The organism is Candidatus Burkholderia verschuerenii, from assembly GCF_001189365.1.
Lineage (GTDB): Bacteria > Pseudomonadota > Gammaproteobacteria > Burkholderiales > Burkholderiaceae > Caballeronia > Caballeronia verschuerenii.
In genome coordinates this window covers 1-56,840 of sequence record NZ_LFJJ01000009.1, presented here as the reverse complement: position 1 = coordinate 56,840, position 56,840 = coordinate 1, and the positions used below count along the sequence as shown (strand labels likewise).

Below are 56,840 nucleotides of genomic sequence, written 5' to 3'. Positions count from 1 at the left end.
ATCTGTCATTTACAGGGCGACGCAAAGGAACGACCCTGATAGTTGGCTGGTCAGGTTGACTACGCGTCGAAACGCAAATGTCGCAGCTGTAGCGCAGGCGAATAAGACAGCTCGAATCGTTTGGGCTCTTCTCGTCCACAACCGACAGTTCCGATCTGGCTACATGCGTGACCCGGCAGCCGCGTAGCCAGATCAAGCATTCCAAATTTATTCGTCAATCTTGGATCACACCACCGATTGCTAAGGCGATCACGAAGTGATGGCAAAGCAGGTAAGACCGTGGTTGGCTTAGCCCGCGCGAGCCGAGGCACCCAGAGTGCGTGTAAGCGATCGAGGCGCCAACCAGCAAATCCCATCAGGGACAGCGAGTAAAAGTGTCTCGCATGAAAAGTCCGAATGTACGGGTGCAACCTTCCTCTTCTTGCTGTCACGGACTGAAAGCTTGGCAAACTGGGGGCGTCCATGTACGGCTATAGATCGAGACCGAGTTGTGCGCGGCCCATCGGCGTGAGATCGTCGAGGGTCGCGCGGCCTTCGAAATCGGTTTCGAAATTGTCCGCCGGAAAATCAGGCGGGCTCGCGCCTCGCAGAAAGCTCGGCAATTGTCGCTTCAGATACGAATCGTTCTTCGCGCACGCGGGCGCCGACGCGATGTACATGACGTTGCTGAAACCCGCGCCCTTGTGCTCGTCCTCGACCGCGTGAATCACGTCGCTGTGCCAGAACACCGTGTCGCCGGCCTGCATCTTCGGTATCGACGAGAGCGCCTCGAACAACGGCGCGTGATATTCCGGGCGAATCGACAACGCGCGGCCGGGCATTGCGCCGCACAGATCGTCATCGGCGATATCGTCCTGAAGCGCGCGCAACAGGATGTACACCATCGAATTCGCGATGGGCACGAGTTGCAGCGTGCCGTCGCCGGGGCCTTGCGGCGTTAGCGCGGTCCAGCCCTGAAACGTGCGGAACATCGAGCACACGGCAGGCGACGCGATCTCTTCGACATCGGTGCGATACGCGGCGTCGAAGGCATCGTAATCGTGCCAGTTGCCCGCGAACACATGGCGATACACCTTGCGGAAATTGCTTTCGATCCAGCGTTCGACGGAGCCGCCATCGCAATGCGCCGACAAACCGAGCGATGCCGAACCGGGCGGCCGCCGACGCAAACGATCGGCATACACGGGCACGCGCTCGGGATCGAAATGCACGCGTCCCTCGCTCTCGGCGCGCCATAGCTTGTTGAGAAACACGCGCGCCGTCGTGAGTGGCGTCGACTGACGCGCCAGCACTTGCGGCTTCGACCAGTACACGCCGTAAATCTGCGGCTTGCTCGATGCGAGCTGACCGAAGTATTTATCCTCGGCGCGGTTTTCCAGACGTTTGTCGAGCCGATTGCGTTCGACGTAATGCGCGATCTCCTCGTCCCAGCTTTCCACCTGCGCACGCGGAAAAACATTGCGAATCACGCAAGCGCCGCGCGATTTGACGAGCGCGATCTGTTCGGCGCTCACGCGCCCCTCGGCAATATCAGAAAACTGAATCTCGGGAATGACGTTCTCTCCCCGATCGCGCTGCGCGGCGATGGCCTTCGCCTGCGCGCCGATCGCCGCTTCGACTTCCGCAAAGACCTCGCGATAATTCGGCAGCGCCGCGCGCAATTCCTTTTTTGCCTGCCGGATCGCAGCAGGCAAGTCGTCGATAACCAGCGCCATGATTGTCTCCATTCTAGTGTCTGTGCGCCAAAGCATATGACGCGCTCGCACGCGCCGGTGATACGATACAGGCAGTTTATTTGCACATTCGGCCATGAAACCAGCCTACGAGCATGTTGAATTCGGCGAGGATTGTTCGGTGCGGGTTTACCATCAGCGGCTGCCGCGCATTCCGTTCGAGTGGCATCACCATCCGGAATACGAACTGACGCTGACGATGAACAGTCACGGCAAGCGCTACATCGGCGATTCGGTCGACGATTACCAGGCCGAAGATCTTGTGCTCGTGCCCCCCGGATTTGCCGCATACGTGGTCGTCGAACCGGTCGATCGAGCCGTCGCTGCCGCAAGTCGCCATCGTCATCTGGTTCGATGGCGACTGGGCGCGGCGCATGGCCGATTGCTGCCGCGAATATGAACCGCTGCGCAAGCTGTTGCGCCGTGCCGCGTGCGGTCTCGCCTTCGAGCCGCCTGCCGGTGAGCGGATGCGCGCGCGGCTCGATTCGCTGCTGTCCAGCGCGCCGCGCGAACGCCTGAACGCCGCGCTCGATATCCTCTGCACGCTCGCCGATGCGCCCGGCCATCCGCTCGCGTCGCCGAGCGCGTTCAATCGCACCGATGCGGGACCGTCGGGCCACGAGCCCGAGCGCATCAACCGCGTCCTTTCGATGATCGATGCGCGCTTCGCCGAGCCGCTCAAAATCGCCGATCTGTGCGCGGCGGCGAGTCTTTCGGAACGCACGCTGACGCGTTATTTCGCGCAGCACATCGGCGAAAGCGTGGGACGATATATCGCGCGGGTGCGCATCGGGCATGCGTGCCGGATGCTCGGCGATACGTCGCTGCCGGTTTCGGTGATCGCGACGCGTTCGGGTTTCGCGAGCGTCGCCAATTTCAATCGGCAGTTCAAGGCGGCGCGGCAGATGACGCCGGCGGAGTATCGTCGGCGGTTCAGGACGGCTGCGTCGGCTGATGAAAATGCGATGACGAAGCTGACCGAGCGTCCGCGTTCGCTTCAAAAAACCCGGGAGCCAGCGCATGCAGACTCGTGAGCGCATACCGATCACGCCGCTGATCGACGCGATCTGGCGTTGCACGCTTCGATTCGGCTTTCCGCTCGCGCGCGCGTGGTGGAGCATTCGGCGGCCGAATCACCAAGGCGCGCTTGTCGCGATTTATGTCGGGCGCGCGCTGTTGCTGGTGAAGTCGTCTTATCGGAAGGAATGGAGTTTTCCCGGCGGAAGTCTTCAGCCGGGCGAAGCGCCCGAACTCGCGGCGCAGCGGGAAATGGACGAGGAAATCGGACTGCCGGCGTATCTGCTGCGTGCGGTCGGGAGCGTGCACGGTCACTGGGACGGACGGCGCGATCAGGTGCACTTTTTCGAATTGCACCTCGATGCCTTGCCGACGTTGCGTATCGACAATCGCGAGATCGTCGATACGCGTCTGGTTTCGCCGGAAGAACTACGCGACATCGCGCTGACCGCGCCGGTTGCCGCGTATCTCGGCGGCAAAATCAACGCTTAGTGTTTCTGGTCCTTCTTGCGCTCATCGTCGGGATCGATGCGCGTCACGCCGCCCGTCGATGGCGGATCGCTTGCCGGAAAGGTGTCTTCGACTGCGCGATCGATGTTCTCGTCGTCGCGCTCGGAATGCGGATGCTGCTCGTTTGTCTTGTTCATCGTCGCTCCTGGTTGATGGATAACCAAGCGAGCAACGCGCATACCTCAGGTCAGGCACGGCGAATGCTCAATGCATCCGACAAAGCATCGACGCGCACAGACAGCGACCGACAAGACCTAAGGGGAAGCGATGACTACGCTCCACGCTTACGACAATCCGACCGACGACGAACCCATTCTTCTCGACGCGAGTCGCGACGACGCACGACCGGACGCATCGGCGGAAGATCGATTCACTACCGCGCTGTTGTGCCTCGGTGCGGCTTACGCCTTGTCCTGGGCGGAATTCGGGCTTGCGCTCGTGGTCGGGTTTCCCGGCAATCTGGAAAGCCATCCGCTCGCGGCATCGGTTGCATCGCGCGTACTGCTCGCGTTGTTGTATCTGTGCGTGGCGTCGCGTTTGCAATGGGCGCGCTGGGTGACGATCGCGCTCGGACTATGCAGCGTGTTGTTCGTCGCGCCGACCATCGCGCTGCAATGGCACGTTTTCCCTGCTGCCGCGATGATCTGCGGCGTGTCGATCGTCTTCAAACTCGCGGCATCGATTTATCTGCTTTCGCCGATGCCCGAACGCGCCTGATGCCTTGCGTTGCTACACTTCGAGTTCTCCTCCACCGCAACGCAAGCGAGCAAACATCATGAAAATCGCCGTCATCGGTGCGACCGGCACCGTCGGTCAGGCCGTCTGCGCCGAACTGAAATCACGCCATGAAGTTATCGAAATCGGTGCGACGCGCGGCGCGCATCGTGCCGATCTGCGCGATCTCGCCAGCATCAAACGTCTGTTCGAAACAATCGGACGCGTCGATGCGATCGTCGCCACGGCAGGCCATGTGCACTTCGGCCCGCTCGTCGAAATGACGCCGGAACAGTTCCGCGTCGGCCTCGACGACAAGCTCATGGGTCAGGTCAATCTCGTGCTGACCGCGCGCGAGTACCTCAACGACGGCGGATCGTTGACGCTGACGAGCGGCATCATCGGCGAAGCGGCGATTCTGCAGGGCGCGAGCGCTGCTTCGGTGAACGGAGCAATCGAAGGCTTCGTGCGCGGCGCGGCGATCGAACTGCCGCGCGGCCTGCGCATCAACGTGGTCAGCGCGACCATGCTCGAGGAAGCGCGCGCATCGTTCGGCCCGTACTTTCGCGGCTTCGAAGCGGCGAGCGTCGCGCGCGTCGCGCTTGCATACAGCCGCAGCGTGGAAGGCGCGGAAACGGGACGCGTGTACAAGGTGCATTGAGCCTCTATCGCGTATGCTCTTCGCTTCATCATGAATGGAGCAACGCGATGCAATGGACCCGCGACGAATACGCGCTCACGACGGATATCGGGCGATTCCAGTTCGATATCGTGCATCGTTACCTGAGCGAAGTGGCGTACTGGTCGCCGGGCATTTCGTGTGAGAAGGTCGAGCGCGCGGCGCGTCATTTGCTCGCGTTCGGCCTGTTCCACGGCGAAGCGCAAATCGGCTACGCGCGCATGATCACCGACACCGCGACCTTCGCCTATCTCGCCGATGTATTCGTGTTGCCGGAATATCGCGGGCAAGGTCTCGGCAAATGGATGATGGACTGCGTGATGGCGCATCCCGATCTTCAGGGCCTGCGCCGCGTCATGCTGGTTACGTCCGATGCGCATGGGCTGTATGCGCGGAATGGGTTTGCGCCGCCGGCGCATCCTGAGCGGATTATGGAGCGGGTTCAGCTGCCGGCTATGCCCTGAGTATTAACGTACAACGAATAAAGCCCATGACTCGCCGCCATAAACAGGCGATTCCGATGCCGTCCGCCGAAACACACGTTCGCGCATCGCTCCGGCAGGTCGATATGGCCGATCGCTTCGCCCTCGGCGGTGAACACGCGCATGCCGTCGAGTTCGGCATCGCCCATGCCCCAGCCGCACCATAGATTGCCGTGGATATCGACGCGAAAGCCATCCGGCGTGCCGGGGCCCGCGTCGATCACGAGGCGTCGTTCGTCCAGCTTGCGGCCGCCGTCGATGACATCGAACGCCCAGATCGTGCGCGGCGTCGAACGCGATTCGACCACGTAAAGGATCGACTCGTCGGGTGAGAACGCGAGACCGTTCGGGCCGATGAAGTCGTCGATCATCACGGTCATCTCGCCGCTCTGCCCGTCGACGCGATAGACGCTCGGCTTGAGTTGCGGCTCGGCCTGCTCGCCTTCATAAAACCCGTTGATGCCGAACGGCGGGTCCGTAAACCAGATCGAGCCGTCCGACTTCACGACGATATCGTTCGGCGAATTGAGCGGCTTGCCGTCGAACTTATCCGCAATCACGGTAATCGCGCCGTCGTACTCGGTGCGCGTCACGCAACGCGTCAGATGCTCGCAGGTGACGAGCCGCCCTTGCCGGTCGCGCGTATTGCCGTTCGCGAAGTTCGACGGCTTGCGAAACACGCCGACCTCGCCGCTCTCCTCGTCCCATCGCAAGATGCGATTGTTTGGGATATCGCTCCACAGCAGCGCTCGCTGATCGCCGAACCAGACCGGACCTTCCGACCAGCGCGCGCCCTGATATAGACATTCGACCGATGCGGACGGCAGGCGCAGCGCGTTGAAACGCGGGTCGAGGATGCGGATGGCGGGGTCGGGGTAGCGGCGATCGGTGGGGGGCATGGAGTCTCCAGATTGATTCGTTCTTTTTTGCAGAGGCATTCAGTCGGCTGGCATTGATTCGAGCAGCGCGGCGGATCGGCGCATGCCGTCGAAGATGCGTTGCGCGACGCGTTCCGGAAAATCGTCCGGCAGCAGTTCGGTCACGGCATCGATTACGGCCGGCGTGCGTTCGATGATTCGTTCGATAATCGGCTCGGCGCTCGCGCCATAATCGCATTTCGGCGCCATCGCGTTGAAGTGCCGGCGTTTGACGTCGCGGAACGCATAGTGCCTGCTGGTGCCGGGAATGGCCATCGCAAGCTTCGCTTTATACCAGGACCATTGGCTCGCGCCATCGCCTTCCACCGGCCAGATGGACATCACGTCATAAAGCGGCGTGAGGTGATATCGCGCGCCCGCGAGCAGACGAAGACTGAAGTTTTTCGCGTGTCCATCTGGCGCGGCGAGCAGCCAAAAAAGTATCTGCGATGCGATCAGCGTTTCGATATCGCGGCGAGGGTCCACCGAGAAGCGCAGTGTGATGGCGATATCGAGCACGCCCGGACCGCCATCTGCCTTATACTTCTTGTGCGACGGCAACCCCGCAACCTGACAGAAATCCTCCTGAGGAAGCCGAACGATCCAGTTGCCCTCCGCTTGCAAACGCCGGTCGAAACGTTCGACCACCAACATGCGCCGCGCGCCGAAGGTTTCGATCCACGTATTGGCCACGGGCACGCCGAAGGCCTTCAAGATCGTCATGCAAAGCCATTCGTTTTCGACAGAAGTCGTCAGATCGGCGCGACGATTGCCGACAAGTCCAAGCGGCAATTTAAGGATATGTGTCGTAGGCGTCGAGCCGTGCGGTTTGAACCATCGTCCGTCATGAAACAGCAGCGCGGTCTTTTCCTGCGCGCCTGCAAGAGAGATGCAAAAGTCGTCTTCGGTATCAAGACCGAACGGATCTCCGCTCGCAGCCTGATCCAGCAGATGTTCGACACCGGCTTCATCGAGGAGCGAGCCTTCGATCGCGCGCACATCTGCCGGCGCTTCGTCCTCGCCGAGCAGTTGCACGGCCCCGATGCAATCCCGTCCGATGGCTTGCAGCAGCTCGAACGCGTCGGCGCCGCCGGTATGAAAGCGCTGGGCGATGCGACGGCGAATCGGCTCGCTGTCTGGCAGAAGATTGTCGAAATAGTTGATGACCTGCTCGCCTCTGATAGGCGAGTTGTCCGGCGGAATGGGCAACGATAACGATAGCGGGCGCGCTTCGGCGGAGGCAATCCAATCGGGATCGTAAATCAGTTCTGCCTGCCCACGCGTGGGGAGACGCCAGACAGCTATCCGTTGTCCGTTCGCCCAGATCGACAGCGCGCGAGAGTGCGCCTTCCGTCCTGTCGTCACCACTGGGCCTCGTCCTGACGCAGTTCGTGCAGTTCGGGGCGATCGCGAATGGTCAGTTCGAGACCATACGCGGCGAGCATGGTCAGGAGTTGATCGAGTGTCAACGCACCCGTATTTCGTTCGAGAGTCGAAACGCGGCTTTGACTGACGCCGAGTCTCGCCGCCGCCTCGGACTGCGTCAGCCCTGCGCGTCTGCGTCCTGCTGCAAGGACGCTCCCCATCTTAGCCGGAATGACGATGACACGTTCCATAGAAAATATCTGCAAGACGAATAAACGCATATTATATTATTCACCTTGCAGATATCTCGTCAACGACTAGGAATGAAATTATCTGCCACGCGAATAAATGGCGTTTATTCGCGTGGCAGATAATTGGCAGATTCAATTCGGCCCCAACTCCCCATCCCTCAACCGCCACAAACTCAGCGGATTGTCATCCGCCAGCGCCTCCGGCAACAGCGTCGCCGGAATGTCCTGATAGCACACCGGCCGCAGAAACCGCTCGATCGCCATCGCGCCGACCGATGTCGAGCGGCTGTCGGATGTCGCCGGATACGGCCCGCCGTGGACCATCGCGTACGACACCTCGACGCCCGTCGGAAAGCCATTGGCCAGAATGCGCCCGGCGCGGCGCTCGAGCACCGGCATCAGGCGGCGCGCGAGATCGACGTCGTCGGCTTCCATCAGCAGCGTCGCGGTCAGCTGGCCTTCGAGATGGCGCGCGGCGGCGATCATCTCGTCTTCGTCGCGGCATACGACAATCACCGACGTCGGTCCGAAAATCTCGTCGGCAAGCGACGGCGTCGCGAGAAACTGCTCCGCGCTCACGCGATACAACGCCGGCCGCGCGCCGCTCGATACCTTGCCCGCGTTGCCCGACGCCACGCGCTGCGCGCCCGACGCATCGCGCTGTTCGATGCCGCTCGCATACGCCTTAGCGATGTCCGCCGTGAGCATCGTCTGCGTCTGCTTCTTCTCCAGCGCGGCGACGGCGTGATCGATGAAATCGTCAAGGTCGGAATCTTCCAGCGCGAACACGAGTCCCGGATTGGTGCAGAACTGGCCGACGCCCAGCGTCACCGAATCGATATAGGCCGACGCGAGCGTGTCGCCCTTCGACGTCAGCGCGCCCGGCAGCGCGAAGACCGGATTGACGCTGCTCATCTCGGCGAACACGGGAATCGGCACGGCGCGCTTCGCGGCGATATCGACGAGCGCGAGCCCGCCGCACCGCGAGCCCGTGAAGCCCACCGCCATGATCGCCGGATGCGCGACGAGCGCCTCGCCGATCGCGTTGCCATCGCCGACGACGAGCGAGAACACGCCTTCGGGCAAGCCGCTGTCGGCGACGGCTTTCTGGATCGCGCGCCCGACGAGTTCGGACGTGCCGAGATGCGCCGGATGCGACTTCACGACGACCGGACAGCCCGCCGCGAACGCGGACGCCGTATCGCCGCCCGCCACCGAAAACGCCAGCGGGAAATTGCTCGCGCCGAACACCGCGACCGGTCCGACGGGAATCTTTTGCAAACGCAGATCCGAGCGCGGCAAGGGCTTGCGCTCGGGCTGGGCGGAATCGAGCGTCGCAGCGATCCAGCGCCCCTCGCGCACCAGCGACGCGAACAGCCGCAACTGGCCGACCGTGCGCGCCCGTTCGCCTTCGATGCGCGCCTTCGGCAGCGCGGATTCGGCGCAGGCGCGATCGATCAGCGTATCGCCCAGCGCGATGATGTTGTCCGCGATCGCTTCGAGAAACTGCGCGCGCGTTTCGAGCGGCGCGGCGCGATACGGATCGAACGCGGCATCGGCAAGTTCGCAGGCGCGCGCGACTTCCTTCGCGCCGCCGCCGCCGAACGCGGGTTCGAGATCTGCATTGTTGACGAGATCGAACGCGTGGAGCGCGGCGTCCGCGCCCCGCACGGCGGATGCGCCTATCAGCATTTCTCCGGTGATCTTCATGTCGGCTCCTCTACATGATCGGCGTGGTCGGCTCGGCGCGGCGCGTTGACAGGCGCGCGGGCGACTTCGTTTCCGCCAAGGTGCGATGACGCCGCCCGCGCGCGTCGGACGGCGGCGTGCGGCGATGAGTGTGGAAGTTCGGCGACGCACGATGCATGCCGGATCGTCGCGCGGCACGCTTAAGGCGAAAGACCCGCGAAACGTGGAAGCGTTCCGTCCGACGCGGCCGATCAATGCGCGGTCGGCGTCTCCGATTGCGCCGCGGATGACGTCCCCGCCTTGCGGAACACGATGTGCGAAATCCGCCGCACCAGCAACGCCGCCACCAGCGCCGCGACGGTCGTCAGCATCGTGCCGATGTGAATCGACTGCACCAGCGCGTCGCGCGCGGCGTCGAACAGCGCGGACGCATCGAGTCCGGCGCGGCCGAGATCGCCGAGCAGCATATCGCGCACGGATTCATCGACGAGAATGCGCGGATCGACGAAACGCGGCAGCCATTGCGTCTACGTCGCCGCGCCGAGCACGCTGAAGGTGCGCTCGACGACGCTCGCATAGTGATGCGAGACGATCGTCCCGACGATACTCGTGCCGAGCATCCCGCCGACCATGCGCGTCGATTGCAGCAGCGCCGTGGTGATGCCGAAACGCTCGCGCCCCGCGATCTCCTGCCCGAAGATATTCATGTTGTTGAGGATGAAGCCGAGCCCGATGTCGGTTGCCGCCATCGACAGCGCGACCCACGGATGCGGCGTCGCGGCGCGCACGAACGACAGCCCCGCCGACGAAATCAGCAGCAGCGTGAAGCCGATGGAGAGAATCATCGTCGGCTTCTTCAGATGGATCACGATGCGCGTGTTGATGAAGCTGCCCAGCGCGATGCACGCGGCGATCGGCGTCGCGAGCAGTTCGGCCGCCTGCGGCGACAGGCCGAAGCCGCCTTGCAGCATCAGCGGCACGAAGAAAATCAGCGAGAACATCACGAAACCGGCCAGAAACGACAGCGTAAACAGCGTGTTCAGTTGCGGATCGCGGAAGATATCGAGCGGGATGATCGGATGCGTCGCGCGCTTTTCGCAGATGTAGAGCGCCGCCGCCGCGACGATCACGACCGCGCCGAGCACGAGATTGCCGGTCGACAAGCCGTCTTTCGGCAGCGGCTCGATCAGCGCCTGAAACCCGCCCAGCACGAGCGCGACGAGCGCGGTGCCGAGCCAGTCGATCTTCACGCTGCCCTCGCGCGGCCGGTGCAGATTCGGCAGATGCGACCAGATGAAATACAACGCCGCCGCGCCCACCGGCAGGTTCACGAGAAAAGTCGAGCACCAGCCCCAGTGCTGGCTCATCCAGCCGCCGAGCGACGGCCCCGCCGCCGTGCCGATGCCGTAAGCCGCCGCCAGCACGACCTGCCAGCGCGCGGGTGCGCGCATCGGGAAACAGATCGGGAATACACGCGAACGCGGTGCCGACCATCATGCCGCCGCCGACGCCCTGCAAGCCGCGCGCGAGCGCCAGAAACAGCATGTTCGGCGCGAGTCCGCACAGCACCGACGCCACCGTGAAGGTGATGACCGCCGCGATCACGAAGGGCTTGCGGCCAAAGTAATCGCCGAGCCGCCCGAATACCGGGACCGTCACGACCGACGCCAGCAGATACGCGCTCGCGATCCACGCGTAGAACTCGAAACCGTGCAATTCGGCCACGATCGACGGCAGCGCCGTGCTCACGACGGTCTGATCGAGCGCCACCAGCATATTGACGAGACCGATGCCGAGCATCGCGTACAGCGCGGTTCTGAACGACAAGGCGGATTGCGGCGGGGACTGCGGCGGGCTCGTGGTCGACATGCGGGGCGGGCTGGAAAAATGCTGAGGAATGGGCGCGTCTGCTGTTAAGCTGGCGCTGATACCGGGAAAGTACGAATTGTACGTGCTCGATTGCGACGAATCGACCCATCGCAAAAATGCGCGGCGCGTACGCGACAGGGCTCCGGTATCCTGAACCGGCCATCAAAAACAACAGGAGCAAGCGCCATGTTCACGAAGATTCTCGTCGCCATCGACGGCAGCCGCACCTCGCAGCGCGCGCTGGATGCCGCCATCGAACTCGCCGCGACGCATCGCGCCGTGTTGCAGCCGTACTACGTCGTCGAGAGCGGGCCGATGTATCTCGATGTGCCCGGCTACGACCCGTCCTCGCTGCACTCGAGCCTGATGCAGCAAGGCGCGTCGCTCGCGCAGGAAGCCGCCGACGCGATGAAAAAGCGCGGCGTCACCGGCGAAGTCGTGACCGTCGAAGCCACCGCCGCCGACGACGTCGCGACGCTCGTGATCGCCGCGTCCAAGGCGTTCGGCGCCGATCTGCTGGTGATGGGCATGCACGGGCGCAAGGGCTTTCAACGGCTGATTCTCGGCAGCATCGCCGAACAATGTTTGCGGCAGGCGACGCTGCCGGTGCTGCTGATTCCGTCGGCGGCGGGCAGCGAGGCGGCGGAAGGCGAAGACGACAAGGCCTGACGTCAAAAATTGCCAAAACAGGGGCGCGGCATTTTTTCGCGGGTTCGGGCCAGAAACGGCGTGGGACAATCGTTTTGTCATTTATCAAGGAACGAGCGTCATGTCCGACCTTTCCCGAGTCCGGCGCAACGCCGCGCAGTGCACGAGCTGCGCCATGTGTCATCTGTGCGTGCCCGAAGGCCTCTGCGCGAACGATGTCGTCAAACTGGAGCGCGTGATTTCCGTCACGCGCCGCGTGCGTCGCGGTGACGCGCTGTTCCGCACCGGCGACGCGTTCGACTCCCTCTACGCCGTGCGCTCCGGTTCCATCAAGACCGTGATCGTCCACGAAGGCGGCCGCGAACAGGTCACCGGCCTGCTGCTCGCGGGCGACGCGCTCGGCCTCGACGGCATCGGCGAAAGCCGCCATGCGTGCGATGCGGTCGCGCTGGAAGACAGTTCCGTATGCGTCGTGCCGTACGCGTTGTTCGAACGCGTCTGTCGCGAATCCGACGCGCTGCAACGGCGCATGCACCGGATGATGAGTCAGGCGATCAACCGCGAATCCGATCACGTCGTGCGGCTCGGCATGCTGCGCGCGGACGAACGCGTCGCGCGCCTGCTGCTCGATCTGTCGGCGCGGCTCGCGCGGCGCGGATACGCCGCCGCCGAGTTCACGCTGCGCATGACGCGCGACGATATCGGCAGCTATCTCGGCATGACGCTCGAAACCGTCAGCCGCACGCTATCGCGTTTTGCCAAGCTCGGTCTGATCGACGCACACGGCAAATCCATCCGCATCCGCGATTTCGACGGGCTTCGGCAAATCTGACGCCGGCCTTCTCCGGCGCGGTGCCGCACGCGATTATTGCGGCATCGCGAATAAACGGGCCGGATAATTAGGTTGGCATGCGGTTCGCTACGCTTTAGTCTCCTTAGTTGGCCTGCACCCGGAGACTCAGCGACATGAATCGCGAACCTTCCCTGCATCACCCGCTGCTCGAGCGCCTCGACGAGGCGCGCCGCGTCACCGACGCCCTGTTCGGCATCGTTCAGCCCGAACATCTGTACGACAGGCCGATTCCAGAGCGTCACCGCATCGTGTTTTACATCGGGCATCTGGAAGCGTTCGACCGCAATCTGTTCGACAAGCGCCTGTTCGACCTGCCCAGCCCCAACGCCGCCTACGACGAGCTGTTCGCGTTCGGCATCGATCCTGTCGATGGCGGCCTGCCGACCGATCAGGCATCCGACTGGCCGACGCTCGACGAAGTGCGCGCGTATCGCGATCACGTGCGGGCGGATATCGACGCGTGTTTCGATCCGGTCGACCTCGCCGCTCATCCCCTTTCTCCCGACGAATCCGCCGCGCAACTGCTCGAAGTCGCCATCGAGCATCGGCTGATGCACGCGGAAACGCTCGCGTACATGCTGCATCAATTGCCGGTCGATAGAAAAATTGCGCCATCGGATGCACGCATCGAGCGCACGGCGAAGCAGCCGCCGACGCAAGAAACCGTGCGCGTGCCCGCCGGCGAAGCGACGCTCGGACTCACGTGCGACAGCGGACGGTTCGGCTGGGACAACGAATTCGGTGAGGTGCGCGTCGACGTGCCGGCGTTCGAGATGGATCGCTTCATGGTGACGAACGGCGATTACCTGCGCTTCGTCGATGCGGGCGGTTACGACAATCGCGCGCTGTGGAGCGACGCCGATTGGCAATGGAAGCAGGATGAATCGGTTGCGCATCCCGCTTTCTGGTCGCGTTGCGAATCGGGCGGCTGGACGCTTCGGACGATGTTCGACGAGATCGACCTGCCGCTCGACTGGCCCGTCTATGTGAGTTATGCGGAAGCGAATGCGTTCGCGCGCTGGCAAGGCAAGACGCTGCCGACCGAGGCGCAATGGCAACGCGCGGCGCACGGCGCGCCGCACGTCGCGGAAGGCAACTTCGATTTCCGGCGATGGGATCCGTCACCGGTGCAGGCACATCCGGAAAATGTCAGCGCGTTCGGCGTCGAAGGACAATTCGGCAATGGCTGGGAATGGACGTCGACGACATTCGGGCCGCTGGAAGGCTTCGAGCCGTTTCCGTTTTATCTTGGCTACTCCGCCAACTTTTACGACGGCAAGCACTTCGTGATGAAGGGCGGCTCGCCGAGAACGGCGGCGTGCATGTTACGGCCGAGTTTTCGTAACTGGTTTCAAGGGCATTACCAGTATGTTTATGCGGGGTTTCGGTGTGTGAGCGTTAAGGATTAAAGCACAAGCGCGATTCAGACGTTGTGTGCAAAGCGCGGCTTGCATGCAACGTCTGAGTCACGCCTTTTAGTATCCCTTGAACTCCGGTTTGCGTGCTTCGGCGTCCGCCTTGCGTCCCTCCGCAAAGTCGCGCGTGTGAAAGAGTTGTCCGAACTGCGCATCGAGTTTCGACAACGCAGGCGTCTCATAAGGCACGATAGCCAAATGGGCAGACTCGAGTGTCGTACGCACACCGAGCGGCGCGCAGGCCGAAATTCGTTTCGCGATATCCAGTCCGACGGACAACGCATTGCTCGCCGAATTCGCGACATGTTGTACCAGCCCCATCCGATATGCCTCGTCTGCGTTCCAGTGTTCCCCCGTGAGCATGTAACGCATGGCATTGCCCCATCCGGCCTCACGCACGAATCTCACGGTCGAACCGCCACCAGGAAAGCGGCCGTGGGTGTTCTCGTCCTGCCCGAAGTTCGTGTTATTCGCGGCGACTCGGATATCGGCGGCAAGAAAGATTTCATGCGCCATATTCCACGTATCGCCATGAACTACCGCGATCAAAGGCTTCGACAGCCGGTCGGGCGATGCCTTTTCCAGCGGATCGTGTGACTCGTGCTCCAATTCAGGAAGGAAAGGCTGTCCGGATGCAATGACGGGTGCAAACGCGGTGACATCGATCCCTTGAGAAAAGTTTTCGCCATGGCCGAAGACAACGGCAGCACGTAGCGAGCTATCGTTGTCGAATGTATAGAGGGCTCTGGCCAACGCGAGGTACGTTTCTGGATCGATCCGATTCTGAATGTCAGGCCGGTTTATTCCGATTAACGCGATAGAGTCGCGGCGCTCGATCGTGAGTTTGGCCCCTGAACTCAACGGAACATCTTCCAGCGTGGCGCGATTCATTTTATTGCTGCTTTGCCGAGTCTGCGGCGAAGCGGAAACCGGCAATACCGCCAGACCACCCAGAAGAGCAGAAGCTTTCATGAGGTTCCGGCGTTGAATGTCAGGTGAGTGGGACATTGTATCGAGCTATAGATTAAAGTTTTGAGCGTTTGGAAAATCGATCTGCATTCCTATGCGAACATATAGTGCAGCTTTTGTCGCGTGTTAAATAGCCTTCGTGATTGGAACATCGACGCGCGACAGGTCTCCTCCAAGCAACTTAGGATAAGTCTCCAGATTGACTTCGAACGGAACACCGAGATTGATCGAGCTGACCTGATCCAGACGATCATAAAGTTCGTCCGGAAAGGCAATGTCCAGCGCCGATAAATTGTTGTCGAGTTGCTCGACCGTGCGCGGCCCGATAATCGGAATCACCGCAGTCGACGCGCGACGTGCACGTTCGCGGGTCCATGCAAGCGCAACCTCCGCAGGCGTTCTGCCGAGTTCCTTCGTGGCCAGCAGCACCGCATCGACGATCTGCGTATCATGCGCGGTCTTTTCCGTGCGAATCACGCGGCCCATGCCTTCGAGACGGCCTTTTTCTCCGACACGATACTTCCCTGTCAGCAGACCGCCCGCAAGCGGCGACCATAGCAACGCCGCGAGCCCCAGGCTCTCCGCCATCGGCAATAGTTCGCGCTCGGCGCTCCGCTCAACGAGGCTGTACTCGAATTGCACGCCGACCAGAGGCGTCCAGCCACGCATTTCCGCAAGCAGCGCAGCTGCGCGACACGCGCCAGGCCGGAAAATTCGATACGCCTGCGTAAAGGATTTTGCCGTCGCGCACGAGATCGTCGAGGCCACGCAGGATTTCTTCGAACGGCGTGACATTGTCCGCGTGATGTACCCAGTACAGATCGATGTACTCGGTTTTCAGCCGCTTCAAGCTTTGCTCGACCGAGTAAATAATGTTCTTGCGGCTGTTTCCGGTCTTGGTCAACGATGCTTCCTTCGCCGCACCGCCGCTGTACTTACTGGCGATGATCACGTCATCGCGCATGGACTGAACGAACTCGCCTAATATCGATTCCGATTGCCCGAATTGATAGCTATCGGACGTATCGAAGAAGTTTCCTCCAGCTTCAAGCGGTCGAAGACGTACCGCGCGTCCGCGGGCTCGGATCCATAGCCCCACTGGGTACCGAAAAGCGCAACGCCTAACGCAAGCTCAGAGACTTTGAGGCCGCAGTTTCGACCAAGGAACTGATAACGCATGATCATTCTCATTCTTTTCGATTCCGAATCATTTAAAATTCAATCGAGCAATATTTCTACCGTGCCTTGACCACCGGCAATGTGAGGCGCGGTCTCCGCAGCATCGGTCAACCACCAGGTGAAGGCGAGTGCAATCATCGCAATCGCTGCTGCCACGCTCATGACCATCTGATATCCGCGAGCAAGAATCGCGATAAGGCTCGCCACGTCGACATGTTCGCGTGCAAGCACTTGCGCCGCGCCTGAGAGGTTGCCATTGGTGATCAGAAGCGTTACTTGCGCCTGCTCCCGCGCCGACGCCAATGGGAAATTGAGCAGCACGTCGCCGCCGATGCTCGCGAACAACACCGCCCCCAAAGCAGCGAAGCCAACGACCAATCCACTGAAGCGAACCGTCACGGCAATGCCCGATGCCATCCCCGCTCGTTCGACAGGGATCACCGTCATGCTCACTTTCGGCACCTGCCCGTTCAAGATGCCCGCTCCGAGCGATGCGACAAACATCGAGCCCAGAACCGGTGGATAGCTCAATCGTCCGATGACGACACACGTGAGCGACAGGCCAACGAACACGAGGCTCAGCCCAACCGACAGCAGAGCGCGCCCGGACAGCCGATGATCCAGATACGTCGACACGATGCGAGGCACGATAAACAGCGGAGCCGCAAGCGGCAGCATCATCAAACCAGCGACAAGCGGCGATTGGCGAAGCGCGCTTTGAAAGAAGAACGGCAGATACGTCAGCATGGTCAGGAACGTCACCGGATAGGCGACGCCCGCGATGTTCGCGCCCAGGAACGTGCGCTTCCTGAAGTAGGCGAGTTCGACCATTGGCCGGGACTCGCGCCGCTCGGCCGCCAGGAATCCAATCAATAAGAGTCCGGCAATCGCCGCGCGCCACAACACGGCGCGGCTATTCCACCCTTCGCGATTGCCCGAGATCAACGCCCACGTCAGCAGCCCGAGAAAGCCACTGAACGACAGCACGCCCAACAGATCGAGTCGACTGGCCGCCGGGTCTTTCGATTCGCTCACGGCGTACAAGGTAAGCGCGATGATCGCCACGCCGATCGGCAAATTGACATAGAAGGCCCATTGCCATCCAAAGAATTGCGTAATCAACCCGCCGATGACCGGACCGAGCATCACGCCAATGCCGATCACCGATCCCCAAAACGCAAACGCCTTGGCCCGTTCTTTCCCGTGAAAGGCATGAGAGAGCACAGCCAATGCCGCGCTTAGCAATAGCGCCGCTCCGACGCCCTGAACCGCGCGCGAGATATTCAACATCAGGACAGAGGACACGGCACCATAAGCAAACGACGCCACCGTAAAAATGCTCAGCCCAAGCACCAGCACGCGCTTTCGCCCAAAACGATCGGCGAGCGCCCCTGCCGGCATGAGCAGGCTGGCAAACGCCAGGGTATAGGCAGAAATGACACATTCGATCGACGAAAAATCAGCGTGCAACGACTTGGCGTTCGAACTAAGCGACACAGCAACGATGTTCGCGTCCAGATTGATCATGAACGACGGCACGGAGACACAGAGCAGGAGCAGAAAGTTCTTGTTCATCGGATTCTTCGTACGCGGTTAAGGTCACCGTTCCACGACAAAAATAATGGCATATACCACTATCTACACTGCTTTAAGTTGTCGTCGAGGTCAGATTAAAAATTAGTGGCATATGCCATAATATGAAAAGCAGTCTAAACGAGCGAAGCATGACGACCAGACATATCTCAACCAGCGCCTGTAGCTATGGCGCGTTGCGGCGTGCCATGCGTGGCGTGGGCCAACTATACGACCAGGCGCTCGCGCCGACGGGCATTAATGCAGCCCAGTACAACCTCTTGCGTTCGATCGAAAAACTCAAGGCCGCGACCCAGAGCGAACTCGCCGCTGACCTCGTGATGAATCTTTCAGCCTTGGGACACACGCTCAAACCCCTCGTTCGTGACGGCTGGGTTTTGCTGGACAAGGACCCCGACGACGGCCGGCGACGGCTCGTCACACTCACCGCCGAAGGCCGCGTTAAATTGCGCGAGGCACAGCAACGATGGCGCCCAACGCAAAAACGCTTCGAAGCCGTACTTGGTACGGAAGAAACCCGGCGGCTTCTCACGCTACTGGACCATCTCGCGTCGACGGATTTCAGCGAAATATTCCTGAAGTAGCGGTCAATCATTTTTTCGCGCCCGTGGCGAAGCCGGCCTCGAACGCCGCGAGAAAATTCCCATCGCTCAGCCGAGCGAGCGCTTTGTGCAGCGCGCGCGCTTCAGCCTTTCCGACTGCGGATTCGAACGCCGTCTGCGCCTGAATCCAAAGCGCATCGCTCTCCGCGAGCTTCGCCCGGCCCGAAGACGTCAGGCTGACAATGCGATGGCGACGGTCGTCCGGATCAGGATCGATCGATACCAGGCCATCCCGGTCGAGCGGCTTGAGCGTATGCGCAAGCGCTCCCGCGTCCATGACGAGCGCTTCGGCCAGCGCGCCGATCCCGATCATCCCGGAGCGCCCTACTTGCGCAAGAATCGCCCGCTGCGTGATTTTCAATCCGGTCGGCGCCAACGCTGCGTCGTAGATCTGCGTAATTCGACGGTTCGCCTTGCGTAGCGCAGTGCAACTACAAGGGCCGTGTTCGCTCAAGGTCGGTTTGGTCATGTTCGTTTCGTGGCTCGGCTACTTGAACGAAATACTAGCATATGCTGATATTTTGCGATAGTGCCTGCATATGCAGATAATTCATCGACCCTTTGCGGAGGAAAATGATGCCCCTCGTACGAATTGAAGTGCTGAAAGGAAAGAGCGCCAGTTATCGTCAACAGCTTGGCCAGACCGTGTACGAAGCGATGCTCGGTGCAAACGTGCCGTTGAACGACCGCTTCGTCATCGTCAGCGAACACGACATCGCCAATTTTCAGTTCGACCCGACTTATCTCGGCATCGAACGAGACGAGAACCTTGTCATCATTCAGATAACCTGGAACGAAGGACGCACCGTCGAGCAGAAGAAGGCGCTCTACAAGGCCATTTGCGATGGCCTCGCGATCTCACCGGGCGTATAGCCGGAGAATGTCTTCATCAACCTCGTCGAGGTCAAGAAGGAAAACTGGTCCTACGGACACGGCGTCGCTCAATACGTCAGTTGAATCGTCACGGCTGCGCGAGCGTTTGAGCCAAAGCCTTATTTCGGCAGCAACCCGCTCGCGCGATAGCCGTCGATCAACATATCGAACATCTCGATGTCCGATCGGCCGCGTGCCAGCAGTTGCGCGCCGACCACCGCAGCGAAGATCGCGCTCGCACGTCGTTTGGCTTCTTTAGAGCCGACGATTTTCGCTGCAATCAATGTCTTCCTCAACCATTCGACATTGACGTCGGCGAATGTCCGAACTTCCGCTTTCACGATCTCGGGCAAGCCGTCGTATTCGGCGTTCATGAAGCTCGCCAGACACATGCGGTTGCTGTTTTCGAGCGACTTGCGGAACGTCACGTCCGGGTACTGTCGCAGGCTCTCGACAGCATCGCCTGTTTCCTTGCCGAGCTCGTTCAACGTCGATGCCGCATCTTCCCAGTAGCGCCGTGCGACCGCGGCGGCGAGGTCCGCCTTGCTCGGAAAGTGATGGTAAAGACTCGCTGCCTTGATGCCGACATCTGCAGCAAGATTGCGGACATTCAATCCCCCGTATCCATGCGCCTGCGCCATTTTTGTCGCGGCCATCAGGATTTTGTCGCTGGATTGGGTGTTGGGTTGGTTCATGCTCCCGGTCCATAGAAAGCTGTTGACGAGTGAAAGTATAGCGCCTAGTATCCAACCCTAACAAACGTTAGGTATATTGATGCCTCGGTTTGTTTCTTTCAACCACCATCGCAGGCACGTCATGAATTCCGACATCATCCGCAAAGATGCAACCAAGCTGGCCGAACTGATTCGCACCAAAGAGCTGTCGCCCGTCGAAGTCGTAAAAGCGCATCTCGAGCGCATCGAGATCATGAATCCGGAGATCAACGCTGTCGTCACCGTCGCGCACGACGCGCTCAAAGCCGCGAAAGCCGCAGAGGCCGCGGCACTGGCCGGCGAAACGCTCGGACCCTTGCATGGCGTTCCCTTCACCGCTAAGGACTCCTTCGATACGGCAGGCGTGCCGACGCAATTGGGCTCGCCCATCTTTAAAGAACGCATACCCGCTACCGACGCGCCCACCGTCGCGCGTATGAAAAGCGCCGGCGCTATCCTGCTTGCAAAGACTAATCTGCCCGAGTTCTCGTTCTGGATCGAGAGCGACAATCTGCTCTCGGGCCGCACACTCAACCCGTGGAATCTCGAACGCACGCCGGGCGGCTCGAGCGGCGGAGAGTCAGCTGCAATCGCAGCGGGTTTGTCGCCGATCGGACTGGCCACCGACATCGCCATTTCCGTGCGCGGCCCGGCAGCGTTGACGGGCGTCGTCGGTTTGAAGCCGACACACGGACGCATTCCCATGACGGGTATCTGGCCGCGCGTGCCCCGCCGCTTCTGGCATGCTGGCCCGATGGCGCGCACGGTTCGCGATGTCGCGCTCGGCTACTCACTGCTTGCCGGTCTCGACGGTGCCGACGGATTTTCCACCACGCTGCCTGCGTTGGACACCGGCGTCGGCGCGAAGCCGAATCGGCCGATTCGCGTCGGTTGGCTCGTTAAACCGGGCTTCGGGGCGATCGACAAAGACGTCGCATCGACCGTGGAAGCAGCGGCGGAGGCGCTGAAAGGCGCAGGCGTCATCGTGGAGCCGGTGCGCATTCCCGTTCTCGAACAGATCAATGCGCTGGACCTGCTTTGGAAGTTACAGGCAATGGAAACGAAGCCCGCCTTCAAAGAAGTTACCGCCGGACATGAGGATCTGATCTACAAGCATGTTCGGGCCATCTTCGACACGCCCGATACATCGATTAAAGACTTCGTCGAAGCCGAACAGCAGATCGAGGCAATGCGTGATGGCTTCGCCGCGTATTTCCAGCGTTACGACGCCTTGCTTTGTCCCGTCACGCCCGTTCCCGCACATGCGCATGATGCGAGCGAGTTCAACATCAACGGTCAGTCGGTGTCTTCCTTGCACGTGATGGATGCAACGGCTTTCCTCAACGTGACGGGGCTGCCCGGTCTCGCCTTGCGTTTCGGCACGAGCAGCGAGGGACTGCCGGTCGGTGTGCAACTGGTATCGCCCTGGCTGGCGGAATCGACGATTCTGCACCTCGGCGCGCTGCTGGAATCGGTCAGTCCCGTGCGCGATCTGCATCCGTACTGACTCGCAGCGTTGAGCGTCGAAGTATTTGTTCGTTTTCCTAATTTTCATAAAAATCAACCGTGTTCAACTCATTCAACCTTCTACGACGCCGGATGCTTGGTGGCGGCTCGGCGCTCGCGACGCTGAGCTTGCTATCTCATTCCACATTATCCAAAGCGAGCGACGATTCGCGGATCGTTGGTTCGCAGCAGACATCGTCGATCGCCTCATTCGATTCAATCCGTCAGATCGAAGCTGGCGAATTGAACGTCGGATACGTAGACGAAGGTCCGCGCGACAGTCCGGTCGTGATGCTTCTGCACGGCTGGCCTCATGACATCTACAGCTTCTACGACGTTACCCGCATCCTGGTCGCATCGGGCCATCGCGTGATCGTGCCGTATTTAAGGGGCTACGGCACCACGCGCATCGTTTCCGCCGACACGATACGTAACGGCCAGCAATCGGTTTTCGCCGCGGACATCATCGCGTTGATGGACGCCCTGAACATCGAAAAGGCCATACTCGCCGGATTCGATTGGGGCGGCCGCGCGGCGAACATCGTGGCCGCGCTATGGCCCGAGCGATGCCGCGCGCTGGTGTCCGTCAGCGGATATCTGATCGGCAGTCAGGAGGCGAACCGCACGCCTTCGTTACCACAGGCCGAACTGCAAGCATGGTTCCAGTACTACTTCGCGACCGAGCGCGGCGTCAAAGGTTACGCTGCGAATAGGGAAGAATTCAACAAGTTGATCTGGCGCAACGCATCGCCAAAATTTCGATTCGACGATGCAACCTACGCGCGCACGGCCCAGGCGTTCGACAACCCCGATCACGTGGCAATCGTCATCCACAACTACCGGTGGAGGCTAGGACTCGCACAAGGCGAATCTCGGTACGACGCCCTGGAAAAGAGACTGGCGCAGGCGCCAAAAATTGCGGTCGCCACCATCACGCTCGAAGGCGATGCAAACGGCGCACCGCATCAAGCGGCGCAAGCTTATGCAACGCAATTCATTGGCAAATATCAGCACCGCGAGGTCACGGGAGGCATCGGGCACAACTTGCCTCAGGAAGCGCCGAAAGCGTTTGCCGATGCGGTCATGGATGTCGTCGAGCTTTGATCCGAGCAGCAAGCGTACGAATCTTCCCTGGCGAACCGAACCCGCTTTAACGCGGATTGATCTGCTTGACGATATCCGACGCAATAGCGCGTGTCTGCTTGTCCGATGTCGGCGCGAACATGCCCTGCCATGCCGACGACGACGTGTTGTAGTTGCGTTCGCCGAATACCCGCCCGCTTTGCAGATCGCGGAATGCCACGCGTGCCTGAATAAAGGCGTTGCCGGTCATGATGCCCAGCGTATAACGTGCGCCGAGCGCAACGAAATGGAAGTCTTCCACGTAGACATCGACCACCGTGCCCGCGCCGGTGCGCGAGCTGCGTTTGACGGTTTCATCGACGAAAGTGGAACTGGCATCTTGCGATGCGCCTTCGAGCGCTTCGCGCCACTCGGTCTGCACGCGCGGCCAGTCCGATGCCGTCGTCGCAACCTTCGATCCGTTCATGCGCAACACGATGGTATGCGTGGCCGACGGCGGAACCACGATGCCGGTCTCCGCCGTCTTTTCCGTTGTCGAGTTTGTGTTCTGCGTTTGCAGTGTGGCAGCACATCCGCTCAAGAGAATAGCGGCGCTGGCGAGCGTCAGAGACGCGAAATGAAGTATGCGCATGTTCGAGTTTTTGGTTGGAGGCGCGTCACAGTATATGCGTTTTGTAAGGCAGGCTCATGGCGCCTGACCCCGAGACTTTGTTCTCCTGTCTCTATCGCGACATCTATCATGAATTTGTAGGCTTATCGACAGGAGACACGATCATGGACTCGCCTGCTCCGGCGCAGCACGCATACAAGCTCGGTCACTCGGCAACCGAAGTTCGACGGCTCGAACTGCAGGCACGTTATATCGGCGGTTTTACCGAAGACATACTGAAACGCGCGAGACTCGTGTCCGGCATGCGCGTGCTGGACCTCGGCTGCGGCATCGGCGATGTCTCGTTTCTGGCGGCATCGCTCGTCGGTCCGATGGGCGATGTGCGTGGCATCGACGCCGCGCCCGGCGCAATCGACATCGCGCGTCAGCGGGCCGCGAGTGCAGGCATGACATCCGTGCACTTCGATGTCGCCGGCGTGATGGACTTCGATTTCAGCAACGTCGACGCCATTATTGGCCGGCTTATCCTCCTACATATTCCCGATCCCGTGCAGCTGCTCGCGCGTGTCGCATCGACGGCTTCGCCGGGCACGCTCGTGGTCTTTCATGAGCTCGACATGAGCACGGCGCGCTCGGTGCCCGAGTCGCCGCTATGCACGAAGGGACTGCGTCTGCTGATCGAGACATTCAGGCGTGCGGGCATCGATCCCGATATAGGGTCGAAGCTATTCACGCTGTTCCGCCAGGCAGGCCTTCCCGATCCCGACATGCTGTTGGCCGCGCGTATCGAAGGCGGTCCCGATGCCTTCGCCTATCAATACCTCGCCGATACGCTGCGCACGCTCATGCCGCTCGCACAACACCTCGGCATTGCCGATGCTGACAGTATCGACATCGATACGCTGACGACTCGCTTGCGCGATGAAATCGTTTCGCTCGACGGCGTCATGCAGCCGCCCGCTTACCTCGGCGCATGGGCACGCGTGGCTCATTCCCGGCGTTAGTAAAACGTTCGCGCTTCTTTAAGCACTTATTATACATACCGAAACTGTCTGGATGCGCTGCGCGTTGTGAACTACACTTCGTCGTGCTACGCAGACTTTTATTGCACAGCCGACTTACAAAGTCATATCGTCGCGGACTTCGGCGCTCCTCTTGCGCGCGCGTCCCGCCACCGGGCTGCAAACAACTGCCTGGTGAATCGCTAGCCGTTTTCGCCCGGCTTCGGTCGCTTACCGATGTTCTCCGGGTCACGCTGATACCACTCGTTCTCGACCGGCGCGCATGAAAGCGCCGGGCTTCGCCATGCCTGCTCCTTTCCCTCTGGCTCGAGCGTTCGACGCGGCCGGTCAGGTACGACTGCATCCGCCATGCGCCGCGTTCGAGCCGCTTGCAAAAAGGTGAACGTGATGATCAAGCAATTACGCGCCGCATCGACGCTGGCTGTCGCGCTTCTCTCTCTAAGCGGCGCTGCCCACGCCGATGGCCGATGCACCAACGAGACCTTACGAGGCGCGTTCGGATTCATCGGCCACGGAACGATTCTCGGCCTGATAGCCGACGACGGAACGGTCCATACTATAAGCCCGCCATCCCTGCTCGATGACGTGGCCCTGATCACATTCGACGGAATAGGGCATTTCACCCGCACGGATTTCGGCATGATCGCCGGACTGCCGAAAGGCGGAAAGACCACGTTCAATCCGGCGCAGAGCGGCACCTACTCCGTGAACTCCGACTGCACCGGCACGATGAAAATCGTCTATGAAGCAGGCGGCGCTATGCCGGCCGGCGTCGAGACCGATCTGAACATGGTCATTGCCGCCGACGGCACGCTGATCGAATCCGTCGTGTATCGCGCCGTCACCGCTGGAGGCAAAAGCGGCGACAACATGGTGATGTGCCCGCCGAATTGCCTGCAAGGCATGCAGGAAAGTTTCGAAGGAAAGAAGGTCTCCGTATTCCGTTCCGGCAACGACCGTTGGCGGTAGGAGACCTGCCGAGAGCCGTTCGACTCACAGCGGATGCGCCGATGTCAGCACGTGATCCTCGCGCATACGCGCGGCGATCGCGAGTCCCATGTCTTGCGCACGTTTGTCCATGCCTTCCGTCAGAAAATCCATGCCCACCCTGACGACCGAACTGATCTGCTCGCGATAGAACGGCCGCATTTCCACACGCGTATTCGTCCGGGAATGATCGCGCTCGTCGGGGACATAGGACGCGTTGACATCGGAGAGCGTGAGTTGCCAGACGGCTTCGGCCTCGCCTCTATTGGTCGTCGTGACGCGCGTGGCCTTGACCAGCATGATCTGCGTCGCGTGCGACGACATGATCGTGCGCGGCAAGGCGCGCGCATCCGTTTCCGAGTCGATCTGCAGCAGCGTCACCGGAATGGGCGCCGACGCGTCTCTCAGCGTCGCGCCCAGCGTGCTGGCGAAATCGTGACCATTGCGCATGCGCGATGCCTGGCGGAACAGCGTATCGTCGACGACGATCAGAAGACTGCCGACGGGCGTCGGCTGCTGCCGCTTATAGCCCACGGTGCGCACCTCGGGGCCGCCCGCGCAGCCCGCGACGAGGGATGCAGCAATGAGCAGCATCGCCAGAATGGTGCTTCGTTTCATTGTGATTCCCGGTTTACTTTTTATTTACACCGCCACGCAAAAGCGCGACGAACACATCGAACAATGTGGTTATCGGCACGCGGCAAGTAATCTGCATAGGGAAATCGAAAGAAAAGTGCGATATCAGGCGCTTTCGCTGCCCTCCATCACCCGCGCGCTCAACACCGCGTCGAGCCAGTCGGCGAACACCTTCACCCGTCGCGAAAGATGTTGCCGATGCGGATAAAGCAACGTCATCGGCATCGGCGCCGCGCGATGATCCGGCATCACTTCGACCAATTCGCCGCTACGCAGATGATCCCGCACGTCATACGCCGGAATCTGGATCAAACCAAGGCCCGACAGACAGCAGGCGATATACGCCTCGGCGCTGTTGACGGTCACGCGTCCCTGCGTCGTCATGGCGCGCGCGGTGTCGCCGTCGGCCCATTCCCAAGGCGCGATACGACCGGTCGACGGCGACGCATACTGAACGACCTGATGATCGCGCAAATCGGCAGGCGTAAGCGGCACGCCGTATTGCGACAGATACTTAGGACTCGCAACATTGACCAGATGCAACTCTCCGATTGGCCGCGCGATCATGCCGGAATCGTGCAACTTGCCGACGCGCACCACGCAATCGACGCGCTCTTCGATCAGGTCGATCGCGCGATCCGTGAGGCCAAGCGTGATGTCGATCTTCGGATAAGCCGCGAGAAAGTGCGGCAGTTCAGGCGCGATGACCAGCCGCCCCACGCGCCCCGGCACATTGACGCGCAACACGCCACTCGGACCGACCGACGTCTGCCGGAACAGATTCTCGGTTTCCTCGACATCGGCGATCAGGCGCAGGCATCGCTCGTAGAGGGCTTCGCCATCGTGCGTCGCCGATACCTTGCGCGTGGTCCGATGCAGCAATTGCGCGCCGATCCGCCCTTCCAATTCCTGAATGGCTGCGGACACCGACGAGCGCGGCATGCCGAGCGTATCGGCGGCGCGGGTGAAATTCGCGCATTCCACCACGCGCGCGAACACGCAAAACAACTCGATGCGATCCATGAATGACTCTCGCTTTGCCGATATCGACGAAGACTTGGCCGATGCGTCGTTGTTCGGGTTTTCTGACCAGTGAAGTCAGAAACGCGGGATTGTCGGCATTTTTCCAGAATATATTATCGACGACGTTGGAGGCTGCATGAGGCGGCCTCGCCACTGGGGACGGGCATGGCAAACCACAGCATCGAGGGCAAGACGGTCATCATCGCGGGCGGCGCGAAAAATTTGGGCGGGCTGATCGCGAAGGATCTCGCGAAACATGGCGCGAAAGCGGTTGCGATCCACTACAACAGCGCGAGCTCAAAAGCCGCAGCCGACGCAACGCTCGCCGCGATCGAGGCAGCAGGCGCGAAGGCCGTGGCGTTTCAAGCCGATCTGACGTCGGCGGGCGCGGTCGAAAAGCTGTTCGCGGATGTCACGGCGGCCGTCGGGCGACCGGATATCGCCATCAATACCGTGGGCAAAGTTCTGAAGAAACCGTTCGTCGATATCACCGAAGCCGAGTACGACGAGATGACGGCGGTGAATGCCAAGACCGCGTTTTTCTTTCTCAAGGAAGCGGGCAAGCACGTTAACGATAACGGTAAGATCGTGACGCTCGTGACCTCGCTCCTCGGCGCCTTCACGCCGTTTTATGCGGCCTACGCGGGCACCAAAGCGCTGGTCGAACACTTCACGCGTGCGGCGGCGAAGGAGTTCGGTGCGCGCGGGATATCGGTGACGGCAGTCGGTCCGGGCCCGATGGATACGCCCTTCTTCTATCCCGACGAAGGCGAGGACGCCGTCGCGTATCACAAGACCGCGGCGGCGCTGTCGGCGTTCTCCAAGACCGGCTTGACCGATATTCAGGATGTCGTACCATTTATCCGGCTGCTGGTCAGCGACGGCTGGTGGGTCACGGGCCAGACCATCCTGATCAACGGCGGCTATACGACGAAGTAGCATCGGCCACGCGCCGCGCCATGTGCGCGGCCGCGCCGAGATAATTGGCCGGATCCGTCAGCGATCGCAGTTGCGCATCGTCGAGACGATCGCGAATCTGCGCGTTTTCGCTGAGCACGTCATACAGCGTGCGGTCGTTTTCGATCGCGACGCGGCACGCATCGTAGACGACATCGTGTGCATGCTGACGGCCGATGGCCGGCGCGAGTCCCATCATCACCGCTTCGGCGACGATCAAACCGCCCGTGAGATCGAGATTGCGCCGCATCCGTTCGCTATCGACATGCAGACCGCGCAACATGAAATTCGCCTGATGCAGCGCGCTCGCGATCAGCAGAAAACTCTCCGGCACTGCGCTCCATTCGAGATGCCACGGACCGGTCGCGCGCTCGAAATCGTGCATCGTCGCGTCGAGCATCAGCGCCGCGCGTTCGCGCAGCATCTTGGCCGCTGCGAACATCAGTTCGCTCGAAATGGGATTGCGCTTCTTCGGCATGGTCGAACTCGCGCCTCGTCCGGGCACGAAGGGTTCCGCCACTTCGCCGAACTCGGATGCGGCCATCATCATCACGTCGAGCGCGATCTTGCCGAGCGCACCGCCGATGTTCGCCAGCAGCGACACCAGTTCGCATAGTCCGTCGCGCGCGACATGCCAGGTGATCTCCGGATCGCGCAGGCCGAGTTCTTGCGCGAACAGCTTGCGCGTTTCGAGCGCGCGTTCGTGATTGCCGAGCGATGCCAGCGTGCCCGCCGCGCCGCCGAATTCCACCATCAACGCGCGCGCTTTGGCCTGCGCGAGCCGTTCGGCGTGACGATTCAACGCCGACAACCACACAGCGGCGCGAAAGCCGAACGTCACCGGCAACGCATGCTGCAAGTGCGTGCGACCGGCCGTCACCGTATCGGCATGTTTCGCGGCGAGTTCGCGCAAAGCCTCGCGCACATCGTCCAGTTGCTTCTCGACGATGGCGACGCATTGCGCGCATTGCAGCATCGTCGCCGTGTCCATGATGTCCTGTGTCGTCGCGCCCCAGTGCAGATAGCGCCCCGCTTCGCCGCACATCTCGCTGACCTGCTTCACGAGCGGCAGAATCGGATAACCGACGATCTCCGTCTCGTGCCGCAACTGGTCGAGATCGAGCTTGCCGAAATCCGCTTGCGCCGTGATGTCGCGCGCCGCTGTCTCGGGGATCAGACCGGTGCGTGCCTGCGCGCGCGCCAGCGCGGTCTCCGCGTCGATGCAGCGCCTGAGATAGGCCTCGTCGGAGAACACGTCGCGCATCTCGGGCGTGCCGAACATGTCGCGGAAAAGAACCGAGTCGAAAACTGTCGTTGCCATTGCGTATCCTTCGAATCGTTCAGTCAGCAAGACGCGCCAGCCACGGGCGCAGTCCGTCTTTTTCTTCGAGGCCGAAGCCCGGCGCATCGGTCGGACGCACGAGTCCGCCGCCGATGCCGCAACCCGACGCATAACCGCCGAACGGCTGGAACACGCCGGGATACGCCTCGCATCCGCCAAGTTCGAGGCCCACGGCGATATGCAGATTGATCAGATGCCCGCCATGCGGATGCACATCCACGCGACGGAATCCGCGCGCCTCCAGCATGTCGATCATTCGTGCGTATTCGGTGAGGCCGTAGGCGAGACCCGGGTCCATCTGGAAGTAATCCTTGCCCGCGCGCATGCCGCCGTACATCGCGAGATTCGTCACGTCTTGAAGCGAGAACAGGTTCTCGCCCGTCGCGATACGTCCCGCGAAGGCCTGCGCCACTTGCCGGTTCAGATCGAAGTCGAACGGATCGCCGATCTCCTCGTACCAGCGCAGATCGAACGGCGTGATGGCGTCTGCATAGGCGAGCGCGGTGTCGAGATCGAAGCGGCCGTTGGCATCGACTGCCAGACGCTGCCCTTCTTTCGCGACCGTCAGCGCCGCTTCGATGCGCTCGATATCCGTCTTGAGATCCGCGCCGCCGATCTTCATCTTGAACGAATCGAAGCCCATGTCGCGGTAACACGCGAACTCGTCGACCAGACGCTGCGTGCTGTCCTCTGGATAGTAGTAGCCGCCAGCCGCGTACACATTCACGCCGTCGCGCTTGCCCTGACGACCGTAGCGACGCGCGATGGTCACGTGCGCCGGTTCGTCCAGCAACTTCGCGTTCAAGTCCCACACGGCCAGTTCGATCGCGGCCGCCGCCGCCGCGCGATCGCCGTGGCCGCCGGGCTTTTCGTTGCGCATCACGGTCTTGAGCACGGCTTCAGGATCGAAGGCTTCGCCCGATGCATCCAGCAGGCTCTCGGGCTTCGCGGCCTGAAGGCGCGGAATCATGCGATCGCGCAAAATGCCGCCTTGCGCGAAGCGGCCGATGGAATCGAACGCATAGCCGGTGACGGGCTTGCCGTTGCGCACGACATCGGTTTCGAGCGCGACGAGCGAAATGGTGTGCTCCGAAAAGTTGACGAACACATTGGCGACATTGCCTTCGAGCGGAACGGTGATTTCCTTGACGGATGTGATACGCATCGCAATTTCCTTAATATGTCGAATCAAATAACCTTGCCGGGCGTGATGCCAAACACGCGCTGATATTCCGCGCGCGCGGCGCTTGCATCGAACTCGCCGGTCGACTTGGAGATGACCAGCGTGGCGACGCCGTTGCCCATCGCATTGCAGATGCAAACCGCCTGCGACGTGAATCGGTTGATGCCGAACAGGATCGTCAGACCTTCGAGCGGCAACATGCCGGATGCCGTAACCGTCGCCGCGAACACGATGAAGGTGCCGCCTGATACGGTCGCCGCGCCCTTGGACGTGATCAGCATCAACGCAAGCAAGCCGAGTTGCTGATGCAGATCGAGCGGCACGCCATACGCATTGGCGAGAAACAGCGTGCACAGCGACATATAGACCGATGTGCCGTCGAGATTGAACGCGTAACCCGTCGGCAGCACGAGACCCGCGTCGACTGTCGCGAGCAACCGAGCCGCTCGAGCTTTTCGAACAGACGCGGCAAGGCGCTTTCCGACGATGCCGTCGCGAACAGCAGGAAGATTTCGTCCTTGAAGTAGCGCAGAAAGCGGAAGATATTGAAGCCGTATAGCCGCAAGATGACGCCGAACACCACGACGATCACGAACCCCAGCGTCAGATACATCACCAGCAGCAGATAGCCGAGCGAGATCACCGCGTTCATGCCGCTGCTGCCGATCGCGAACGCAATCGAGCCGAACGCACCGAGCGGCGCGAACTTCATGATCACGTCGACGAACTTGAAGAAGCACTCCGACATGCGCGTGAGTCCGCCTTCGACGCTGGCGCGCGTGTCCTTCTTCAGCATCAGCAACGCGGCGCCGAAGCCGATCGAAATCACCAGCACCTGCAGCTGCGAACCATTGGCGAACGCGCCGACGAAGTTGTCGGGAAACAGCGTCAGCAGAAAGTGTTCGAACGATGCCGGTCCCGCCTTGCCGTATTGCGCGTGCGCGGCGGCCGCGGCTTCGGCGCTTTGCGTCAGATGCATGCCGCTGCCCACGCCCGACAGATTCGCGATGACCATGCTGATGGCGAGCGCCACCGTCGAGACGATTTCAAAATAGATCAGCGCGCGAAAACCGATGCGCCCGACGTTCTTCAGATCGCCAGCCGCCGCGATGCCGAGCACCACGTTCAGAAACACGAGCGGCGCGACGATCATCTTGATCAGGCGCAGAAAGATATCGCCGAGCACTTTCATGTCGACGGCGAGTTTCGGCGCGATAAACCCGAGCGCGATGCCCGCCACGATGCCCACGACAATCTGCACGCCGAGGCGCGCGTAGATTGGCGTCTTCTTGCGCTCGACCGATGGACCGGCGTCGGTATCGTGATGAGTCGCGCTTTCGCTATGAACAGCCATGCTTTCGTCTCCCGGATCGGCGGTGTTCGCCTTCGCGAACCCCGGTATAATATGTCCGTACTTTATTAATATGTACGGACTATATTGGCGATCGCACGATCCGGTCAACCTCGGGTTTACGCCCATGCGAACGATGCGCCGAGCGCCGGCGCGGCTTGGCAGCGCACGCGCGGATCGTTAGCATTAGCGCGCCGCGAGCGGACTGCGCGGCAACAAGCACGCAATGAGGACGCATTCACATGAAACCCCGCTACGCGGAACTGGCCGAGCAACTCATCCGCGCAATCGGCGACGGCACATTCGAAGTCGGCGCTTCGCTTCCGAGCGAAGTCGAGCTATCGGCTCAATACGGCGTGAGCCGCGCGACCGTGCGCTCCGCGCTGGAACGCGTGCAGGAACTCGGGCTGATTTCGCGGCGCAAGCGCGCGGGCATTCGCGTCGAGGCGAGCAAGCCGCGCGTGGCCTTCGAGCAGTCGATGTCCAGCATCGAAGATCTGATTCAGTTCGCGGTGGTGACGGAGCGGCACGTGCAGTCCGTCGCGGAGATATCGGCGAGTCCGGGGCTGGCCGCGCAATTGGGGGTGGAAACCGGATCGCGCTGGCTGCGCACCGAGATGCTGCGCGTCGATCAGGCCAAGCCGGACAGCCCGATCTGCTGGACCGATGTCTATCTGGAACCGCTGATCGGCGCGGGAATAAAGAAGGAGCTGCGCAACAGCTCCGGGTTGATCTGCGAGATGGTCGAGCAGCGCTTCGGCCGCGTGGTGCGCGAAGTGCGTCAGGAAATCCGCGCCACCGGCATTCCGGCGCGGCTTGCAAAACCGCTCGGCGCGGAAGTCGACGCGCATGCGCTCGAAATCACGCGTCATTACGTCGACGATCGCGGCGCGGTGTTCGAAGCGACGGTCAGCGTGTATCCGGCCGACCGCTTCACTTATGTGTTGCAGCTCAAACGCTACGATTGAGCCGCCGATCGACACACGTCATCGCGCGACCGCCGGCACCGCCACCTGCTCGCGATGCGGCCGCGCGCACAACACCAGCGCGCCGCCCATCAGCCCGCAGCATCCCAGCACCGAAAAACGCCAGTGCGAAATCGCTGCCCTTGCCCGACAGCATGCCGACCAGCACCGGCCCGAGAAATCCGCCGACCAGATTGCCGATCGCGCCGATCAGCGCCGTGCCGACGATCGCATCGGCGGCGGGCAGCAGTTCCGTCACGTAGACGAAGATCAGCGGCAGGAACATCTGCAGGAAGAAGCCCATCGCGGTGAAAAGCGTCATGCGCAGCGCGAGCGAAGAAGGCGGCACGTTGGCCGCGATCAGCAACAGCAATCCCGCAATCAGGATCGGCACGCCCGCGTGCAGACGCCACTCCTGATGCCGGTCCGAACTGCGCGTCGACACGAGAATGCCGACGATGCAGGCCGCCCACGGCAACGCCGACAGCACACCGACTTCCACCGGCCCGAGCTTGCCCGATGCGGCGATCGACGTCGGCAGCCAGAGCATGAATCCGTAGACGACGAGATTGATCAGCGAGAAACCGCCCGCGAGAAACCAGGTCGCCTTGAGCGAGATGACGCGGCGGATGCCCGAATGCTGCGTCACGCTCGTGAAGCTGGCCTGTTCTTCGGCGAGCGCGCGCGTGAGGCTTTGGTTCTGCGCATCCGACAGCCAGCGTGCCTCGGCGACGCCCTTCGGAATCATGAAGTACCAGACCACCGCCCAGATCCACGCGGGCAGGCCTTCGATGATCATCATCGCGCGCCAGTCGTGATGCGCGAGCAGCAGGCCCGAGACCGGTCCCGCCAGCAACGCGTCCAGCGGCGAACTGATGACCCAGAGCCCGAACGCGTTGCCGCGCTCCGAACGGACGAACCACGAAGCGGTCAGGCTCGCGGCCGAGGTCCAGACCGGCCCTTCCGCGATGCCGAGCACCAGCCGCACCGCGAGCAGTTCGTTCAGGTTCCGGACGAGACCTGTCGTCATCGCCGCCGCGCCCCAGCAGATCAGCGCCACCAGCACGACGCGGCGCGCGCCGAAACGCGAGACGAGCCAGCCGCCCGCCATGAAGGTGATGACATAGCCCCAGAAGAAGATGCCGCCCACCAGTCCCGCGTGCGTCGCGTCGATGCCGAGGTCGCGCCGGATCGACGGCAACGCGAGGCCGATGTTGGTGCGGTCGAAGTACGAGATCGTGTACATCAGGAAGATCACCAGCACGATCCTGACCCATCGCACGGAGTTCGACGAGCTCACGCTCGCAATGCCTGCTTCCTCCATGATTCGTCTCCAATATAGTGTTTGTGGGTGCTTCTCGCGTTTCAATCAGGCTGCTTTGCGTGCTTCGAGACCGGACCACATCTCCCGCACGAGGTCCTTCAACATCAGCGCTTCTTCCCAGCGATCCGAAAGCTCATATCCGTTGCGGTCCGTCATCGCGTATTCCTTCGGGCCGAGTTCGCAGAGGAAAGTGAGCACGGCGTCGTCCGGCGCGCGTTCGCGCCAGCGTTCGAAGCCGTATTGCCACCACGCTAAGAACAGGTCGAGCCATTCCCGGTGATGCGCGAAGCTGATCTGCACCTGGATCTGTTCGCGGCTCGCGACGCGTCCGTGAAAGCCCCAGCAGTTGTCGAGAATGCGGCGTATATGACGGTCGTCTTCCTCGCCGATCGGCCATGCGAACTCGCGGCCGACCACGTAATGCGAGATATCGCCGGTGAGGCGCAGGTCGGGAAAGCAGTCGAGCAGACGCAGCGTGAACAGCAGATCGGTGGTCATGCGATTGCGATGCGTCTCGATATGCACGGCCACGCCTGCATTGTGCGCGAGACGCCGCCAGCCTTCGATAAGCGAAATGCATTCTTCGATCGAATACGGCCGGACATCGGGCTGGAGGTTGATGTGATCGGCGCCGAGTTCCTGCACATGCTCGATGATCGGCTTCAGATCGTCGACGCTTTGCGGATAACACTGCGCCTGCCATGTTATGCCGTATTCCTTCAGCGTGCGCGTGACGTCGCGCGCGAAGGCGTAATCGAAGAAGCGCACGCCCGCGCCGTCGAAACCGGCGTCGCGGATCATGCGTAGCTGCACGTCGAGCGGCCACTCCTGTCCGTCCGGGCGACGCCGCTCCATCGCCCATAGCGACTGATACACCTTGACTTGTTGCATGCGATCTCCGGCTTGCTCGCTCACATGGTCGCGGCGGCGGGCGCAGCCGAGGTCGCGAAGAAGCGGTTCTTGAGCGACGACTGGTTCTCGTAGATCGATCCCTGACGCGGCGCGGGCGGCAGCGGCATGATGACCGGCACCGGTTCCACGCGCGGCGTGATGGTCGGCTCGCCCGCGATGATCCGCTCGTTGAAGGCGTCGAGCGAGCGTCCCTGACCGGGCCCGTCGATAAGCGGCCAGGCATCGGCGGCGGTGACTTCGTACAGCAGCAGACGGCGCGGCCTGTTCGACGTGTTCTCCGCCGAGCCGTGAACGGTGCGCGCGTGATGGATCGAGAACGAGCCCGCCTTGCCAGTGCACGGCACGGCTTTCGCGAAATCGACATCGCACAGCGCCGGGTCCATCGCGCCGCAGAAATAGCCTTCCGTGTGATGGCTCAGACGGGGCCCTTGTGGCTGCCCGGCAAAACCAGCAGCGGACCGTTCTCGATTTCGCAATCGTCGAGCATCACGCCGATGGCGAGCACGTCCTCGTTCGTGTGCGGATAGAACGCCCAGTCCTGATGCCATTCGACCGGATCGCCGACATGCGCTTCCTTCAGATTCAGCTTGGTGTTGCGCAAGCGCAGATTCGGCCCGAGCAGACTCTTGAGCGCGGCGATCAGTTGCGGATGCTTCAGCGCCTCCATGAACACCGGATCGACCACGACCGGATCCTTGATGCGCCGCACACGCGGACGTTCGGCGCTATGCGAGGGCGCGAGATCGAAGATCGCGTTCGATTCCTTCACCGAGCGCGATTGCTCGACGAGTTCGTCGGTGACTTGCCGCATGCGCTGCACGAGTTCCGGCGTGAATACATCGGTGACGATGACATAGCCGTCGTCGTGGTACTGCGCTATCTGGTCCTTCGTCAGCACGTTATGTCTCCTATTGGTGAGAGCGCTCCCATTTGACGCCACGCGAACTTTGGATTAACCAAAATTTCCGCATTGCATCAAGGATATACAGCGATGTGCGCGCTCCCATCCAAAATAGAAGGTATCGTTTCGAGTGTCAAGCGTGCACGATCCGGTCACGCACATCGTTTTCCCTAGCCGCCCAGCCATCGAGCATCATGAAAAGAAGCGACGCCATGCAAGACGCCAGCCTCAACCTCCAGCCGCACCCAACGATGGAAGACGTCGCGCGCGAGGCGAAAGTCGGCCGGATGACCGTTTCGCGCGCGCTGAACCAACCGGAACTCGTGTCGACGGAATCGCTCGCGGCCGTGCATGCCGCCATCGAGCGGCTCGGCTACGTGCAGAACCTGAACGCCGGCAGTCTCGCGTCCAACCGTTCGCGGATCGTCGGCGCGGTGATTCCGACCATCGAGCATCAGTTTTTTTCGGACACGGTGATCGGGCTGTCGCAGACGCTGGCTGTGAAGGGCTATCAATTGCTGCTCGGCCAGTCGAACTATCAGGCCGCCGAAGAACAGCGTTTGTTCGATGCGTTCGTCGGCCGGCGCGTCGACGGCATCATGCTGATCCGCACGTCCGCGCCCGCCGCGCTGGTGAACCGTATCCAGCGATGCGGCGTGCCGGTGATCGAGGCGTGGGATACCTCGAACGATCAGATCGACATGCGTATCGGCTTCTCGCATCGCGATGCGGGCGCGGCGGTCGCGCGCTTTCTGGCCGGTCGCGGCCGCCGTCGACTCGGCTATATGGGCGCCGTCGATGTCCGTTCGTCGCAACGTCTGGACGGCTTGCGCGCGGGCGCGAAGGCGAGCGGCATCGAGCAGCCCGAAGCCGTCATGCTGGACCGGCCCGCAGGCATCAACGACGCGCCCGCGCTATTGAGCGCCCTGCTCGAACGCCGCCAGGATGTCGACGCCGTGTTCTGCTCGAGCGACATGCTCGCGGCGGGCGTGCTGTTCGAATGCCAGCGTCGCGGCATCCGCGTGCCGGATGATCTGGCCTTGATGGGCTTCGTCGATCTGCCGATCGCGGCAGCGACGCAGCCGGGCATCACGACCGTTCGCGTGCCGTCGCTGCGCATCGGCGAGTTGGCTGGCGAGATGCTGCTCGATTATCTCGACGGCAAAAGCCCCGCGCATCCGCACGTCGATCTCGGCTTTTCGATCGCCGAACGGTCGACTACTTAAGGTGATGAGACTTTAGGCGACGCCTGTTTAAGCACGCGCGCCGATGCGCGTCTATTTGCCGTACTTCGCGACTTCCCGTTCGTCGAACGCGAAGCCCAGACCCGGCTCCTGATGCAGCATGATGCGTCCGTCGCGATGCTCCAGTTGCCGGTCAACCAGACGCCGGAAATTCAGCACCTGATCGTCCCAGAAGTACTCGACGTACCGCGCATTCGGCGTGGCCGCAACCAGCGGCGCATGCAGATCGTGGAACCAGTGCGGACACATCACCACGCCGTACGATGCCGCCGTCGACGCGATCTTGCGCCATTTGGTGATACCGCCGCACACGGCCGCATCGGTTTGCAGGATCGACGCCGCGCGCTTGTCGAGCAGTTCCTTGTGATACCCCCGGCCATAGCCGATCTCGCCGGTCGCAACCGGAATGCGCGTGGCATCGGCCAGCCGCGCGTGATTGTCGACATCGTCGGGCGAGAACGGTTCTTCGATGAAATACGGATCGTATTGCTCGAAACGGCGTACATGCTGCAGCGCCTGCGTGAGATCGCGCCAGCCGTTGTTCATGTCGATCATCAATTCGACATCCGGGCCGACGGCTTCGCGCGCGGCGCGCACGCGTTGTTCCTCTTCCTGCGGCGACAGACGTCCGCCTTTCATCTTGACGGCGCGAAAGCCCTTGTCGACATAGCTCGCCATTTCCTCGCCGAGTTTGGCGGGCGTCTTGCCTTCGAGGTAATAGCTGCCGCTCGCGTATGCGGGCACGCTGTCGAGTTCGTTCGCGCCGAGATACTTGTGCAAGGGCACGCCGTGCGTGCGCGCGTTGAGATCCCACAGCGCAATATCGAGGATGGACAGCGCGCGCATGACGGTGCCCGCGCGGCCTTGCAGCAGCGCTTCGTCGTACATCGCTTGCCACAAGCCTTCGACGGCGTACGAGTCGCGTCCGATCAACACCGGCGCGAGCAACTGTTCGACGGCGGTCGTCAGCAAATCTCCTGCCGCGCTGCCGACATAGCAGAAGCCCAAACCTTCGACGCCGTCCGTCGAGCGCACCTTGACGAGGCCGTAGTGACGCGTGGACACCGTGCGCGTGGAAAACGACGTCACGCGGTCCAGCGGCACGGCGGCCGCGCACACTTCGATGGATTGGATGATCGGCATGCTGTCTCCTGAGTCGTGATTGAACGTCGCGTCTAGTGTGATGACATGCCCGGCCGACTGGAAGTATGCTTTGGCTTCTTCAAACCAAAAAATTTCTATCGATAGACTCGCGCTATCTGCAGAGTTTCGTGTTCGTCGTGGAACTCGGCTCCATTGCCGAAGCCGCGCGCAGGCTCGATCTCACGCCTGCCGCCGTCGCGCAGCGCGTGAAAATGCTGGAGCAGGAACTCGGCACCACGCTCGTGCGACGCTCGGGCCGCACCGTCGGCGCGACCGAAGCCGGCGAGCGCATTCTGGCGCGGGCGTGCGCGGTGCTGCACGATATCCGCGATCTGCGCACCGACGTCGAGGACACCGATCAGTTGGCGGGACAATTGCGTCTCGGCGGCATGGCCACCATGATGGGCAGCCTGATCCCCGATGCGCTCGCGGTGCTGTTGAAGCGTCATCCGCAGGTCGATTTCTATCTGGAGCCGGGCACCTCGCTCGATCTGTATCGCAAGGTGACGTCCGGCGATCTCGATGCCGCCGTGATCGCGCAGCCGCTGTTCAATCTGCCGAAGAGTTGCGACTGGCACACGTTCCGCACGGAAGCGCTCATTCTGCTGACGCCCGCTTCGATGCAGGTCGAGGACGTGCACGGCACGCTGCTTTCGGAGCCTTTCATTCGTTACGATCGTAATGTCGTGGGCGGTCAGCTCGCCGATACCTATTTGCGGCAACACGGCATCAAGCCGCATCAGCGCTGCGAACTGGACGGACTCGCCGCCATCGCGACGCTCGTCGATCGCGGTCTGGGCGTATCGTTGGTACCGGACTGGGCGCCGCACGAATACCACGGCTTGTCCGTGCGCAAATGGGCGCTGCCCAACGTGACGCCCAAGCGTCTCGTCGGCCTGATGTGGGGCCGCTCGTGCGCGCGCATCCGGCTCGTGCAGGCGTTTCTCGGTGCGGCCGAATCGATTTCAGCGCGCGCGGCAGGACAAAGGCAAACCACGGCGATAGACCGGTAACGGTATTGTCCGAAAGCAAAAAATATTATCGTTTGAAGCAAGCGCGAGCCGATCGCGCCGACGCGCATCGGCCGCGATAATGCATAGGAAATTCCCACAGGAGACGTCGCCATCATGAGCAATACATTCAAGAAAACCCCTGCAAAAAAGGACTCGCCGCAGGAACCCGGCGGCCTGCGCAAATCGCTTACGAGCTACGGCGACAACGGCTTCTCGCTGTTTTTGCGCAAGGCGTTCATCAAGGGCGCGGGCTATACGGACAGCGCGCTGGATCGACCGGTGATCGGTATCGTCAATACGGGCAGCGCCTACAACCCGTGTCACGGCAACGCGCCGCAACTGATCGAGGCCGTCAAACGCGGCGTGATGCTCGCGGGCGGCCTGCCGATGGACTTCCCCACCATCTCGATCCACGAATCGTTTTCGCATCCGACCAGCATGTATCTGCGCAACCTCATGTCGATGGACACCGAGGAAATGATTCGCGCGCAGCCGATGGACGCGGTCGTGCTGATCGGCGGATGCGACAAGACCGTGCCCGCGCAATTGATGGGCGCGGCGTCGGCCAACATTCCGACCATTCAGCTCATCACCGGTTCGATGCTGACGGGCGCGCATCGCGGCGAGCATGTCGGCGCGTGCACGGATTGCCGGCGTTACTGGGAATGTTTTCGCGCGGAGGAAATCGACGAAACCGAAATCGCGGCGATGAACAATCAGCTCGTCGCGAGCGTCGGCACCTGTTCGGTGATGGGCACGGCGAGCACGATGGCGTGTATCGCGGAAGCGCTCGGCATGACGGTGCCCGGCGGCGCATCGCCGCCAGCGGTAACGTCGGATCGCATGCGCGTCGCGGAGATGACCGGCACGCAGGCCGTGCAGATGGCGCGCGACGGACTCACCATCGACCATATCCTCACGGCGGAAGCCTTCGAAAACGCCATGCGCGTGCTGCTCGCCATCGGCGGATCGACGAACGGCATCGTGCATCTGACGGCGATCGCGGGACGCATGGGCTATGACGTCGATCTTCAGGCGCTCGATCGCATAGGCCGCGAAACGCCGGTGCTCGTCGACCTGAAGCCGTCCGGCTCGCATTACATGGAGGACTTTCACAAGGCGGGCGGCATGGCGACTTTGCTGCGCGAACTGAAGCCGCTGCTCAATCTCGACGCGCTGACGGTCACGGGCCGCACGCTCGGCGAAGAGATCGAAGCGGCCGGTTCCGCGTTCGCGCAGGACGTCGTGCGTCCGTTCGACAAACCGATCTTTCCGCAAGGCGGTATCGCCGTGTTGCAGGGCAATCTCGCGCCGGGCGGCGCGATCATCAAGCAGTCCGCCGCCGATGCGAAACTGATGGAACACGAAGGCCGCGCGGTCGTGTTCGAGAATGCGGCGGACCTCGCATCGCGCATCGATTCCGACGAGCTCGACGTCAACGCGGACGATATTCTCGTGCTGAAGAACATCGGTCCGAAAGGCGCGCCGGGCATGCCGGAAGCGGGCTATATCCCGATTCCGCGCAAGCTCGCCACCGCCGGCGTGAAAGACATGGTGCGCATCTCCGATGGCCGCATGAGCGGCACCGCGTTCGGCACCATCGTGCTGAATGTGACGCCCGAATCGGCGGTGGGCGGGCCGCTCGCGTATGTGCAGTCCGGCGATCGCATTCGACTGAGCGTATCGAAGCGCGAAATCAGTTTGCTCGTCACCGATGCAGAACTCGCGACGCGCGCGGCTCAGCAGCACGTGACGATTCCGACCGCCGAGCGCGGCTATCGCAAGCTCTTTTTCGATACCGTCACGCAGGCCGACAAAGGCGTCGACTTCGACTTCCTGCGCGCGACGGAACATCGCGGCAACACGCCGAGAAAATAGCCGCAACGCGTTTTATCAACGTCCGCATGAGGCAGCTTTCGGGCGGCCTCATGCGTTCTTGCGCGCGCCGCACAAGCGACCGGCCCGAAACATCAAAAATTCTTTTCTTTGAAGCAAGCATGGCCCGGCACTTCGAGGCCCGGCACGCGACGATACTGACCGCGACCCTCGAACCTGTCAGGACAATCAGGAGACGCTTGCCATGACTTCGTCAAAGACCTTTCAGGGCGCGCTGTCGCCCGTTCTCACGCCATTCGACGACGACGGCGTGCCATCGGCGGAACGGCTCGTGCGCCACTGCCGCGCGTTGCTGAACGACGATGTCGGCCTTGCCGTGTTCGGCACCAACTCGGAAGCCAATTCGCTGTCGGTCGCGGAAAAGCGCGGCCTGCTCGATGCGCTCATCGCCGCCGGATTGCCCGCCGCGCGCATGATGCCCGGCACCGGCGCGTGCGCGTTGCCCGACACCATCGAACTCACGCGACATGCGGTGGCCAACGGCTGCGGAGGCGTGCTGATGCTGCCGCCGTTCTACTACAAGGGCGTCAGCGACGAAGGCCTGTTCCGCGCCTATGCCCGCGTGATCGACGCGGTCGGCGACGCGCGGCTTCGCATCTACCTCTATCACATTCCGCCGGTCGCGCAGGTGCCGTTGAGTCTCGCGCTGATCGAACGGCTGCTGTGAAGGCGTATCCGGGCACGATCGCGGGCATCAAGGACAGTTCGGGCGATTGGGCCAACACATCGGCGGTGATCGACGCATTCGCGGCGACAGGCTTCGAAGTGTTCGCGGGCAGCGAGACGTTTTTGTTGCGCACGCTTCAGGCGGGCGGCGCCGGTTGCATCACCGCGACCGGCAACGTCAACGCGGCCGCCATCGCCACGCTCGCGCGCGATTGGCAGGCCGTCGATGCGCCCGCGCAACAGCGTCGCCTCGACGAAACCCGCGCCGTCTTCCAGCGCTTCCCGATGATCGCCGCCATGAAGGCCGCGATCGCGTGGCAGTCAGGCGACGAAGCGTGGGCGAACCTGCGTCCGCCGCTCGTCGAACTCGATGCGACGCAGCGCATGCAACTGGAAAACGCGCTGGAGGCGATCGGCTTTCGCATTCCTCATGCGGACCGGCTCGCGTTGCGCGCGGAAGCGGCGCACTGACATCGGCATCGAGCAGACAAAAACATAAACGATCAGAAGAAGGAGACGACCTTGTACGAAAGCACGTCATTCCCCGCATCGATAGAAGCCAGCGAAGCCGATTCCATCTTCAGACGCGTCGCGCTGCGCTTCATGCCGCTGCTGTTCGTCGGCTACGTGGTGGCTTATCTGGATCGCGTGAACGTTGGCTTCGCGAAGTTGCAGATGCTCAACTCGCTACATCTGAGCGAAGCGGTCTACGGCTTCGGCGCGGGACTGTTTTTCGTCGGGTACTTTTTCTTCGAGGTGCCCAGCAATCTGCTGCTGCATCGCATCGGCGCGCGGCGTTGGATTGCGCGCATCATGATTACGTGGGCGTTGCTTTCGATGGCGACTGCCTGGGTCAGCACGCCGATACAGTTCTATGTCGTGCGCTTCATGCTCGGCGTCGCCGAAGCGGGCTTTTTTCCGGGCATGGTGCTCTATCTGACCTACTGGTTTCCATCGCATCGGCGCGGCAAGATGGTCGCGCTGCTGATGGCGGGCAATCCGGTGTCGGGGCTCGTCGGCGGACCCGCATCGGGATGGATCATGCATTCGATGAGCGGCCTGTGGGGACTCGCGGGCTGGCAGTGGCTGTTCATCATCAAAGCCTTGCCGTCGATCGTGCTGGGCATCGTGATACTCAAGCATCTCGACGATCGCGTCGCCGATGCCGTCTGGCTCAGCGAACGCGAACGGCGCGTGATTCAGGACGAAATCGCCGCCGATACCGCCACGCAGACGCACGGCTCGGTGCGTGCGGTGTTCACGTCGGCGCGCGTGTATCTGATGTGCCTGATCCTGTTCGGCATCATGATGGGCTCGTACGCCATCGGCTTCTGGCAATCGACCATCCTGCGTTCGACCGGCATCGAAGACGCCTTCATGATCGGCCTGCTGACGATGATTCCCTACTCCGTCGCGCTCGTCGCGATGATCGTCGCCGGCAAGCACGCGGACCGCACGCGCGAGCGGCGCTGGCATGTCGCGCTGCCCGCGCTGATCGCGGGCGCGGGCTTCGTGCTGTGCGCGCTGTTCGGCTCGTCGTCGGCGATGTCGGTCGCGGGACTCACGCTCGCGACCGCGGGCGTCATCACCGCGCTGCCGATGTTCTGGGCCTTGCCGACCGCGTTTCTCGGCGGCACGGGCGCAGCGGCGGGCATCGCGCTGATCAACTGCACGGGCAACCTCGCGGGCTTCATCAGCCCGGCCGTGATCGGCTGGCTCAAGACCATGACGCATTCGCTTTCGTCGGGGCTCTTCGTGGTCGCGGCTTCGCTTGCGCTGTCGGCGCTGCTGATTCTCGTCTTCGTGCCGGCGAAGCTCGTCAACAAGTAAGGATTCGCGATGCAACACGACGACATCAATTTGCCGCCGGTTCTGCAGATCGGCAGTTTCCGACAATCGCACAGTCGCTTCTGAACGAGCGATTGCCTCTGCATTCGCTCGCCGATATCGATGCCGACGACGCGCTGCGCACGCGCATCGGCGCGATCGCGACGCGTTCGAATTACGACATCGATATCGCGCTGATCGAGCGCTTGCCGTCGCTGCGTATCATCGCGACGAGCGGCGTCGGCTTCGATCGCATTCCGGTCGACTTCGCGCGCGAACGCGGCATCGTCGTGACGAACACGCCGGATCTGCTCAACGCGGCCGTCGCGGAACTGACCATCGGCCTGATACTCGCGCTGCTGCGCCAATTGCCGCTGGCGGATCGCTTCGTGCGCCAAGGCGCGTGGAGCCGGGGCGCGTTTCCGCTTGGATCGAGTCTTGCGGGCAAGCGCGTGGGCATCGTCGGCATGGGACGCATCGGCAAGGAGATTGCGCGGCGGCTCGATCAATTCGGAGTCCAGATCTCTTACTTCGGCCGCACGCGTCAGACGCTGCCGTTCGAATGGTTCGCCACGCCCGTGGAGCTCGCACGCTGGTCCGATATTGTGATCGCGAGTTGCCCCGGCGGCAGCGCGACGCGTCATTTGATCGACGCCGCCGTGCTCGATGCGCTCGGCTCGAAGGGACTGCTCGTGAATATCGCGCGCGGCTCGGTCGTGGACGAAGCGGCGCTCGTCGCGGCGCTGGAAAGCCGGGCGATCGGCGGTGCGGTGCTCGACGTCTTCGAATACGAGCCGCTCGATGCCGCCTCGCCCTTGCGCACGTTCGATCAAGTCGTGCTCGCGCCGCATATCGGCAGCGCGACGCACGAAACGCACCTCGCGATGGCGCGCCTCACCGCCGACAACATCGTCTCCTTCCTGACGACAGGAAAGGCGCTGACGCCGGTATGACGACTAGTTGAATCCGTAGAGTTTCGCGGGCGTATCGACGAGGATCATCTTGCGCGTGGCTTCGTCCGGCACCACCTTGGCGAACAGATCGGTCAGCAAGGCGTCGTCGGGAATGCGGTTCAGCGGCTGCTCGGTCGGATGCGGCCAGTCGCTGCCCCACAGCATGCGCTCGGGCGCGACCTGCGCGAAGCCCGATGCCAGCGCAACGCTGTCCGCATACGTCGGCGGCCCGACGCGCGTTTCGTTGTAGAAGCCGATCAGCTTGACGTACGCCTTGCCGCTCGTGAGCAACTCGGAAACCATCTGAAACGCAGGCTGATGCACGGCATCCGGTTCAGGCACATGCGCGAGATGATCGAACACGACCGGACACGGCAAGTCGTACCACACGCTGCGCGCCTGAAGCAGAAATGCAGCCGGCGCATTCACCTGCACATGCCAGCCCATCGGCGCAATGCGCGCCGCCAGCGGCTTCACCATGTCGAGCGTCGTGGTGCCCGGTGGCGCGAGATTGAAGCGGATGCCACGCACGCCGGCGCGATCGAGCGCGACGAGTTCCGTCTGCGTGACGCTCGTATTGACGACGGCGATACCGCGTGCGCGTCCGTCGAAACGCGCGATGGACTCGACCAGCAAGCGATTATCCACGCCATAACTCGACGGCTGGATGATCACGTTGCGCGTCGTGCCGATGCGCTGCTGCAATTGCCGATAGTCGTCCACGGTCGCGTCGCCGGGTTTCAATGTCGCCTCGGGCGCCCACGGATAACGATGATCGTAGATATGGTGATGGCAGTCCGTCGCGTTTGCCGGCATCGGCAGCGTCGCGCGTTCGGTGCCGGTGGACCATTTCACTTGCGGACCTTGCGTTTGCACCTGCGTTTGCGCGCAGCCGCCGAGCATCGTCAACGCGCCCAACGCCTTGAGCGTCGTGCGACGCTTCTCGTCGAATCTCGCCATGCCGTCTCCTTTGTTATCGTCGTTCAGTCGATGCGATCGGGATCGCCCGCGAACTCGCGCAGGCATCCGAATCCTCCATGAAACAAGGCCTCCGTTTCATCTTCGGGCGGATTCGACGCGAGTACATCCGCCGCGTAAGTCTCGCCATCGTCCTCGGGAACATAGCCGAGCGCGCGCGCATTCGCATTGCTCCAGCGATTGCGCGCATTGTCCGACACGCCATACACGATGACGAAGTGATAGTCCGGCGCATCGATACAGCGGCGCGTAAGCTGTACCATATCGCGATGGCTGATCCACGACCACGACGCCAGATGACGCGGCGCGCTCGGCCGGTCGTCCGGGCGAAACGAGCCGATACGCATACACGCCACCGACATGCCGTACTTGTCGGCATAAAGACGGCCGAGCGCTTCGCCGAAGACCTTCGATACGCCGTAGCGGCTGTCGGGCCTGAACATGACCCTGTCGTCGATCATGCGATCACGCCGATGAAAACCCACCGCGTGATTCGAACTCGCGAACACCACGCGCTTCACGCCAGCCTGACGCGCGGCCTCGAACACGTTGTAGCATCCGTCGATGTTCATGTCGCGAATCTTCTGCCACGAATCCTCGTCCGGAATGCCTGCGAGATGCACGACGGTATCGACGTCTTCCATCATCTCGTTTAATTGATCAGGATACTTTATATCTATCGTAACGATTTCCTCATGCTGGCCCGCCGGATCCTGAGGCGCGATATCCGCGAGACGCAGCGCGTAGTGCCCCGCGAAACCCGCACGCAACACGCGGCCGATCAGCCCGCCAGCGCCCGTGATCAGGATGCGTTTCATGTCGAATGTCTCCGTCTTAGCGTGCCGAATGGCTTGCGATGCCCAGTTCGGACGCGCGGCGGTTATGCACGAACAGCACCATCGCGATGACGCCGGTGAAGTCGATCAGTGCGCCGAACAGGAACGCGCTGTGATAGCCGCCGAAGTATTGAATGAGAAAGCCCGTGAGCGCCGGCCCGATGATGCCCGACAGATTGCTCAGGAAGTGAATAAAGCCGCCCACGCCGCCCTGACGATGCAGCGGCAAGATTTCATGCTGAATGGCCCAGATCGCCTGACACGATCCGGTGAGAAACAAGAGCGCCGCCGCGATCAGTCCGACCGCCGCCGCAAGCGATGTCGCCGACGTGATGCTCAACACCGCGACGACCGACAGCGCCAGCGGAATCGTCGCGACGAGCTTGCGCGCTTTCACGGGATCGTCCATGCGCCGATAAATCCAGTCGCCGATCAGACCACTGCCGAAGTAGCCGATCGCGCCGCAAATCCACGGTATCGACGTGATGATGCTCATCTCCTTGAGATCGAGATGAAGCACGTTGGTGAGATAACTCGGCAGCCACGAGATGAACACGTATTGCGTATAGTTCACGGCAAACAAGCCCGCGCCCAGCGCGAGCGTGCTCGGACGGCGCAGATACGCGCCGAGCGTCATGCCGTCGTCTTCCACGTTCGCGGCTTCGGCCACGGCGCAGCTCTCGTCGATCAAACGGCGTTCATCGGCTTGCACGCGCGTATTGTCGGCGGGTTTGTCCGTCACGAAGATGCACCACACGACGAGCCACAGAAAGCCCAGCACCGCGATAACGATAAACGACGTGCGCCAGTCGAATGCATACGCGATCAGCCCGACGATGGGACCCGCCACCGCGTTGCCCAGCGTTTGCCCGGAGAACGTGAAGCCGATCATCGTCGAGGTTTCGTGACGTGGAAACCAGTTCGAGATCGTGCGATTCGTGTTGGAACTCATCGGCCCTTCGCCGATGCCGAAGAACACGCGGCACAGCAACAGCAACAGCGACACGAATCCCGTCGCGGCCGCCGTGAGTCCGCAGAACAGCGACCATAGTCCCATCGCGTAAGTGAACACGCGCACGGTGCCCCATTTGTCGGCGAAGTATCCGCCGAGAAACGAGAAGATCGAATAGCCGATAAAGAAGCTGCTGAAGATGATGCCGAGTTGCGACGGCGACAGATCGAGCGTCTTGCTCACGATCGGCGCGACGATGCCGAGCGCCGCGCGGTCCATGTAGTTGATCGCGCCTGCCGTAAATAGCAGGCCCGCGACGACATAGCGGTATTTGCCGGTTTTCATATGTCTCCTTGACTGCTTTTTTATTCCTCTGAGCGTTACGCGTCCAGCACGTTCGACAAGGTGCCGATGCCTTCGATCGATACATCGACGCGCGCGCCGTCCTTGATCGAGCCGACGCCGATCGACGTTCCGCACGCGATGACATCGCCGGGCATCAGGGTCATGTCGTGCGACAGCAGGCTCACTTGCTGTGCGGGCGAAAAGATCATGTCGTCGAGCGGATAATTCTGCCGTTCGACGCCTTCGACGGTCGTCACGACATGAGCGCCGCGCCAGTCGAATGCATCGGCGCTGACGATATGCGGGCCGAGACACGAGAACGTATCGAAGCCCTTCGAGCGGCACCATTGCGCGAAGTTGGGATCTTCCTGCAGGAGTTCGATGGCAGTGACGTCGTTCACGCAGGTGTAGCCGAAGATCGCCGCTTCGGCTTCCTCGACCGATGCATCGCTCACACGCTTGCCGATCACGATACCCAACTCGCCTTCATACGCGATCTTGCCGTGATAACTCTTCGGATGCCGAATCGATTCAAGCGGTCCGATCACCGACATCGGCGGCTTGATGAGAAACAGCGGATGCTTCGGCGGCGCTTTATCGAGCTTTTGCGACAGCGCATAGTAGTTGTTCCACAGCGCGACGATCTTGCTCGGCTCGCAAGGCGCAAGCAGCGCGAGATCGGCAGCGGCGAACGAAACATCGGTCGGACGCGGACGATCGAACATCGCGCCGTCGTGCTGCACGACGCGGCCCGAATGCGGGTCGAGCGTGCCGAAGCCGATGCGGCCGTCGGTATCGCGGAAACGAATCCAGTGTGTCATGTGTGTCTCCCTTTGTTGTGTGGAGCGCGGGCATGCGTGGCCCGCGCTCTCGTCCCCTCCTACCAGCTTTAAAGTTTCCCTGCGCCGCGCGCCCATTTGTACTTCGCGCCGAGCACCGCCACCGGCAGTTCGGTCGAGTACGCGTACGTGGGCACGCCGTGTTCACAGATATTCCGCCGCTTCTTCCACCTGCACATCGCCCGCGAGCGATGCGACGATCGGCTTTTCGATGCCGAGCGCCTTCATCTCTTCCTTCACTTCGATCACGAGCTTGGCGAAGACCATCGGCGGCGTGATGATCGTGTGCCAGTAGCCGAGAATGATCGAATGAATGCGATCGTCTTCGAGCCCGAGGCGAATCGTATTCTTGTACGTCGAAGGCGGCTCGCCGCCGGTGATATCGTCGGGATTGCCCGCCGCGCCGAACGGCGGAATGAACTTGCGGAACGCGGCATCGAGATCGTCGGGCATGGTCATCAGCGACAGGCCGTTATCGACGCACGCATCCGACAACAATACGCCCGATCCGCCCGCGCCGGTGATGATCACCGTGTTCTCGCCCTTCGGCGTCGGCAGCTTCGGAATGCCGCGCGCGAATTCGAGCAGGTCGCGCAACGAGCGCGCGCGGATCACGCCGCATTGCTGGAACACGTCTTCGTAAATCTTGTCGTTGCCCGCGAGCGCGCCCGTATGCGAACTCGCCGCGCGCGCGCCGAGACTCGTGCGGCCCGCTTTCAGCACGACGACCGGCTTCTTCTTCGACACGCGACGCGCCGCTTCCGCGAAAGATCGTCCGTCCTTCAAGTCCTCGCAGTGCTGCGCGATGATCTCCGTGTTGTCGTCCTGTTCGAAGAACGTCAGCAGATCGTCTTCGTTGATATCGCTCTTGTTGCCGAGCCCGACGATCGCGGAAACGCCCATCTTTGCCGAGCGCGAAAAGCCGATGATCGCCATGCCGATACCGCCCGATTGCGACGACAACGCGGCCTTGCCCTTCACGTCATAGGGCGTGCAGAAGGTGGCGCACAGATTCTTCGGCGTGTAATAGAAGCCGTAGATATTCGGGCCCATCATACGGATATCGTATTGGCGCGCGATCTTGACGATCTCTTCCTGACCTTCGTGATTGCCCGTTTCGGCAAAGCCCGAAGGAATCAGCACCGCGCCGGGAATCTTCTTCTCGCCCACTTCGACCAGCGCTTGCGCGACGAACTTCGCGGGAATCGCGAACACGGCCACGTCGATCACGCCGGGCACATCCTTCACGCTCCTGTACGCCTTGCGGCCCATGATCTCGTCGGCTTTCGGATGGATCGGATAGATCGCGCCTTGATAGCCGCCGTTGATGAGGTTCTTCATCACCGAGTTGCCGATCTTGCCGTCCTCGTTCGATGCGCCGATCACCGCGACCGCATCCGGCTTCATGATGCGATTCATCTGCGCGACGATCTGCTCCTGCGTCGGACGATAACGCGGCGCGGTCGGTTCGAAGTCCATCACGATACGCACATCCGCCGCGACCGCGCCGCCCGGACTCGCGAACACCGGATTCAGGTCCATCTCCGAGATTTGTGGAAAGTCGTCGACGAGACGCGATACGCGTTCGATCAGCGTGATCAGCGCCTCGCGATGCACCGGCTCCGCGCCACGCACGCCGCGCAACACGTCGGCCGCCTGAATGCCGTCGAGCATCGACGCGGCTTCATCGCGCGAGACGGAACGTCACGTCTTTGAGCACTTCGACGAGCACGCCGCCGAGACCGAACGCAATCAGCTTGCCGAACGACGGATCCGTCACCGCGCCGATGATCACCTCCTGTCCCGCGTCGACCATCTGCTGAACCTGCACGCCGACGATGGTCGCGTTCGCGTCGTATTTCTTTGCGTTGGCGATGATCGCGTCGAAGCCCGCCTTCACGCCCTCTTCGTCACGCACGCCGACGATCACGCCGCCCGCTTCGGTCTTGTGCAGAATCTCCGGCGACACGATCTTCAGCACCACCGGAAAGCCGATAAACGACGCGAGCTTCGCGGCATCGTCGGCGCTCGTCGCGACGCCTTCTTGCGGTACCGCGATGCCGTATGCATCGCAGACGAGCTTGCCTTCCGGCGCGGTCAGCGACGTGCGTCCTTCGGCTTTCACGCGCTCGAATACTTCGGCGACGCGGCGTTTCACATCGGCCGCGTGCAAGGGCGCGATCGGCGCGACCGCATTCGATGACATGTCCGTTTCGCTGCGTTCCTGCACTGCCGTGCTGTTCATTAGCGTGTCTCCATTTAATTAGTAATCCGATGTTTTAGACGTGACGATCCGCGCCGCCTCCTTGCGGAGACGGCGGACGGGTTCGTGCTGCGGAAAAGCTAGATCGCGCCGAGGCTTTTCAGCGTTGCGATCTGATCGGGCGAATAGCCGAGTTCGGCCATCACTTCGTCGGTATGTTCACCGAGCAGCGGCGAGCGCTCTACTTCGGTCGGGCTGTCGGACAGCTTGATCGGATTGCCGACCGTGAGATATTTGCCGCGCACCGGATGATCCACCTCGACGATCGTGCCAGTCTTGCGCAGCGACGGTTCTTCGGCGATTTCCTTCATCGACAGAATCGGGCCGCACGGAATGTCGTGCTTGTTGAGGATTTCCATCGCCTGAAACTTGGTCTTCGACATGGTCCAGCGTTCGATCTCGTCGAAAATCTGCTTCAGATGCGGCAGGCGTGCATTCGGCGTCTTGTAGTCGGGATGATCGATCCATTCCTCCTTGCCGATCACCTTGCAGATCTCGCCCCACACCGGCGCCTGCGTGATGAAGTAGATGTACGCGTTCGGATCGGTTTCCCAGCCCTTGCACTTCAGAATCCAGCCCGGCTGACCGCCGCCAGACGCATTGCCCGCGCGCGGCACCGCTTCGCCGAAGCTGCCGTTCGGGTATTGCGGATATTCCTTCATCACGCCGGTACGCTCGAGACGTTGCTGATCGCGCAGCTTCACGCGGCAGAGGTTGAGCACGCCATCCTGCATCGCGGCGAGCACTTTCTGGCCGCGTCCCGTTTGATTGCGCTGATACAGCGCCGTGACGATGCCCAGCGCCAGATGCAGGCCCGTGCCCGAATCGCCGATTTGCGCGCCGGTCACGGTCGGCGGGCCGTCGTCGAAACCGGTCGTCGATGCCGCGCCGCCCGCGCATTGCGCGACGTTCTCATAAACCTTGCAGTCTTCGTACGGACCGGGACCGAAGCCCTTCACCGACGCCACGATCATGCGCGGATTCAGCTCCTGAATACGCGCCCACGTAAAGCCCATGCGATCCAGCGCGCCCGGCGCGAAATTCTCCACCAGCACGTCGCACTTCTTCACGAGCGTCTCGAGCACCTTCTTGCCTTCGGGATTCTTCGTGTCGATGGTGATCGAGCGCTTGTTGTGGTTCAGCATCGTGAAGTAGAGGCTGTCGGCATCGGGGATATCGCGCAACTGCTCGCGCGTGATGTCGCCCGCGCCCGCGCGCTCGACCTTGATCACGTCCGCGCCGAACCACGCGAGCAACTGCGTGCAGGTCGGTCCCGATTGGACGTGCGTGAAATCCAGGATGCGCACGCCGTCCAAAGCCTTGCCGGAATTGTCCATGCCTTGTCTCCCAAATCTTCCGTTCGATGTTTATATGTTCACATTTATTTGTACATCGTCTGCGCCATCGTGCCGGGCGCGTAGACGGTCGGATCGACCCAGACAGATGTTGATGACCGCGCTCTTGCCAGTCTTCGCCACCGATTCGCGCGCCCGCTGCAATGCGCCCGCGATCTTCGATGCCTCGCGCACTTCCTCGCCGTATCCGCCGAGCATTTCCGCGAACCGTCCATACGGCACGTCCGATAGCAGATTGCCGACGTTGCCGCGCTCCTCGCCGTACTTCGCGAGCTGGCCGTAGCGGATCTGGTTCATCGCCGAGTTATTGCCGATGACCGCGATATACGGCACGCCGAAGCGGTTCGCGGTTTCCATGTCGAAGGACGTCATGGAGAACGCGCCGTCGCCGTAGTAGCAGAGTACTTCTTTCTCGGGATTGGCGAGGCCCGCCGCGATCGCGAAACCCGTGCTGACGCCGAGCGAGCCGAGCGCGCCCGGGTCCATCCACTGGCCCGGCTTGCGCGGACGCACGGCCTGCGCGGAAATCGTCACGACATCGCCGCCGTCGCCGATGTAGATCGTGTCGTCGGACAGGAACTGGTTGATCTCGTGCGCGACGCGATACGGATGAATCGGCGAGGCATCGGACGTGAAGAGCGGCATCAGCTTGGCCGTTGCTGCTTCTTCGGCCGCCGAGAGTTCGCGCATCCACGCCTGACGCGCCTGACGCTTGTCGTTCTTCAGACGCCCGCTCGCCGCCTGCAACGCCGCGCCGAGAATCGCGCCCGGATCGCCGACCAGACCGAAATCGATATCGCGATTCTTGCCGACCGTGCGGTAATCCATGTCGATCTGCACGAGCTTCAGGTCTTTGCTGATGCGCTTGCCGTAACCCATGCGGAAATCGAACGGCGTGCCGACGATCACGATCAGATCGGCCTTCGCGAAAGCCTGTGAACGCGTGCGATCGAAATGATGCGAATCGCCCGGCGGCAGCAGACCGCGACTCGCGCCGTTGAAGTAGCCGGGCACATCCAGTCCGCGCAGCAGCGCGATGGCTTCTTCGTGGCCGCGCGCGGTCCACACTTGCTGGCCGTACAGAATGGCCGGACGCTCGGAATTGACCAGCAGATCGGCGAGCGCTTCGACGGCTTGCGGATCGCCGATCGATTTCGTCGATGCGCGATAACGCCCCGGCTGCGGAATCACCGCTTTGGTCACGTCGATTTCGCGGTCGAGCACATCGCGCGGAATCTCCAGATACGCCGGACCGGGCGCGCCGTTGAAGGCTTCGCGCGCGGCCATCGACACCATGTCGGCAACACGTTCCGTGCTCGGCACGGTCGCGGCGAACTTGGTGATCGCGGACATCATGTCGACGTGCGGCAAGTCCTGCAGCGAGCCCATCTTGTGCTGCGACAACGCGCCCTGTCCGCCGATATGGAGGATCGGGCTTTCCGAGCGAAACGCCGTGGCAACGCCCGTCACCGCGTTCGTGCAGCCGGGCCCGGCGGTCGTCACGACGCGGCCGAGCTTGCCGGTCTGACGCGCGTAGCCATCGGCGGCGTGCGCGGCGACCTGTTCGTGACGCACGTCGATGATGCGGATGCCTTCATCGACGCAGCCGTCGTAGATATCGATGATATGGCCGCCGCACAGCGTGAAGATCGTATCGACGCCTTCGTTCTTCAACGCACGGGCGACCAGATGGCCGCCCGACACGACGCCGGCGCCTCGCGTCTTCTGCTTGAGCGTGTCATCGGCGGCGGTGGTGACGTGAGCGACTTCCGGACGGCTGCTGACGACTTCTGACATTGTTGTCTCCTCCTCGAATGGGGGTGGTGTGCGAGCCCGGAACGTCGCGCTGCGTCCCGGTTGCTATGATATACAATATTCCACACACAGTATTAGTCAACTGTTGTGCGCTCGGAACAAACCCTGTAGTGCATCGCACAATGCGCTAATTGCAGTAATTTTGGCAGTTCTACGGCGATCACATTGCTTTGCAGCAATCGCAAAATCGCGTCTGGCGTCGCCTATGCACCCATTTCCAAAAGTATTTTGGCGTCCGTGAAATGTGATATATAGTATTTTAGCGCGATGCAGACAGGCGCGCACATTCCCATCAGAGGATTTGGAGACGAGATGAACATCCACGAATATCAGGCGAAGGCGCTGCTGCGAAAGTACGACGTCGCGGTTCCGGAAGGCCGCGTCGCCTTCGATGCGCAAGAGGCCGCCGACGCGGCCCAGGCGCTGGGCGGACCGGTGTGGGTCGTGAAATCGCAGATTCACGCGGGCGGACGCGGCGCGGGCCGCTTCGCCAACGATCCCGACGGCAAAGGCGGCGTGCGCGTCGTGAAGTCGATCGACGACGTGCGCGAGAACGCGCGCAAGATGCTGTCGTCCGTGCTCGTGACGAAGCAGACTGGCTCGTCCGGCCGCGAAGTGAAGCGGCTCTATATCGAGGAAGGCTGCGATATCGCGCGCGAGCTTTATTTAGGCATGCTGGTTGATCGCGCGAGTTCGCGCATCACGATCATGGCATCGACCGAAGGCGGGATGGAAATCGAGGAAGTCGCGCATCGGACGCCAGAGAAAATCCTCAAGGTCGCGATCGATCCAGCCACCGGCTTGCAGCCATTCCACACGCGGCAGATCGCTTTCGGGCTCGGGCTGAGCGGCAAGCAGGTCAGCGCGGCGTCGAAGTTCATCGCGGCGTTGTATCAGGCGTTCGTCGAACTAGATGCGTCGGTCGTGGAAGTGAATCCGCTGGTCGTGACCGGTTCCGGCGATGTCATCTCGCTCGACGCCAAGCTTAATTTCGACGACAACGCGCTGTATCGCCATCCGGATATCGAAGCCCTGCGCGACGAAGACGAGGAAGATCCCGCCGATCGGGATAGGGGCAGGCCTCGCGGCCCGACCCCTCCCACACCACCGTGCGTACGGGTCCGTACACGGCGGTTCGGATCAGTTGATCGGCGCTGGACCGACCGACGGCAGGCCCAGCGAACGGAAGTAACGATTGGACAACGCCTTGCTCAATGCCGGGCTGCAACTTAGGCGCCATGCACCGTGCGGCGAACCCGCCGTCTGGGCCGCAAGGTTGCGGTTCACGCCCCGCGCAACCAGTTCCGCGAATCGGGTTCGGCCACGTCGCCATTGCTTCCAGAGGAAACAGCGAAGACGACGACGAATCCATTCATCGAGTTTCTGAAGTACCCGAGGCGTTTCACAGTAACCGAAGTAGCCACGCCAACCGGTGAAGTATCGTTTCAGCGAGCCTATCAACTGGGCGACGCTGACCCCTCGCGTGCGTTGAGTCAGTTCTCGGATTCGCTCCTTGAAACGAGCCAGTGCCTTGGGCGCAATGCACCGTTTGGCCTGCTCCCGGTCCGAGAACGTAAAACCAAGAAACTTTCGCGTGTGCGGTCGCGCGACAGCGCTCTTCGACTCATTGACCTTGAGCTTCAACCGGCCGGTGAGGAAGGACTTCAGCCCTGTCATCACACGCTGGCCTGCGCGTTCGCTACGTACGTAGACGTTACAATCGTCGGCGTACCTCACGAAGTGCAGTCCGCGCCGCTCAAGCTCCTGGTCAAGATCGTCGAGCATCAGATTGGATAACAACGGTGACAGGGGACCGCCTTGGGGCGTCCCTTCGTCCGTCGCACCAACCAGCCCATTCTCCAGCACGCCTGCCGTCAGGAAGGAGCGAATCAGCTTCAGGACACGCCTGTCGCTGACGCGCTTTGCCACCCGGCTCATCAGGATATCGTGGCTCACGCGATCGAAGAATTTCTCCAGATCCAAATCTACAACCCAGCAAGGTCCCGCCTGAATGTAGCTTTGTGCCTTTGCCACTGCCTGATGCGCCGAGCGTCCCGGGCGGAAGCCATAATTGGAGTCCGAGAACGTCGGGTCCCACTGCCTTTGTAGCACCTGCAATACCGCTTGCTGGACGAACCTGTCGAGTGCAGAAGGAATGCCAAGAGCTTGCGCACGCCACCTCCAGCCGGCTTGGGTATCTCGACCCGTCTCACAGGTTGGGGTTTGAAGGTGCCATCGAGCAGTGAGGCCCGTATCGTCGGCCAATGCTCCCGCAGGTACGCCGGTAGTGCCTGAACGGTCATGCCGTCCACGCCCGGCGCACCCTTGTTCGCTTTCACACGTTTCAACGCCTGCTTCAGGTTCTCCCGTTCGCAGACTTCTTCCATCAGTCGGTTGCAAGCCGACGGGCTTTCGGGCTCGGGGTTCGCCGCCATAGGTTCAGCCCCTCAATTAGCAGGTCTCGGGGTTTCACCCCGGCGTCCGCTGTCGAGGACGCGATGCGTTTTCTGCTGCGCTCCCATGTCGAGTTCTCCGGCTTACTCGCCGCTCCTTTCCGTTTGGGCCTTCAGGCTTCGTCGCCCTAATATGCCCGCTGCTGACTCCTGCCCGGTGGTCAACGTCCCTTGCGGTTCGTTCAGTCCTGATTCCAGGACGCCGGGCAGGCCTCCCGAGGTAAGCTCAACCGCCTTCACCACACACCTGCCAGATCTACCACCCCAGTCCTTGATGGTTGAGGACTTCGCGATCATTTGCTCGCTCGTCCGACCGGGTAGGCCTCATATCTGGTTTCTGTTCGTCAGGTCGTGGCTTTGCTACACGCTTCCTTCAGACCCCGCCTCAC

General features: G+C 61.8%; 52 protein-coding genes and 6 pseudogenes (1 of these 58 running past the window's edge). 24 read left to right on the top strand and 34 right to left on the bottom strand.

What is annotated here, in order from left to right; all coding sequences use genetic code 11:
* Positions 1–187: the 3' end of an IS110 family RNA-guided transposase gene (locus BVER_RS03860; protein ID WP_050452155.1), read on the top strand. The gene continues 800 nt to the left of window position 1, outside the view; only the last 187 of its 987 coding nucleotides appear in the window; its start codon lies off the left edge, out of view; the stop codon is at positions 185–187.
* Between the two features lie 283 nt (positions 188–470).
* Here the strand turns inward: BVER_RS03860 and BVER_RS03855 are convergent, their stop codons facing one another.
* Positions 471–1,715: a DUF1479 domain-containing protein gene (locus BVER_RS03855; RefSeq protein WP_050452163.1), complete on the bottom strand. Its 1,245-nt coding sequence runs from the start codon at positions 1,713–1,715 to the stop codon at positions 471–473.
* Between the two features lie 94 nt (positions 1,716–1,809).
* Between BVER_RS03855 and BVER_RS03850 the strand changes: the two are divergent.
* Together BVER_RS03850 and BVER_RS03845 are read left to right on the top strand one after the other, a co-directional pair.
* Positions 1,810–2,767, top strand: a pseudogene (locus tag BVER_RS03850) (helix-turn-helix domain-containing protein).
* Positions 2,754–3,242 (top strand): NUDIX domain-containing protein, encoded by a 489-nt coding sequence (locus tag BVER_RS03845; RefSeq protein ID WP_050452154.1) that lies wholly within the window; start codon positions 2,754–2,756, stop codon positions 3,240–3,242. Before BVER_RS03850 ends, BVER_RS03845 begins: the two are co-directional and overlap by 14 nt.
* Here the strand turns inward: BVER_RS03845 and BVER_RS32325 are convergent.
* Positions 3,239–3,397: a hypothetical protein gene (locus BVER_RS32325; protein ID WP_198155155.1), complete on the bottom strand. Its 159-nt coding sequence runs from the start codon at positions 3,395–3,397 to the stop codon at positions 3,239–3,241. The two genes, BVER_RS03845 and BVER_RS32325, sit on opposite strands and share 4 nt — an antisense overlap.
* Positions 3,398–3,527: 130 nt before the next feature.
* On the opposite strand from BVER_RS32325, the gene BVER_RS03840 reads away from it, so the two are divergent.
* Genes BVER_RS03840 through BVER_RS03830 form a run of 3 tightly spaced genes read left to right on the top strand, consistent with a single transcriptional unit; the run spans position 3,528 to position 5,117 of the window.
* The gene (locus tag BVER_RS03840; RefSeq protein ID WP_050452153.1) at positions 3,528–3,977 is read left to right on the top strand and encodes a hypothetical protein; all 450 of its coding nucleotides are present in this window, start codon (positions 3,528–3,530) and stop codon (positions 3,975–3,977) included.
* 55 nt (positions 3,978–4,032) lie between these two features.
* Positions 4,033–4,635 carry a short chain dehydrogenase gene (locus tag BVER_RS03835; protein ID WP_232316369.1) on the top strand — a complete coding sequence of 201 codons (603 nt, stop codon included), beginning with the start codon at positions 4,033–4,035 and terminating at the stop codon, positions 4,633–4,635.
* Positions 4,636–4,682: 47 nt separating this feature from the next.
* Positions 4,683–5,117 carry a GNAT family N-acetyltransferase gene (locus BVER_RS03830; protein WP_050452151.1) on the top strand — a complete coding sequence of 145 codons (435 nt, stop codon included), beginning with the start codon at positions 4,683–4,685 and terminating at the stop codon, positions 5,115–5,117.
* On the opposite strand, the gene BVER_RS03825 is transcribed toward BVER_RS03830, so the two are convergent.
* The 6 genes and pseudogenes from BVER_RS03825 to BVER_RS03805 all read right to left on the bottom strand — a co-directional run bounded on the left by BVER_RS03825 (position 5,096) and on the right by BVER_RS03805 (position 11,157).
* Positions 5,096–6,034 carry an SMP-30/gluconolactonase/LRE family protein gene (locus BVER_RS03825; protein WP_050452150.1) on the bottom strand — a complete coding sequence of 313 codons (939 nt, stop codon included), beginning with the start codon at positions 6,032–6,034 and terminating at the stop codon, positions 5,096–5,098. The two genes, BVER_RS03830 and BVER_RS03825, sit on opposite strands and share 22 nt — an antisense overlap.
* A 39-nt stretch (positions 6,035–6,073) precedes the next feature.
* Positions 6,074–7,417, bottom strand: coding sequence for a type II toxin-antitoxin system HipA family toxin (locus BVER_RS03820; protein WP_050452162.1), 1,344 nt, complete (start codon positions 7,415–7,417; stop codon positions 6,074–6,076).
* Positions 7,414–7,638 carry a helix-turn-helix domain-containing protein gene (locus BVER_RS03815; protein ID WP_332309063.1) on the bottom strand — a complete coding sequence of 75 codons (225 nt, stop codon included), beginning with the start codon at positions 7,636–7,638 and terminating at the stop codon, positions 7,414–7,416. The genes BVER_RS03820 and BVER_RS03815 overlap by 4 nt, the downstream gene beginning before the upstream one ends.
* Positions 7,639–7,800: 162 nt before the next feature.
* Entirely contained in the window at positions 7,801–9,378 is a 1,578-nt protein-coding gene (locus BVER_RS03810) for an aldehyde dehydrogenase (NADP(+)) (protein ID WP_050452149.1), read from the bottom strand.
* A 10-nt stretch (positions 9,379–9,388) separates the two neighbouring features.
* On the bottom strand, positions 9,389–9,535 hold the full coding sequence (locus BVER_RS31150; protein WP_157055920.1) for a hypothetical protein: 147 nt from the start codon (positions 9,533–9,535) through the stop codon (positions 9,389–9,391).
* A 73-nt stretch (positions 9,536–9,608) separates the two neighbouring features.
* A pseudogene (locus BVER_RS03805) lies at positions 9,609–11,157 on the bottom strand (MFS transporter).
* A 255-nt stretch (positions 11,158–11,412) separates the two neighbouring features.
* Between BVER_RS03805 and BVER_RS03800 the strand changes: the two are divergent.
* The 3 genes from BVER_RS03800 (at position 11,413) to BVER_RS03790 (ending at position 14,136) form a co-directional block, all read left to right on the top strand.
* Entirely contained in the window at positions 11,413–11,895 is a 483-nt protein-coding gene (locus BVER_RS03800; protein WP_050452148.1) for a universal stress protein, read from the top strand.
* A 100-nt stretch (positions 11,896–11,995) separates the two neighbouring features.
* On the top strand, positions 11,996–12,706 hold the full coding sequence (locus tag BVER_RS03795) for a helix-turn-helix domain-containing protein (RefSeq protein WP_083452031.1): 711 nt from the start codon (positions 11,996–11,998) through the stop codon (positions 12,704–12,706).
* Between the two features lie 134 nt (positions 12,707–12,840).
* A complete protein-coding gene (locus tag BVER_RS03790; protein WP_050452146.1) occupies positions 12,841–14,136 on the top strand; it encodes an SUMF1/EgtB/PvdO family nonheme iron enzyme in 1,296 nt (431 codons plus the stop codon).
* A 66-nt stretch (positions 14,137–14,202) separates the two neighbouring features.
* Here BVER_RS03790 and BVER_RS03785 read toward each other — a convergent pair whose 3' ends face one another.
* The 4 genes from BVER_RS03785 to BVER_RS03775 form a co-directional block, all read right to left on the bottom strand.
* Positions 14,203–15,114, bottom strand: a complete 912-nt coding sequence (locus tag BVER_RS03785; RefSeq protein WP_157055919.1) for an enoyl-CoA hydratase-related protein — start codon at positions 15,112–15,114, stop codon at positions 14,203–14,205.
* A 123-nt stretch (positions 15,115–15,237) separates the two neighbouring features.
* Complete coding sequence (locus BVER_RS35110) at positions 15,238–15,780, bottom strand: aldo/keto reductase (RefSeq protein WP_198155154.1); 543 nt, start codon at positions 15,778–15,780, stop codon at positions 15,238–15,240.
* A complete protein-coding gene (locus BVER_RS35105) occupies positions 15,728–16,210 on the bottom strand; it encodes an aldo/keto reductase (protein WP_198155153.1) in 483 nt (160 codons plus the stop codon). The genes BVER_RS35110 and BVER_RS35105 overlap by 53 nt, the downstream gene beginning before the upstream one ends.
* Positions 16,211–16,329: 119 nt before the next feature.
* Positions 16,330–17,865 (bottom strand): MFS transporter, encoded by a 1,536-nt coding sequence (locus tag BVER_RS03775; RefSeq protein ID WP_050452145.1) that lies wholly within the window; start codon positions 17,863–17,865, stop codon positions 16,330–16,332.
* Between the two features lie 149 nt (positions 17,866–18,014).
* On the opposite strand from BVER_RS03775, the gene BVER_RS03770 reads away from it, so the two are divergent.
* Positions 18,015–18,467 carry a MarR family winged helix-turn-helix transcriptional regulator gene (locus BVER_RS03770; protein WP_232316367.1) on the top strand — a complete coding sequence of 151 codons (453 nt, stop codon included), beginning with the start codon at positions 18,015–18,017 and terminating at the stop codon, positions 18,465–18,467.
* A gap of 7 nt (positions 18,468–18,474) precedes the next feature.
* Here BVER_RS03770 and BVER_RS03765 read toward each other — a convergent pair whose 3' ends face one another.
* Positions 18,475–18,954, bottom strand: a complete 480-nt coding sequence (locus tag BVER_RS03765; protein WP_050452144.1) for a MarR family winged helix-turn-helix transcriptional regulator — start codon at positions 18,952–18,954, stop codon at positions 18,475–18,477.
* Positions 18,955–19,061: 107 nt separating this feature from the next.
* On the opposite strand from BVER_RS03765, the gene BVER_RS03760 reads away from it, so the two are divergent.
* Complete coding sequence (locus BVER_RS03760; RefSeq protein ID WP_332309061.1) at positions 19,062–19,358, top strand: tautomerase family protein; 297 nt, start codon at positions 19,062–19,064, stop codon at positions 19,356–19,358.
* Positions 19,359–19,477: 119 nt separating this feature from the next.
* Here the strand turns inward: BVER_RS03760 and BVER_RS03755 are convergent, their stop codons facing one another.
* Positions 19,478–20,053 (bottom strand): TetR/AcrR family transcriptional regulator, encoded by a 576-nt coding sequence (locus BVER_RS03755; RefSeq protein ID WP_050452143.1) that lies wholly within the window; start codon positions 20,051–20,053, stop codon positions 19,478–19,480.
* Between the two features lie 79 nt (positions 20,054–20,132).
* Here BVER_RS03755 and BVER_RS03750 point away from each other — a divergent pair, with 79 nt between their 5' ends.
* Both BVER_RS03750 and BVER_RS03745 read left to right on the top strand, forming a co-directional pair.
* Positions 20,133–21,578 (top strand): amidase, encoded by a 1,446-nt coding sequence (locus tag BVER_RS03750; protein WP_332309060.1) that lies wholly within the window; start codon positions 20,133–20,135, stop codon positions 21,576–21,578.
* 59 nt (positions 21,579–21,637) lie between these two features.
* Positions 21,638–22,681, top strand: coding sequence for an alpha/beta hydrolase (locus BVER_RS03745; RefSeq protein WP_232316365.1), 1,044 nt, complete (start codon positions 21,638–21,640; stop codon positions 22,679–22,681).
* A gap of 46 nt (positions 22,682–22,727) precedes the next feature.
* Here the strand turns inward: BVER_RS03745 and BVER_RS03740 are convergent, their stop codons facing one another.
* A complete protein-coding gene (locus BVER_RS03740) occupies positions 22,728–23,165 on the bottom strand; it encodes a hypothetical protein (protein WP_157055918.1) in 438 nt (145 codons plus the stop codon).
* 269 nt (positions 23,166–23,434) lie between these two features.
* Here BVER_RS03740 and BVER_RS03735 point away from each other — a divergent pair, with 269 nt between their 5' ends.
* Both BVER_RS03735 and BVER_RS03730 read left to right on the top strand, forming a co-directional pair.
* Complete coding sequence (locus BVER_RS03735; RefSeq protein WP_050452139.1) at positions 23,435–24,274, top strand: class I SAM-dependent methyltransferase; 840 nt, start codon at positions 23,435–23,437, stop codon at positions 24,272–24,274.
* 405 nt (positions 24,275–24,679) lie between these two features.
* Positions 24,680–25,261, top strand: a complete 582-nt coding sequence (locus BVER_RS03730) for a hypothetical protein (RefSeq protein ID WP_050452158.1) — start codon at positions 24,680–24,682, stop codon at positions 25,259–25,261.
* Positions 25,262–25,285: 24 nt separating this feature from the next.
* Here BVER_RS03730 and BVER_RS03725 read toward each other — a convergent pair whose 3' ends face one another.
* Complete coding sequence (locus tag BVER_RS03725; RefSeq protein ID WP_050452138.1) at positions 25,286–25,897, bottom strand: hypothetical protein; 612 nt, start codon at positions 25,895–25,897, stop codon at positions 25,286–25,288.
* 123 nt (positions 25,898–26,020) lie between these two features.
* Positions 26,021–26,938: a LysR family transcriptional regulator gene (locus BVER_RS03720; protein WP_050452137.1), complete on the bottom strand. Its 918-nt coding sequence runs from the start codon at positions 26,936–26,938 to the stop codon at positions 26,021–26,023.
* A gap of 165 nt (positions 26,939–27,103) precedes the next feature.
* Between BVER_RS03720 and BVER_RS03715 the strand changes: the two genes are divergently transcribed.
* A complete protein-coding gene (locus tag BVER_RS03715) occupies positions 27,104–27,877 on the top strand; it encodes an SDR family oxidoreductase (protein WP_050452136.1) in 774 nt (257 codons plus the stop codon).
* On the opposite strand, the gene BVER_RS03710 is transcribed toward BVER_RS03715, so the two are convergent.
* From BVER_RS03710 to BVER_RS03700, 4 genes are read right to left on the bottom strand one after another with little or no spacing between them, the layout of a single operon-like run.
* Positions 27,852–29,216 (bottom strand): class-II fumarase/aspartase family protein, encoded by a 1,365-nt coding sequence (locus BVER_RS03710; RefSeq protein WP_050452135.1) that lies wholly within the window; start codon positions 29,214–29,216, stop codon positions 27,852–27,854. The two genes, BVER_RS03715 and BVER_RS03710, sit on opposite strands and share 26 nt — an antisense overlap.
* Before the next feature lie 19 nt (positions 29,217–29,235).
* Positions 29,236–30,402 carry an enolase C-terminal domain-like protein gene (locus BVER_RS03705; RefSeq protein ID WP_050452134.1) on the bottom strand — a complete coding sequence of 389 codons (1,167 nt, stop codon included), beginning with the start codon at positions 30,400–30,402 and terminating at the stop codon, positions 29,236–29,238.
* A 23-nt stretch (positions 30,403–30,425) separates the two neighbouring features.
* Positions 30,426–30,782 (bottom strand): cation:dicarboxylate symporter family transporter, encoded by a 357-nt coding sequence (locus BVER_RS35100; protein ID WP_269750741.1) that lies wholly within the window; start codon positions 30,780–30,782, stop codon positions 30,426–30,428.
* Positions 30,701–31,774, bottom strand: a complete 1,074-nt coding sequence (locus BVER_RS03700) for a cation:dicarboxylate symporter family transporter (protein ID WP_198155151.1) — start codon at positions 31,772–31,774, stop codon at positions 30,701–30,703. The genes BVER_RS35100 and BVER_RS03700 overlap by 82 nt, the downstream gene beginning before the upstream one ends.
* Before the next feature lie 239 nt (positions 31,775–32,013).
* Between BVER_RS03700 and BVER_RS03695 the strand changes: the two genes are divergently transcribed.
* Positions 32,014–32,739 (top strand): GntR family transcriptional regulator, encoded by a 726-nt coding sequence (locus BVER_RS03695; protein ID WP_050452133.1) that lies wholly within the window; start codon positions 32,014–32,016, stop codon positions 32,737–32,739.
* Here the strand turns inward: BVER_RS03695 and BVER_RS03690 are convergent.
* The 4 genes from BVER_RS03690 to BVER_RS35090 are packed head-to-tail and all read right to left on the bottom strand — an operon-like array spanning position 32,723 to position 35,870.
* The gene (locus BVER_RS03690) at positions 32,723–34,060 is read right to left on the bottom strand and encodes an MFS transporter (protein WP_050452132.1); all 1,338 of its coding nucleotides are present in this window, start codon (positions 34,058–34,060) and stop codon (positions 32,723–32,725) included. The genes BVER_RS03695 and BVER_RS03690 overlap by 17 nt on opposite strands.
* Positions 34,061–34,105: 45 nt before the next feature.
* Positions 34,106–34,951, bottom strand: coding sequence for a sugar phosphate isomerase/epimerase family protein (locus tag BVER_RS03685; protein ID WP_050452157.1), 846 nt, complete (start codon positions 34,949–34,951; stop codon positions 34,106–34,108).
* 20 nt (positions 34,952–34,971) lie between these two features.
* Positions 34,972–35,355, bottom strand: a complete 384-nt coding sequence (locus BVER_RS35095) for a phytanoyl-CoA dioxygenase family protein (protein ID WP_269750740.1) — start codon at positions 35,353–35,355, stop codon at positions 34,972–34,974.
* A gap of 32 nt (positions 35,356–35,387) precedes the next feature.
* Positions 35,388–35,870 carry a phytanoyl-CoA dioxygenase family protein gene (locus BVER_RS35090; protein ID WP_269750739.1) on the bottom strand — a complete coding sequence of 161 codons (483 nt, stop codon included), beginning with the start codon at positions 35,868–35,870 and terminating at the stop codon, positions 35,388–35,390.
* Positions 35,871–36,085: 215 nt separating this feature from the next.
* Here BVER_RS35090 and BVER_RS03675 point away from each other — a divergent pair, with 215 nt between their 5' ends.
* Complete coding sequence (locus tag BVER_RS03675; protein ID WP_198155150.1) at positions 36,086–37,099, top strand: LacI family DNA-binding transcriptional regulator; 1,014 nt, start codon at positions 36,086–36,088, stop codon at positions 37,097–37,099.
* 51 nt (positions 37,100–37,150) lie between these two features.
* On the opposite strand, the gene BVER_RS03670 is transcribed toward BVER_RS03675, so the two are convergent.
* Positions 37,151–38,260 carry a mandelate racemase/muconate lactonizing enzyme family protein gene (locus BVER_RS03670; protein ID WP_050452130.1) on the bottom strand — a complete coding sequence of 370 codons (1,110 nt, stop codon included), beginning with the start codon at positions 38,258–38,260 and terminating at the stop codon, positions 37,151–37,153.
* A gap of 128 nt (positions 38,261–38,388) precedes the next feature.
* Between BVER_RS03670 and BVER_RS03665 the strand changes: the two genes are divergently transcribed.
* From BVER_RS03665 to BVER_RS03645, 5 genes and pseudogenes are all read left to right on the top strand, one after another.
* On the top strand, positions 38,389–39,273 hold the full coding sequence (locus BVER_RS03665; RefSeq protein ID WP_332309059.1) for a LysR family transcriptional regulator: 885 nt from the start codon (positions 38,389–38,391) through the stop codon (positions 39,271–39,273).
* A gap of 114 nt (positions 39,274–39,387) precedes the next feature.
* Positions 39,388–41,151: an IlvD/Edd family dehydratase gene (locus BVER_RS03660; protein ID WP_050452129.1), complete on the top strand. Its 1,764-nt coding sequence runs from the start codon at positions 39,388–39,390 to the stop codon at positions 41,149–41,151.
* Positions 41,152–41,353: 202 nt separating this feature from the next.
* A pseudogene (locus BVER_RS03655) lies at positions 41,354–42,306 on the top strand (dihydrodipicolinate synthase family protein).
* A 51-nt stretch (positions 42,307–42,357) separates the two neighbouring features.
* Positions 42,358–43,665: an MFS transporter gene (locus tag BVER_RS03650; protein WP_050452128.1), complete on the top strand. Its 1,308-nt coding sequence runs from the start codon at positions 42,358–42,360 to the stop codon at positions 43,663–43,665.
* Positions 43,666–43,757: 92 nt separating this feature from the next.
* Positions 43,758–44,615 (top strand): 2-hydroxyacid dehydrogenase, encoded by an 858-nt coding sequence (locus BVER_RS03645; protein ID WP_232316364.1) that lies wholly within the window; start codon positions 43,758–43,760, stop codon positions 44,613–44,615.
* A gap of 3 nt (positions 44,616–44,618) precedes the next feature.
* Here BVER_RS03645 and BVER_RS03640 read toward each other — a convergent pair whose 3' ends face one another.
* The 7 genes and pseudogenes from BVER_RS03640 to BVER_RS03610 all read right to left on the bottom strand — a co-directional run bounded on the left by BVER_RS03640 (position 44,619) and on the right by BVER_RS03610 (position 53,980).
* Complete coding sequence (locus BVER_RS03640; protein ID WP_050452127.1) at positions 44,619–45,575, bottom strand: amidohydrolase family protein; 957 nt, start codon at positions 45,573–45,575, stop codon at positions 44,619–44,621.
* A gap of 23 nt (positions 45,576–45,598) precedes the next feature.
* On the bottom strand, positions 45,599–46,411 hold the full coding sequence (locus BVER_RS03635; protein ID WP_050452126.1) for an NAD-dependent epimerase/dehydratase family protein: 813 nt from the start codon (positions 46,409–46,411) through the stop codon (positions 45,599–45,601).
* Between the two features lie 16 nt (positions 46,412–46,427).
* Positions 46,428–47,726 (bottom strand): MFS transporter, encoded by a 1,299-nt coding sequence (locus BVER_RS03630; RefSeq protein WP_050452125.1) that lies wholly within the window; start codon positions 47,724–47,726, stop codon positions 46,428–46,430.
* Positions 47,727–47,761: 35 nt separating this feature from the next.
* Positions 47,762–48,547: a fumarylacetoacetate hydrolase family protein gene (locus BVER_RS03625; RefSeq protein ID WP_050452124.1), complete on the bottom strand. Its 786-nt coding sequence runs from the start codon at positions 48,545–48,547 to the stop codon at positions 47,762–47,764.
* A gap of 68 nt (positions 48,548–48,615) precedes the next feature.
* Positions 48,616–50,810, bottom strand: a pseudogene (locus tag BVER_RS03620) (acetate--CoA ligase family protein).
* 98 nt (positions 50,811–50,908) lie between these two features.
* Entirely contained in the window at positions 50,909–52,165 is a 1,257-nt protein-coding gene (frc, locus tag BVER_RS03615; RefSeq protein WP_050452123.1) for a formyl-CoA transferase, read from the bottom strand.
* A 44-nt stretch (positions 52,166–52,209) separates the two neighbouring features.
* Positions 52,210–53,980, bottom strand: a pseudogene (locus BVER_RS03610) (thiamine pyrophosphate-binding protein).
* Between the two features lie 330 nt (positions 53,981–54,310).
* Here BVER_RS03610 and BVER_RS03605 point away from each other — a divergent pair.
* A pseudogene (locus BVER_RS03605) lies at positions 54,311–55,078 on the top strand (succinate--CoA ligase subunit beta); the annotation flags it as partial.
* A 60-nt stretch (positions 55,079–55,138) separates the two neighbouring features.
* Here the strand turns inward: BVER_RS03605 and ltrA are convergent.
* Positions 55,139–56,116 carry a group II intron reverse transcriptase/maturase gene (ltrA, locus tag BVER_RS03600; protein WP_332309062.1) on the bottom strand — a complete coding sequence of 326 codons (978 nt, stop codon included), beginning with the start codon at positions 56,114–56,116 and terminating at the stop codon, positions 55,139–55,141.
* Positions 56,117–56,840 lie beyond the last annotated feature (724 nt).

What these genes read in the sequence shown, in the direction of transcription:
- BVER_RS03855 (WP_050452163.1), bottom strand. Translation starts at nt 1,715, where the DNA reads ATGGCGCTGGTTATCGACGACTTGCCTGCTGCGATCCGGCAGGCAAAA.
- BVER_RS03845 (WP_050452154.1), top strand. Translation starts at nt 2,754, where the DNA reads ATGCAGACTCGTGAGCGCATACCGATCACGCCGCTGATCGACGCGATC.
- BVER_RS32325 (WP_198155155.1), bottom strand. Translation starts at nt 3,397, where the DNA reads ATGAACAAGACAAACGAGCAGCATCCGCATTCCGAGCGCGACGACGAG.
- BVER_RS03840 (WP_050452153.1), top strand. Translation starts at nt 3,528, where the DNA reads ATGACTACGCTCCACGCTTACGACAATCCGACCGACGACGAACCCATT.
- BVER_RS03830 (WP_050452151.1), top strand. Translation starts at nt 4,683, where the DNA reads ATGCAATGGACCCGCGACGAATACGCGCTCACGACGGATATCGGGCGA.
- BVER_RS03825 (WP_050452150.1), bottom strand. Translation starts at nt 6,034, where the DNA reads ATGCCCCCCACCGATCGCCGCTACCCCGACCCCGCCATCCGCATCCTC.
- BVER_RS03815 (WP_332309063.1), bottom strand. Translation starts at nt 7,638, where the DNA reads ATGGGGAGCGTCCTTGCAGCAGGACGCAGACGCGCAGGGCTGACGCAG.
- BVER_RS03810 (WP_050452149.1), bottom strand. Translation starts at nt 9,378, where the DNA reads ATGAAGATCACCGGAGAAATGCTGATAGGCGCATCCGCCGTGCGGGGC.
- BVER_RS31150 (WP_157055920.1), bottom strand. Translation starts at nt 9,535, where the DNA reads ATGCATCGTGCGTCGCCGAACTTCCACACTCATCGCCGCACGCCGCCG.
- BVER_RS03800 (WP_050452148.1), top strand. Translation starts at nt 11,413, where the DNA reads ATGTTCACGAAGATTCTCGTCGCCATCGACGGCAGCCGCACCTCGCAG.
- BVER_RS03795 (WP_083452031.1), top strand. Translation starts at nt 11,996, where the DNA reads ATGTCCGACCTTTCCCGAGTCCGGCGCAACGCCGCGCAGTGCACGAGC.
- BVER_RS03790 (WP_050452146.1), top strand. Translation starts at nt 12,841, where the DNA reads ATGAATCGCGAACCTTCCCTGCATCACCCGCTGCTCGAGCGCCTCGAC.
- BVER_RS03785 (WP_157055919.1), bottom strand. Translation starts at nt 15,114, where the DNA reads ATGAAAGCTTCTGCTCTTCTGGGTGGTCTGGCGGTATTGCCGGTTTCC.
- BVER_RS35110 (WP_198155154.1), bottom strand. Translation starts at nt 15,780, where the DNA reads ATGCGTGGCTGGACGCCTCTGGTCGGCGTGCAATTCGAGTACAGCCTC.
- BVER_RS03775 (WP_050452145.1), bottom strand. Translation starts at nt 17,865, where the DNA reads ATGAACAAGAACTTTCTGCTCCTGCTCTGTGTCTCCGTGCCGTCGTTC.
- BVER_RS03770 (WP_232316367.1), top strand. Translation starts at nt 18,015, where the DNA reads ATGACGACCAGACATATCTCAACCAGCGCCTGTAGCTATGGCGCGTTG.
- BVER_RS03765 (WP_050452144.1), bottom strand. Translation starts at nt 18,954, where the DNA reads ATGACCAAACCGACCTTGAGCGAACACGGCCCTTGTAGTTGCACTGCG.
- BVER_RS03760 (WP_332309061.1), top strand. Translation starts at nt 19,062, where the DNA reads ATGCCCCTCGTACGAATTGAAGTGCTGAAAGGAAAGAGCGCCAGTTAT.
- BVER_RS03755 (WP_050452143.1), bottom strand. Translation starts at nt 20,053, where the DNA reads ATGAACCAACCCAACACCCAATCCAGCGACAAAATCCTGATGGCCGCG.
- BVER_RS03750 (WP_332309060.1), top strand. Translation starts at nt 20,133, where the DNA reads ATGCCTCGGTTTGTTTCTTTCAACCACCATCGCAGGCACGTCATGAAT.
- BVER_RS03735 (WP_050452139.1), top strand. Translation starts at nt 23,435, where the DNA reads ATGGACTCGCCTGCTCCGGCGCAGCACGCATACAAGCTCGGTCACTCG.
- BVER_RS03730 (WP_050452158.1), top strand. Translation starts at nt 24,680, where the DNA reads ATGATCAAGCAATTACGCGCCGCATCGACGCTGGCTGTCGCGCTTCTC.
- BVER_RS03725 (WP_050452138.1), bottom strand. Translation starts at nt 25,897, where the DNA reads ATGAAACGAAGCACCATTCTGGCGATGCTGCTCATTGCTGCATCCCTC.
- BVER_RS03720 (WP_050452137.1), bottom strand. Translation starts at nt 26,938, where the DNA reads ATGGATCGCATCGAGTTGTTTTGCGTGTTCGCGCGCGTGGTGGAATGC.
- BVER_RS03715 (WP_050452136.1), top strand. Translation starts at nt 27,104, where the DNA reads ATGGCAAACCACAGCATCGAGGGCAAGACGGTCATCATCGCGGGCGGC.
- BVER_RS03710 (WP_050452135.1), bottom strand. Translation starts at nt 29,216, where the DNA reads ATGGCAACGACAGTTTTCGACTCGGTTCTTTTCCGCGACATGTTCGGC.
- BVER_RS03705 (WP_050452134.1), bottom strand. Translation starts at nt 30,402, where the DNA reads ATGCGTATCACATCCGTCAAGGAAATCACCGTTCCGCTCGAAGGCAAT.
- BVER_RS35100 (WP_269750741.1), bottom strand. Translation starts at nt 30,782, where the DNA reads ATGTCGCTGTGCACGCTGTTTCTCGCCAATGCGTATGGCGTGCCGCTC.
- BVER_RS03700 (WP_198155151.1), bottom strand. Translation starts at nt 31,774, where the DNA reads ATGGCTGTTCATAGCGAAAGCGCGACTCATCACGATACCGACGCCGGT.
- BVER_RS03695 (WP_050452133.1), top strand. Translation starts at nt 32,014, where the DNA reads ATGAAACCCCGCTACGCGGAACTGGCCGAGCAACTCATCCGCGCAATC.
- BVER_RS03690 (WP_050452132.1), bottom strand. Translation starts at nt 34,060, where the DNA reads ATGGAGGAAGCAGGCATTGCGAGCGTGAGCTCGTCGAACTCCGTGCGA.
- BVER_RS03685 (WP_050452157.1), bottom strand. Translation starts at nt 34,951, where the DNA reads ATGCAACAAGTCAAGGTGTATCAGTCGCTATGGGCGATGGAGCGGCGT.
- BVER_RS35095 (WP_269750740.1), bottom strand. Translation starts at nt 35,355, where the DNA reads ATGGACCCGGCGCTGTGCGATGTCGATTTCGCGAAAGCCGTGCCGTGC.
- BVER_RS03675 (WP_198155150.1), top strand. Translation starts at nt 36,086, where the DNA reads ATGCAAGACGCCAGCCTCAACCTCCAGCCGCACCCAACGATGGAAGAC.
- BVER_RS03670 (WP_050452130.1), bottom strand. Translation starts at nt 38,260, where the DNA reads ATGCCGATCATCCAATCCATCGAAGTGTGCGCGGCCGCCGTGCCGCTG.
- BVER_RS03660 (WP_050452129.1), top strand. Translation starts at nt 39,388, where the DNA reads ATGAGCAATACATTCAAGAAAACCCCTGCAAAAAAGGACTCGCCGCAG.
- BVER_RS03640 (WP_050452127.1), bottom strand. Translation starts at nt 45,575, where the DNA reads ATGGCGAGATTCGACGAGAAGCGTCGCACGACGCTCAAGGCGTTGGGC.
- BVER_RS03635 (WP_050452126.1), bottom strand. Translation starts at nt 46,411, where the DNA reads ATGAAACGCATCCTGATCACGGGCGCTGGCGGGCTGATCGGCCGCGTG.
- BVER_RS03630 (WP_050452125.1), bottom strand. Translation starts at nt 47,726, where the DNA reads ATGAAAACCGGCAAATACCGCTATGTCGTCGCGGGCCTGCTATTTACG.
- BVER_RS03625 (WP_050452124.1), bottom strand. Translation starts at nt 48,547, where the DNA reads ATGACACACTGGATTCGTTTCCGCGATACCGACGGCCGCATCGGCTTC.
- frc (WP_050452123.1), bottom strand. Translation starts at nt 52,165, where the DNA reads ATGGACAATTCCGGCAAGGCTTTGGACGGCGTGCGCATCCTGGATTTC.